This is a genomic window from Sporosarcina sp. Y1011 (assembly GCF_057669885.1).
In genome coordinates, this window is sequence record NZ_JBYHFP010000006.1 from 1 (window position 1) to 57,671 (window position 57,671).

Annotated in this window: 55 protein-coding genes, 1 other RNA gene, 2 pseudogenes and 1 other annotated feature (1 of these 59 running past the window's edge); of the genes and pseudogenes, 47 read left to right on the forward strand and 11 right to left on the reverse strand. The window is 41.3% G+C overall.

The window, feature by feature from the left end; all coding sequences use genetic code 11:
• The first annotated feature begins 114 nt into the window (after positions 1-114).
• On the forward strand, positions 115-756 hold the full coding sequence (locus tag AC25Y5_RS09225; RefSeq protein WP_488140025.1) for a DUF421 domain-containing protein: 642 nt from the start codon (positions 115-117) through the stop codon (positions 754-756).
• Here AC25Y5_RS09225 and AC25Y5_RS09230 read toward each other — a convergent pair.
• Positions 750-2,297 (reverse strand): putative polysaccharide biosynthesis protein, encoded by a 1,548-nt coding sequence (locus tag AC25Y5_RS09230; protein WP_488140026.1) that lies wholly within the window; start codon positions 2,295-2,297, stop codon positions 750-752. The two genes, AC25Y5_RS09225 and AC25Y5_RS09230, sit on opposite strands and share 7 nt — an antisense overlap.
• 285 nt (positions 2,298-2,582) lie before the next feature.
• On the opposite strand from AC25Y5_RS09230, the gene AC25Y5_RS09235 reads away from it, so the two are divergent.
• The 8 genes from AC25Y5_RS09235 (at position 2,583) to dtd (ending at position 12,144) form a co-directional block, all read left to right on the forward strand.
• Complete coding sequence (locus AC25Y5_RS09235; RefSeq protein ID WP_482105319.1) at positions 2,583-2,720, forward strand: hypothetical protein; 138 nt, start codon at positions 2,583-2,585, stop codon at positions 2,718-2,720.
• 241 nt (positions 2,721-2,961) lie between these two features.
• Entirely contained in the window at positions 2,962-3,282 is a 321-nt protein-coding gene (locus AC25Y5_RS09240; protein WP_482105318.1) for a post-transcriptional regulator, read from the forward strand.
• 178 nt (positions 3,283-3,460) lie between these two features.
• Positions 3,461-5,731, forward strand: a complete 2,271-nt coding sequence (secDF, locus tag AC25Y5_RS09245; protein WP_488140027.1) for a protein translocase subunit SecDF — start codon at positions 3,461-3,463, stop codon at positions 5,729-5,731.
• Between the two features lie 312 nt (positions 5,732-6,043).
• Positions 6,044-6,376: a LapA family protein gene (locus tag AC25Y5_RS09250; RefSeq protein WP_488140028.1), complete on the forward strand. Its 333-nt coding sequence runs from the start codon at positions 6,044-6,046 to the stop codon at positions 6,374-6,376.
• A gap of 129 nt (positions 6,377-6,505) precedes the next feature.
• The gene (recJ, locus tag AC25Y5_RS09255; RefSeq protein ID WP_488140029.1) at positions 6,506-8,845 is read left to right on the forward strand and encodes a single-stranded-DNA-specific exonuclease RecJ; all 2,340 of its coding nucleotides are present in this window, start codon (positions 6,506-6,508) and stop codon (positions 8,843-8,845) included.
• Entirely contained in the window at positions 8,845-9,357 is a 513-nt protein-coding gene (locus AC25Y5_RS09260; RefSeq protein WP_488140030.1) for an adenine phosphoribosyltransferase, read from the forward strand. Before recJ ends, AC25Y5_RS09260 begins: the two co-directional genes overlap by 1 nt.
• A 131-nt stretch (positions 9,358-9,488) precedes the next feature.
• Positions 9,489-11,687, forward strand: a complete 2,199-nt coding sequence (locus AC25Y5_RS09265) for a RelA/SpoT family protein (RefSeq protein WP_488140031.1) — start codon at positions 9,489-9,491, stop codon at positions 11,685-11,687.
• 16 nt (positions 11,688-11,703) lie between these two features.
• Entirely contained in the window at positions 11,704-12,144 is a 441-nt protein-coding gene (dtd, locus tag AC25Y5_RS09270) for a D-aminoacyl-tRNA deacylase (RefSeq protein ID WP_488140032.1), read from the forward strand.
• A gap of 679 nt (positions 12,145-12,823) precedes the next feature.
• Here the strand turns inward: dtd and AC25Y5_RS09275 are convergent.
• Entirely contained in the window at positions 12,824-14,350 is a 1,527-nt protein-coding gene (locus AC25Y5_RS09275; RefSeq protein ID WP_488140033.1) for an N-acetylmuramoyl-L-alanine amidase family protein, read from the reverse strand.
• A gap of 141 nt (positions 14,351-14,491) precedes the next feature.
• Positions 14,492-14,726: a binding site (T-box leader), on the forward strand.
• Between the two features lie 127 nt (positions 14,727-14,853).
• Between AC25Y5_RS09275 and hisS the strand changes: the two genes are divergently transcribed.
• The 5 genes from hisS (at position 14,854) to AC25Y5_RS09300 (ending at position 19,425) form a co-directional block, all read left to right on the forward strand.
• Positions 14,854-16,128 (forward strand): histidine--tRNA ligase, encoded by a 1,275-nt coding sequence (gene hisS / locus AC25Y5_RS09280; RefSeq protein WP_488140034.1) that lies wholly within the window; start codon positions 14,854-14,856, stop codon positions 16,126-16,128.
• Positions 16,129-16,147: 19 nt separating this feature from the next.
• Complete coding sequence (gene aspS / locus AC25Y5_RS09285) at positions 16,148-17,911, forward strand: aspartate--tRNA ligase (protein WP_488140035.1); 1,764 nt, start codon at positions 16,148-16,150, stop codon at positions 17,909-17,911.
• An 84-nt stretch (positions 17,912-17,995) separates the two neighbouring features.
• A non-coding RNA gene (gene ssrS / locus AC25Y5_RS09290) (6S RNA) lies at positions 17,996-18,176 on the forward strand.
• Between the two features lie 94 nt (positions 18,177-18,270).
• The gene (locus AC25Y5_RS09295; protein ID WP_488140036.1) at positions 18,271-19,038 is read left to right on the forward strand and encodes a tRNA threonylcarbamoyladenosine dehydratase; all 768 of its coding nucleotides are present in this window, start codon (positions 18,271-18,273) and stop codon (positions 19,036-19,038) included.
• A gap of 12 nt (positions 19,039-19,050) precedes the next feature.
• On the forward strand, positions 19,051-19,425 hold the full coding sequence (locus AC25Y5_RS09300) for a DUF6612 family protein (protein WP_488140037.1): 375 nt from the start codon (positions 19,051-19,053) through the stop codon (positions 19,423-19,425).
• A gap of 58 nt (positions 19,426-19,483) precedes the next feature.
• Here AC25Y5_RS09300 and AC25Y5_RS09305 read toward each other — a convergent pair whose 3' ends face one another.
• Positions 19,484-20,770 (reverse strand): replication-associated recombination protein A, encoded by a 1,287-nt coding sequence (locus AC25Y5_RS09305; protein WP_488140038.1) that lies wholly within the window; start codon positions 20,768-20,770, stop codon positions 19,484-19,486.
• Between the two features lie 129 nt (positions 20,771-20,899).
• Here AC25Y5_RS09305 and cymR point away from each other — a divergent pair, with 129 nt between their 5' ends.
• The 15 genes from cymR (at position 20,900) to mtnN (ending at position 35,729) form a co-directional block, all read left to right on the forward strand.
• Entirely contained in the window at positions 20,900-21,319 is a 420-nt protein-coding gene (cymR, locus tag AC25Y5_RS09310; RefSeq protein WP_482100816.1) for a cysteine metabolism transcriptional regulator CymR, read from the forward strand.
• Between the two features lie 12 nt (positions 21,320-21,331).
• Positions 21,332-22,474 (forward strand): cysteine desulfurase family protein, encoded by a 1,143-nt coding sequence (locus AC25Y5_RS09315; RefSeq protein ID WP_488140039.1) that lies wholly within the window; start codon positions 21,332-21,334, stop codon positions 22,472-22,474.
• Positions 22,475-22,495: 21 nt separating this feature from the next.
• The gene (gene mnmA / locus AC25Y5_RS09320; protein WP_488140040.1) at positions 22,496-23,617 is read left to right on the forward strand and encodes a tRNA 2-thiouridine(34) synthase MnmA; all 1,122 of its coding nucleotides are present in this window, start codon (positions 22,496-22,498) and stop codon (positions 23,615-23,617) included.
• 13 nt (positions 23,618-23,630) lie between these two features.
• Positions 23,631-24,296, forward strand: coding sequence for a tetratricopeptide repeat protein (locus AC25Y5_RS09325; protein ID WP_482100813.1), 666 nt, complete (start codon positions 23,631-23,633; stop codon positions 24,294-24,296).
• A gap of 15 nt (positions 24,297-24,311) precedes the next feature.
• Positions 24,312-26,753, forward strand: coding sequence for an SF1B family DNA helicase RecD2 (gene recD2 / locus AC25Y5_RS09330; RefSeq protein WP_488140041.1), 2,442 nt, complete (start codon positions 24,312-24,314; stop codon positions 26,751-26,753).
• 558 nt (positions 26,754-27,311) lie between these two features.
• A complete protein-coding gene (gene alaS / locus AC25Y5_RS09335; RefSeq protein ID WP_488140042.1) occupies positions 27,312-29,945 on the forward strand; it encodes an alanine--tRNA ligase in 2,634 nt (877 codons plus the stop codon).
• Positions 29,946-30,027: 82 nt separating this feature from the next.
• A complete protein-coding gene (locus AC25Y5_RS09340) occupies positions 30,028-30,300 on the forward strand; it encodes an IreB family regulatory phosphoprotein (protein ID WP_482100810.1) in 273 nt (90 codons plus the stop codon).
• On the forward strand, positions 30,297-30,716 hold the full coding sequence (ruvX, locus tag AC25Y5_RS09345; protein ID WP_482100809.1) for a Holliday junction resolvase RuvX: 420 nt from the start codon (positions 30,297-30,299) through the stop codon (positions 30,714-30,716). The genes AC25Y5_RS09340 and ruvX overlap by 4 nt, the downstream gene beginning before the upstream one ends.
• 10 nt (positions 30,717-30,726) lie before the next feature.
• A complete protein-coding gene (locus AC25Y5_RS09350; protein WP_482100808.1) occupies positions 30,727-31,029 on the forward strand; it encodes a DUF1292 domain-containing protein in 303 nt (100 codons plus the stop codon).
• Positions 31,030-31,123: 94 nt separating this feature from the next.
• Entirely contained in the window at positions 31,124-32,248 is a 1,125-nt protein-coding gene (gene mltG / locus AC25Y5_RS09355; RefSeq protein WP_488140043.1) for an endolytic transglycosylase MltG, read from the forward strand.
• A 25-nt stretch (positions 32,249-32,273) separates the two neighbouring features.
• Complete coding sequence (locus AC25Y5_RS09360) at positions 32,274-32,909, forward strand: O-methyltransferase (RefSeq protein WP_488140044.1); 636 nt, start codon at positions 32,274-32,276, stop codon at positions 32,907-32,909.
• A 63-nt stretch (positions 32,910-32,972) separates the two neighbouring features.
• A complete protein-coding gene (gene udk, locus AC25Y5_RS09365; protein WP_488140045.1) occupies positions 32,973-33,611 on the forward strand; it encodes a uridine kinase in 639 nt (212 codons plus the stop codon).
• A 103-nt stretch (positions 33,612-33,714) separates the two neighbouring features.
• Positions 33,715-34,191 (forward strand): transcription elongation factor GreA, encoded by a 477-nt coding sequence (gene greA / locus AC25Y5_RS09370; RefSeq protein ID WP_482100804.1) that lies wholly within the window; start codon positions 33,715-33,717, stop codon positions 34,189-34,191.
• Between the two features lie 118 nt (positions 34,192-34,309).
• Positions 34,310-35,005, forward strand: coding sequence for a YrrS family protein (locus tag AC25Y5_RS09375; protein ID WP_488140046.1), 696 nt, complete (start codon positions 34,310-34,312; stop codon positions 35,003-35,005).
• A gap of 31 nt (positions 35,006-35,036) precedes the next feature.
• The gene (gene mtnN / locus AC25Y5_RS09380) at positions 35,037-35,729 is read left to right on the forward strand and encodes a 5'-methylthioadenosine/S-adenosylhomocysteine nucleosidase (protein WP_482100802.1); all 693 of its coding nucleotides are present in this window, start codon (positions 35,037-35,039) and stop codon (positions 35,727-35,729) included.
• Between the two features lie 487 nt (positions 35,730-36,216).
• On the opposite strand, the pseudogene AC25Y5_RS09385 reads toward mtnN, so the two are convergent.
• Positions 36,217-36,585: pseudogene (locus AC25Y5_RS09385) on the reverse strand (sigma-70 family RNA polymerase sigma factor); the annotation flags it as partial.
• Positions 36,586-37,838: 1,253 nt separating this feature from the next.
• On the opposite strand from AC25Y5_RS09385, the gene AC25Y5_RS09390 reads away from it, so the two are divergent.
• From AC25Y5_RS09390 to AC25Y5_RS09405, 4 genes are all read left to right on the forward strand, one after another.
• Positions 37,839-37,979: a hypothetical protein gene (locus AC25Y5_RS09390; protein WP_488140047.1), complete on the forward strand. Its 141-nt coding sequence runs from the start codon at positions 37,839-37,841 to the stop codon at positions 37,977-37,979.
• 238 nt (positions 37,980-38,217) lie between these two features.
• Entirely contained in the window at positions 38,218-38,382 is a 165-nt protein-coding gene (locus tag AC25Y5_RS09395; RefSeq protein WP_488140048.1) for a hypothetical protein, read from the forward strand.
• A 252-nt stretch (positions 38,383-38,634) separates the two neighbouring features.
• Complete coding sequence (locus AC25Y5_RS09400; RefSeq protein ID WP_488140049.1) at positions 38,635-39,561, forward strand: hypothetical protein; 927 nt, start codon at positions 38,635-38,637, stop codon at positions 39,559-39,561.
• A 194-nt stretch (positions 39,562-39,755) separates the two neighbouring features.
• Positions 39,756-40,352, forward strand: coding sequence for a hypothetical protein (locus AC25Y5_RS09405; RefSeq protein ID WP_488140050.1), 597 nt, complete (start codon positions 39,756-39,758; stop codon positions 40,350-40,352).
• Between the two features lie 117 nt (positions 40,353-40,469).
• On the opposite strand, the gene AC25Y5_RS09410 is transcribed toward AC25Y5_RS09405, so the two are convergent.
• From AC25Y5_RS09410 to AC25Y5_RS09425, 4 genes and pseudogenes are all read right to left on the reverse strand, one after another.
• Entirely contained in the window at positions 40,470-40,748 is a 279-nt protein-coding gene (locus AC25Y5_RS09410) for a hypothetical protein (protein ID WP_488140051.1), read from the reverse strand.
• A gap of 981 nt (positions 40,749-41,729) precedes the next feature.
• On the reverse strand, positions 41,730-43,247 hold the full coding sequence (locus tag AC25Y5_RS09415; RefSeq protein WP_488140052.1) for a recombinase family protein: 1,518 nt from the start codon (positions 43,245-43,247) through the stop codon (positions 41,730-41,732).
• Positions 43,216-43,380 carry a hypothetical protein gene (locus AC25Y5_RS09420; RefSeq protein ID WP_488140053.1) on the reverse strand — a complete coding sequence of 55 codons (165 nt, stop codon included), beginning with the start codon at positions 43,378-43,380 and terminating at the stop codon, positions 43,216-43,218. Before AC25Y5_RS09420 ends, AC25Y5_RS09415 begins: the two co-directional genes overlap by 32 nt.
• 119 nt (positions 43,381-43,499) lie before the next feature.
• Positions 43,500-43,853, reverse strand: a pseudogene (locus AC25Y5_RS09425) (sigma-70 family RNA polymerase sigma factor); the annotation flags it as partial.
• Between the two features lie 238 nt (positions 43,854-44,091).
• Here AC25Y5_RS09425 and AC25Y5_RS09430 point away from each other — a divergent pair.
• The 11 genes from AC25Y5_RS09430 to AC25Y5_RS09480 are packed head-to-tail and all read left to right on the forward strand — an operon-like array spanning position 44,092 to position 52,704.
• Complete coding sequence (locus AC25Y5_RS09430; RefSeq protein WP_488140207.1) at positions 44,092-44,610, forward strand: YqeG family HAD IIIA-type phosphatase; 519 nt, start codon at positions 44,092-44,094, stop codon at positions 44,608-44,610.
• 2 nt (positions 44,611-44,612) lie between these two features.
• Positions 44,613-45,713 (forward strand): ribosome biogenesis GTPase YqeH, encoded by a 1,101-nt coding sequence (gene yqeH / locus AC25Y5_RS09435; RefSeq protein ID WP_488140054.1) that lies wholly within the window; start codon positions 44,613-44,615, stop codon positions 45,711-45,713.
• A gap of 13 nt (positions 45,714-45,726) precedes the next feature.
• The gene (gene aroE, locus AC25Y5_RS09440; protein WP_488140055.1) at positions 45,727-46,554 is read left to right on the forward strand and encodes a shikimate dehydrogenase; all 828 of its coding nucleotides are present in this window, start codon (positions 45,727-45,729) and stop codon (positions 46,552-46,554) included.
• Positions 46,555-46,556: 2 nt separating this feature from the next.
• On the forward strand, positions 46,557-46,847 hold the full coding sequence (gene yhbY, locus AC25Y5_RS09445; protein WP_488140056.1) for a ribosome assembly RNA-binding protein YhbY: 291 nt from the start codon (positions 46,557-46,559) through the stop codon (positions 46,845-46,847).
• A gap of 15 nt (positions 46,848-46,862) precedes the next feature.
• Positions 46,863-47,456, forward strand: a complete 594-nt coding sequence (locus AC25Y5_RS09450; RefSeq protein WP_488140057.1) for a nicotinate-nucleotide adenylyltransferase — start codon at positions 46,863-46,865, stop codon at positions 47,454-47,456.
• Positions 47,422-47,985 (forward strand): bis(5'-nucleosyl)-tetraphosphatase (symmetrical) YqeK, encoded by a 564-nt coding sequence (gene yqeK, locus AC25Y5_RS09455; RefSeq protein ID WP_488140058.1) that lies wholly within the window; start codon positions 47,422-47,424, stop codon positions 47,983-47,985. The genes AC25Y5_RS09450 and yqeK overlap by 35 nt, the downstream gene beginning before the upstream one ends.
• A gap of 4 nt (positions 47,986-47,989) precedes the next feature.
• Complete coding sequence (gene rsfS, locus AC25Y5_RS09460) at positions 47,990-48,334, forward strand: ribosome silencing factor (protein ID WP_488140059.1); 345 nt, start codon at positions 47,990-47,992, stop codon at positions 48,332-48,334.
• Positions 48,331-49,071 carry a class I SAM-dependent DNA methyltransferase gene (locus AC25Y5_RS09465; protein WP_488140060.1) on the forward strand — a complete coding sequence of 247 codons (741 nt, stop codon included), beginning with the start codon at positions 48,331-48,333 and terminating at the stop codon, positions 49,069-49,071. Before rsfS ends, AC25Y5_RS09465 begins: the two co-directional genes overlap by 4 nt.
• Positions 49,072-49,117: 46 nt before the next feature.
• Complete coding sequence (locus tag AC25Y5_RS09470; RefSeq protein WP_488140061.1) at positions 49,118-49,795, forward strand: helix-hairpin-helix domain-containing protein; 678 nt, start codon at positions 49,118-49,120, stop codon at positions 49,793-49,795.
• Between the two features lie 57 nt (positions 49,796-49,852).
• On the forward strand, positions 49,853-50,416 hold the full coding sequence (locus AC25Y5_RS09475) for a ComE operon protein 2 (RefSeq protein ID WP_488140208.1): 564 nt from the start codon (positions 49,853-49,855) through the stop codon (positions 50,414-50,416).
• Positions 50,413-52,704: a DNA internalization-related competence protein ComEC/Rec2 gene (locus AC25Y5_RS09480; RefSeq protein ID WP_488140062.1), complete on the forward strand. Its 2,292-nt coding sequence runs from the start codon at positions 50,413-50,415 to the stop codon at positions 52,702-52,704. Before AC25Y5_RS09475 ends, AC25Y5_RS09480 begins: the two co-directional genes overlap by 4 nt.
• Positions 52,705-52,757: 53 nt before the next feature.
• Here the strand turns inward: AC25Y5_RS09480 and AC25Y5_RS09485 are convergent, their stop codons facing one another.
• Entirely contained in the window at positions 52,758-52,892 is a 135-nt protein-coding gene (locus tag AC25Y5_RS09485; RefSeq protein WP_482100791.1) for a YqzM family protein, read from the reverse strand.
• A gap of 161 nt (positions 52,893-53,053) precedes the next feature.
• Here AC25Y5_RS09485 and holA point away from each other — a divergent pair, with 161 nt between their 5' ends.
• On the forward strand, positions 53,054-54,070 hold the full coding sequence (gene holA, locus AC25Y5_RS09490; protein WP_488140063.1) for a DNA polymerase III subunit delta: 1,017 nt from the start codon (positions 53,054-53,056) through the stop codon (positions 54,068-54,070).
• Between the two features lie 199 nt (positions 54,071-54,269).
• Here holA and rpsT read toward each other — a convergent pair whose 3' ends face one another.
• Positions 54,270-54,521, reverse strand: a complete 252-nt coding sequence (gene rpsT / locus AC25Y5_RS09495; protein WP_482100789.1) for a 30S ribosomal protein S20 — start codon at positions 54,519-54,521, stop codon at positions 54,270-54,272.
• Positions 54,522-54,862: 341 nt separating this feature from the next.
• On the opposite strand from rpsT, the gene gpr reads away from it, so the two are divergent.
• The gene (gpr, locus tag AC25Y5_RS09500; RefSeq protein WP_488140064.1) at positions 54,863-55,906 is read left to right on the forward strand and encodes a GPR endopeptidase; all 1,044 of its coding nucleotides are present in this window, start codon (positions 54,863-54,865) and stop codon (positions 55,904-55,906) included.
• 43 nt (positions 55,907-55,949) lie between these two features.
• Positions 55,950-56,741, forward strand: coding sequence for a stage II sporulation protein P (gene spoIIP, locus AC25Y5_RS09505; protein ID WP_488140065.1), 792 nt, complete (start codon positions 55,950-55,952; stop codon positions 56,739-56,741).
• A gap of 735 nt (positions 56,742-57,476) precedes the next feature.
• On the opposite strand, the gene AC25Y5_RS09510 is transcribed toward spoIIP, so the two are convergent.
• On the reverse strand, positions 57,477-57,671 hold the final stretch of the coding sequence (locus AC25Y5_RS09510; RefSeq protein ID WP_488140066.1) for a recombinase family protein. 369 nt of this gene lie beyond the right edge of the window; 195 of the gene's 564 nt are visible here — the last part of the coding sequence; its start codon lies off the right edge, out of view; the stop codon is at positions 57,477-57,479.

Consider the following 57,671-nt stretch of genomic DNA (forward strand, 5'->3'; position numbering starts at 1 on the left):
GGTGACGTGCAAATCACATCACCCCAACATTTGACTTAGAACCCTTTTTACATAGTTTTCATGTATATTTGTACAAGCATAAAGGGCAAGCTGTCTTAAAAAGGGAGGATCTTTATGTCTGAATTTCTGACCATCGTTTTTCGAACGGTGTTCCTTTATATACTCATTTTGATCATCTTGCGTATCATGGGAAAAAGGGAAGTCGGCGAGTTAGGCGTTATCGACGTAGTTGTCTTCATAATTATGGCTGAAGTTGCAGCAGTTGCTCTAGAATCCCCCGATGCAAAACTGAGTCACTCCGTTCTCCCAATGATTATTCTTTTAATTATCCAACTTGTTTCTTCTTACTTTTCATTGAAAAGTAAGAGATTCAGAGACATTGTTGATGGTGAGCCGACACTTATTATTAGACATGGGCAAATATTGGAACAGGAAATGAGGAAACAACGTTACAATCTTGATGATTTGTTTCAGCAACTTCGCGAGCAGCAAATAGGTTCTGTTCATGAGGTTTCGTTTGCTTATTTAGAGCCGTCGGGGAATCTGTCTGTGTTTATACATGACGACATCCAACCAGTACTACCTCTCATTTCTGATGGTGTTATTCAGTCAAGACATTTAGAGCTCATCGGAAAAACAGATGAATGGCTTTTAAAGGGACTTAAGCAGCTCGGTGTGAATGAAGTAAATAAAATCTTTTACTGTTCATATGAAAATGAGCAACTGAAGTTTCAACTAAAAAATAAGTATCAATAACTTTTCAATAGTCTCTTGAATAAGAACAAATCGCTCTTCTTAACTTGACCCGTTAAAATTAGTATTACTAATAAAAAGAGGGTCGTAATTGCGCATTCCATTATTAAACCGAAATCCCCAATCGGAATAAAGATTGGCCGCATGATGCAAGTCATGATGAATGAAGCGTATGGTAGGGCAAACATAGTGAAACCAGTAGCAGTTGATTTGTTTTTACGTAGCGTAGCAATATGTAAAAATGATGTGATTAGTACACCGAATCCTATGGCAAGGACAGCTCCTGTTACCTGTAGCCCTGGCTGGGATGCAAGTATGAACATGACTGCCAATTTCGCAATGCCGCCGTAAACGGAGTTCATCATTCCCGCTTTGGCATCCCCTGTAGCTTGTAAAATAGAGTAAAGAGGGCCTTGAATATAATAAAAGAAAAAAACTGGAGCTAGAAGTGCCATATAGGATGCCCCTTGGGTAACATGGAACAGCTTTACGGCCATCTCCTCTCCATGTATGAAAAAAACTGCGGCTGCAACAGTACCTGTCAATGCGGATAAGCGGAGTGACAGATGAATCCGTTCTTTCAACTTGCTCGTATTGCCCGATGCAACAGCTCCGCTGACAGCAGGTACCAGGACGACTGATAATGCATATGGAATGAAGGCGGGGAAAAGGAGTAACGGAACAAGAACGCCCGATACTATTCCATATAGTGAAGTTGCGGCTATGACGGTAACTCCTGAAAAAGAAAGAGCACGAAGAAAAATAATAGGCTCAAGAAACCAAGTAAACGTCCCAAATAACCGGCTGCCAGAAGAAGGCAGGGCAATGGCTAGAAGGGGTTCCATTGGATAGCGTTTTACTTTCCCAGTCTGTTTTGGACCCCGTTTTTTTTGTTGTCTGTATTTAAACAGTAAATACAAGACTGAAAGGACTTCCGCTAATAACGTAATTCCCATTGCATAGGCAGCATTCATCGCCGAATTATCAGATGAAAGCAGCTGCGGCAATAGTCCTGTAATTAGGACGATACGGCATAATTGTTCGATAATTTGCGACCAGGCTGTTTCCTCAATCCGTGCGATTCCTTGGAAATAGCCGCGGATTAAGCCGCCAATTGCTGCAATGGGAACAATGGCAATTCCAACATATAATGTCATAGAAGAAGCAGAATTACCGAGAAGTGTCTCCGATAGATAAGGTACAAATAAGATGGATGCTGGAATGAATACAGTACCCGTCAAAATAGTAATGAGGGAAGCCGTTTTCATTACGTAAGCGATTTTTATGGATTGCCCCTTCGCTTCAAGCTCAGCAATTACTTTTGCTATGGCAATCGGCACACCTAACTGGACGAGCGATAGAAAGAAGATGAAAGCGGGGTAAGCTGTCATGTAAACACCCACGGCCTCTTCACCGGCAATCCGCATAAATTGGATTCGGAAAACAAACCCCAAAAGCTTAGTTAGAAATACGGCAACCATCAGAACGACAGTTCCACGGATGAATGAAGACAATGTAAGCAACTCCTTCTTAATTCCAGTCATTTCGTATACCTCAAACATATGTAGAAATCCATCCATTAAATACTGTCATCTCAATGTTTTTATGTTGTAAAAAAATATACATAATAGATTAAAGATTCAGCAAGCTACCATCCCTGTCGGTAACCTACTTATATGCGTAAACTGAAGGACATATTTTCATTGACTCGTTGCAATGTGAACCGATTGAAATATTAATCGAACGAAAAAAGATTTTTGACGTTGTATGAATACTTTTCTAGAAGCAGGAAATAGTAACAAAAGTAGATACAGATTGGAGGGATTAAGATGAAGCAAAAACAAAGTTTTGCACTAATGTCAGTTATTTTATCAGCAGGGCTTTTGTTCGGCTGCAACGGTGTGGATGAAGATGAGCCGGACCCATCTGAAGAACCTACAGAGCAACAGGAAGACAATAGTCAATAATTATCGTTTTCTAAAAGAGAATTCATGTAAAAACATCGTTCAAAACAGGACGGTGTTTTTATTTTATTTTTTAAATCTAATTTACTAACGAAAACGCGTGTATATATAGGTACAATGAGTTAGAATATAGAAGATAAAACCCCTAAAGAAGGCATTCAAAAAATCGTTAAAACGGTATATCATACACAAACGTATGCGGAATTATACATCCTTACGACTGCCCAGGAGAGGAATGGGGAAAGTGACTATACAATTCAGACAACTATTTGATCACATGCTACCTGCAATAGAAAGTAAAAAGACTGAGTTTCATCTGTATGGGTACACGACAGTAACTGATGCGGATATTTGGACGTTTTGTGTCAAAAAAAAATGGCGTAAGAATGATATAGAGAAAATGGGATTGCATGAAATTGCGAATGGGATCCTAAAAATCTCACCTGCTGAGTTTATGACGTATACTCAGATTGAAGAACAACGCGGTTCAAACTGGTTTTCAGGTTTGAACAGTGACGAACTACAAATACTTCTTACACCACACAAATCGAAAAAGAAGTTATAATACTACTATTCGACCATTTGACACATGATTGGCCGTGTTTCATAATAGATATATTATATATTTAATTGGTTAGTCTACAGCGCCTAGTTGTTGCATAGGCGCTGTAGCTATTCTCGGAGTATGTACATAGGTAGAATGAGTACAGCTGCACTCCATATTTAGAGGGGGAAATGGGATTATGAAAAGAAGAGGACGGATCGTAGCCTTTCTATTATTAGTCGTCTTTTTTGGCTTGACGATTGGAACGACTACTAGTCCGATAGTGAAAGATGTAAAATTGGGCCTTGATTTACAGGGTGGTTTTGAAGTTCTTTATCAAGTTGAACCATTGAAGGAAGACGGGAAGCCAATAACTGAAGAAATGGTTAAAGATACTGCGAATGCGCTTTCGAACAGGATAGACGTACTCGGAGTTAGTGAACCAAGTATTCAAATTGAATCGAATAATCGTATTCGCGTTCAGCTTGCAGGGGTTGAAGATCAGGAATCTGCACGGGAACTCCTGTCAACGCAGGCGAATCTAACTTTCAGGGATGCGGATGACAATCTTCTTCTTGACGGTAACGACTTGAAGGAAGGAAAAGCCAAAGCGAATTTCGGGGAAACCAACAATCCAGTTGTTACACTTGAAATGAAATCACCGACTAAGTTCGGTGAAGTCACGACGAAGATTGCACAGAAAAAGCCGGAAAACGTAATGGTAATTTGGCTAGATTTCGTAGAAGGCGAAGATTCTTTTAAAGAGGAAGTCACAAAAGAGAAGCCGAAATTCGTATCTGCACCTTATGTACAGAATCCAATTAATTCTTCAGACGTTGAAATATCTGGATCATTCACCGTGGAAGAAACGAAAAACCTTGCGGGAATTTTAAACGCAGGAGCATTGCCTGTACATCTTGAAGAGGTATATTCTACTTCGGTCGGTGCACAGTTCGGTGAACAGGCACTCAACAAGACGATTATCGCTGGAATTATAGGTATCTCACTTATCTTTATTTTCATGATCGTTTACTACCGTTTGCCCGGTTTAGTGGCAGTTATTACATTAACGATTTATATTTTCATCATATTGCTTGTCTTCACACTTATTAATGGTGTACTGACTTTGCCGGGAATTGCGGCACTTATGCTCGGGGTCGGAATGGCCGTAGATGCAAATATCTTAATGTATGAAAGAATACGTGAGGAATTGCGTGTTGGGAAATCCATCAAGACCTCGTTCATGGCGGGTGCAAAATCATCATTCTCAGCCATTCTTGATGCAAATATTACGACTATTATTGCAGCATTAGTCCTGTTCTATCTTGGGACAAGCTCTGTAAAAGGTTTCGCGCTAATCCTTATCATCAGTATACTAACCAGCTTCTTAACAGCAGTATGGGGATCACGCATATTCTTAGGGCTATTAGTAAATAGTGGCGTATTTGATGGCAAAACAGCATTGTTCGGTATTTCGAAAAATAAGGTTCATGCACCTGAAGAACAAATTGAAACATTGGATCTTACGACGAAATTTGACCGATTCGATTTTGTCCAAACACGTAAAAAGTTTTATGCTATTTCTGCCGTATTGTTAATTAGCGGTGCAGTTGTGCTAGGTATTTTCAAGTTGAATCTTGGAATTGATTTCTCAAGTGGTACGCGCGTTGAAGTACTTGCTGACCATCCCTTGAAGACTGAAGAAATATCTTCGTATTTGGATGAAATCGGACACCCAACAGATGATATCGTCATTTCCGGTGATACAGGAAATATGGGTGTTATGCGTTACAAAGATGAGTTTAAGCAAGAAGAAGTCAACAAGCTAAAAGTGGATCTTGCCGCCGAATTTGGTTCTGAACCGAATATCTCGACGGTTTCAGACACAGTCGGTAAGGAACTCGTGAAAAATGCAATAACATCGTTGCTTATTGCTATGCTTGGTATCGTCATTTACGTTGCATTTCGTTTTGAATGGCGTATGGGGGTCGCGACCATTATCGGTCTTTTCCATGATGTTTTCTTCATGGTAGCTGTGATCAGTATTCTGCGCCTAGAAGTCGACATCACCTTCATCGCCGCAGTTTTGACCATTGTCGGTTACTCCATCAATGACACGATTGTGACATTTGACAGGATACGAGAAAATATCAACCACCGCGGACGCATCGATGATGTAGCAGAACTTGCGGATATCGTAAACAGATCATTGCGCCAGACGCTTGGACGTTCTGTTAATACGGTACTCACAGTCGTCTTTGTTGTAGTAGCACTTATGCTATTCGGTGCAGAATCGATTCGGACTTTCTCAATCGCACTTCTGATTGGATTGTTTGCAGGAACTTATTCGTCGATTTTCATCTCCGCTCAAATCTGGTTTGACCTGAAAAAGCGTGAAATGAGAAAAAAAGGCGCCATTAAAGTTGAGGATACAAAGAAAAAATGGGGCTCAGACGAACCTGTCGTATAAATAATACAAAGTAAAGTTTCAGATAATCATGGAACAGGGTATACACTCAACTGTATACCCTGTTTTTTATCTTTATTCAGCAGAAGATTCTCACCTCCAGAGGTGGGAGATGAACGCGGTTTTATTTTCCTGTTCAGCGGGTGTCCAAACGCCTGCTGAATTAGGAGGAATGAAGTTCAATTCCTCCCTGATAAAGCCTCCGGCGGATTTCACAGATTTTGAAAGGAGTCAATCGAGCAAGCTCGATTCAAAGTCTGGACGCAATTACGCCGAGGCGTAATTGATATTTTTTCATGAAAGGAGAACTGTCCTATGAAGTTTCAATGGAACTTGCTTCTAGGTCTTTTATTTGCCATTATTATTGCCATTTTTGCTGTTTTCAACGTAGATGCAGTTCCGGTTAATTATGTTTTTGGGGTCGCACAATGGCCACTCGTCCTTGTCATTCTTTGTTCAGCTCTCCTAGGTGCTGCGGTCAGCGGACTATTCGCGATGTTTCTCTCGTTTCAATCAACCCGACGCATTAAAGTCCTTCAGAAAGAAATGACTTTGAAAGAATTAACAATTGCAACACAACAGAACGAAATAGCAGAACTGCAAAAGTATACTGCACTGCCATCCAACAAGGAAATGGAGAATGGATAAAAAAATCTGAAATTGGAGCATCATCCTGGTATCCTTACCTCGATAGATGCTCTTCTTTCTGTTTAAAATAGTCTTTTCTTTTAGAGTAGAAGCGCATCCGCTATAATGAAAATAAGGATGTGAGAGATTTTGATTGAATCAATGAAAAGGTGGAAAGTGGAACGGCCGGACGAACAACAGGTAACTTCGTTGATGAATGATCTTGGTTTATCTTCTGTCCAGGCAAAAATATTAGCTTCACGAGGATTAGGAAATTCAGAAGAAGCGAAAGCCTTTTTACATATGGATGCATCCAGTATGCACGATCCTTTCTTACTACACGATATGGACAAAGCAGTCTCGCTGATAAAAACAGCTATTGCTGCAAACAAAAAAATAGCAGTGTACGGGGATTATGACGCCGATGGTGTGACAAGTGTTACTGTTTTAACAACTGCATTGGAGCGGCTGGAGGCAGATGTGTTCTTTGCAATACCTGACCGTTTCGAACATGGTTACGGGCCAAATAAAGATTTATTCCTCGAACTTTATGAAATAGGAGCTTCTCTAATTATTACGGTTGATAACGGGATTTCTGGAGTGGAAGAGATTGCCTATGCAAAATCACTAGGCATTGACATTATTATTACGGATCACCACGAAATAGGTGACGTGATGCCCGCAGCAGATGTAATCATTCATCCACGGCATCCCGATGGCGCATATCCGTTTGGTGAACTTGCAGGTGTTGGAGTAGCGTTTAAACTGGCATGCGCTCTACTCGGAGAAGTACCACAGGATTTAATTGAACTAGTCGCAATTGGTACAGTTGCAGACTTGGTTCCGCTTCACGGAGAAAACAGGTATTTTGTTAAAGAGGGTATCAGACAAATGCGCGTGTCAAAGCGTCCCGCAATCCAGGCGCTTACACGAGTTGCAGGCACTGAACAAGCAACACTTTCAGAGGAGTCAATTGGATTCATGATTGGACCCCGCCTGAATGCAGCAGGGCGTCTAGGAGATGCTTCTCCAGCAGTGGAACTATTGAAAACAGAAGATCCTGCAGTCGCTTCAGCATTAGCAAATGAACTCGATTCGCTTAACAAAGAACGACAAGCGATTGTTTCGGAAATAGCTGTTGAAGCAGAGGAAATGATTGCGAAAATGTACGGTGAGACAATGCCGCACGTATTCGTCATTTGCGGAGAAGGATGGAATTCAGGTGTTGTCGGTATTGTAGCTTCACGCTTGACGGAAAAGTATTATCGCCCTTCTATAGTCTTGTCTCTTGACACGGATTCAGGAATTGCGAAAGGATCTGCGAGAAGTATCGAGGGGTTTGACATGTTTGTAGAGCTCTCGAAAAATGCCCACCTTCTTCCTCATTTTGGAGGTCATCAAATGGCGGCCGGCATGTCTTTAGCTAGCAAAGATGTTGGTACGCTACGCGAAAATCTCAACAAGCAAGCTGAGCTTGTGCTAACAGGAGAAATGCTTATTCCAGGAGTGCGAATCGATGTACCGCTTTCGCTAAGTGAAATCGATGTTAGTGTTCTAGAATCCTTGGAACTGCTTCGTCCATTTGGCATGGGATTTGAAAAACCTGTCTATATGCTTGAAGATTTAACTGCCAAAACGGTAAGGAAAATCGGAGCGGCAAAAAATCATATGAAACTTGAATTGGCCGAAAGTAATCTTTCACTGGATGCCATCGGATTTGGGCTCGGTCACATTGCCGATCAGCTGACGCCAGGCGTTAAACTATCGGTTACAGGTGATTTACAGGTGAATGAATGGAATGGAAATAAAAAGCCACAACTATTAATCGGGGATATCAAATCTGATGAATGGCAATTATTCGACTTGCGCGGCGTGCGCGAAGCGGCTAGGTGGCTTCCTACTATTCCTCTCAAGGATACATTTTTTGCTGCATTCCATAAACAAACAGTGATTCATTTTCAGTCGTCCATGAAAGGGATACCGATTATTCTCCTCGGGCAAGAAACGATTGAAAAAGCAGAGAATCTGGTATTACTTGATATTCCAGACGAAGCAATTCAGCTAGAAAATCTAATTGTTTCGGTCGATCCGGATCGAATCTATGCACATTTTCACGCGCCTGAATCTAGGTATTTTGATGGTTTACCGAGCCGTGAGCAATTTGGGTGGTATTACAGTTTTTTGAAAAAACGCGAGAAATTCGATATCGTAAATAATGGTGAACAGCTTACAAAACACAAAGCGTGGAAAAAAGATTCGGTTTATTTTATGTCAAAGGTGTTTTCTGAGCTAGGATTTGTTAAGATTGAGGATGGTTTTGCTTCCGTCATGGAGACGGTTGGCAAACGGGATTTGACCGATGCGCCATCTTACAAAGAGCGTGAGCGTCAGATTGAGCTAGAAAAAAGACTGCTGTTCGCGCCTTATTCGGAATTGAAAAAATGGTTCGATACTGTGCGAAATGGAACTGTCGACAGGGAGGAACAATAATGGATTTGAAAGAATATGTAACGATTGTACCGGACTATCCTAAAAAGGGAATTAGCTTTAAGGATATTTCAACAATCATGGATAATGGTCAGGCTTATAAATTCGCAACGGATGAAATCGTCAAATTTGCGAAAGAAGTCGAAACAGACATTATTGTCGGTCCTGAAGCACGGGGATTCATCATCGGTTGTCCAGTGGCTTATGCATTAGAAGTAGGCTTTGCGCCAGTTCGTAAACCTGGAAAGTTGCCTAGGGAAACGATTGAAGTCGAATATGATCTCGAATATGGAAAAGATACCTTAACTATACATAAAGACGCCATCAAACCTGGCCAACGTGTATTGATAGTTGACGATCTTCTTGCAACAGGCGGCACAGTTGGTGCAACTGTTGAACTTGTTGAAAAGCTTGGAGGAGTCGTTGCAGGTTGTGCCTTTATCATAGAGTTATCTTATCTAGACGGCCGTGAAAGGTTACAAGGTTACAATATGCGTTCTTTGATCACCTATTAAAAACATTCCTCCGCACGACTGGCGGGGGATTTTTTTATATCTTTATATCACAACCCTTTACATATGCATAGGTTTATACATACAATAGGAATACTATCATTTTTGCGGATAAGGTCGGAAGGGGTAATAATATGGCGAAAAATCGTGACATGACGGCGGAAGAAATATTCTCCCTCGTCGCCTCCTATATGAATGAAGAACACGTTTCGTTCGTCAAAAAGGCATATGAGGCAGCAAAGACTTCGCACGAGGGCCAGCATAGGAGTTCAGGTGAAGCGTATATTATTCATCCTGTTCAAGTTGCGGGTATTCTTGCCGAATTGCAAATGGACCCTTCGACAGTTGCAGCCGGATTTCTTCATGATGTTGTAGAAGATACAAATGTAAGCAGGGAAGATATTATTCGTGATTTTGGCGAAGAAGTAGCAATGCTTGTCGACGGTGTAACGAAACTTGAAAAATTACAATATAAATCTAAAGAAGAAAAACAAGCGGAAAACCACCGGAAGATGTTTGTAGCGATGGCTCAAGATATTCGTGTCATTCTCATTAAGTTGGCGGACCGTCTTCATAATATGAGAACACTGAAACATGTACCTGAAGAAAAGCAGCGCCGGGTTGCGGCTGAAACTTTGGAAATATTTGCACCACTTGCGCATCGTCTTGGAATCTCAGCCATTAAGTGGGAATTGGAAGATACAGCATTGCGCTACTTAAATCCACAACAATATTATCGAATCGTCAATATGATGAAACGCAAACGTGTAGAACGAGAAAACTATTTAGCAAACGTAATGGAACAGGTTAAGTTGGAGATCGGAGAAATGGAAATTGATGCAGATTTATCTGGCCGTCCCAAGCATCTCTATTCCATTTACCGGAAGATGGTCGTTCAGAAGAAAGAATTTAACGAAATTTATGATCTGTTGGCAGTGAGAATTCTAGTTTCAAGCATTAAAGATTGTTACGCTGTGCTTGGTATTATCCATACGCTTTGGAAACCCATGCCTGGGAGGTTCAAAGACTACATCGCGATGCCTAAGCAAAATTTATATCAGTCACTGCATACGACTGTTGTAGGTCCTGCAGGCGACCCGCTCGAAGTGCAAATCCGGACCGAAGAGATGCATAAAATTGCCGAATTCGGTGTTGCTGCTCACTGGGCATATAAAGAAGGAAAATCGCTTACTGATCATCCAAGTGATATTGATTCGAAATTGACTTGGTTTAGAGAAATACTTGAATTTCAAAACGAATCTTCTAATGCTGAGGAATTCATGGAGTCGTTAAAATTCGATTTGTTCTCCGATATGGTTTATGTATTTACACCTGATGGGGATGTAATAGAACTACCTGCAGGGTCAGTCCCGATTGATTTTGCTTATCGCGTCCATTCTGAAATTGGGAATCGGACAATTGGTGCGAAAGTTAACGGCAAAATGGTGCCACTGGATGCTGAATTGTTTACGGGTGATATCATCGAGATTTTAACATCGAAACAATCATTTGGACCAAGTCGTGATTGGCTAAAAATCGCAAATACCTCTCAAGCGAAAAATAAAATACGACAGTTTTTCAAAAAACAACTTCGGGAAGAAAATATCCTAAAAGGTCGGGAAATGATTGAAAAAGAAATTAAATCGCAAGAGTACGATTTAAAAGAAGTACTTTCGATAGAAAATATAAAACGTACAATTGAGAAATTTAGTTTCACTTCTGAAGAGGACATGTATGGGGCTGTGGGATTCAACGGTATTACTGCTCAGCAAGTTGTCAATCGACTAGCAGAAAAATTACGGAAAGTACGAGAACAACAAGACACAATAGATAAAATCGTTTCAGATATGAAAACGCCACAACCTGAAAAAATGACTGAATCAGGTGTTATTGTTAAAGGTATAGATAATTTGCTGATCAGGCTTTCAAAGTGTTGTAACCCAGTACCGGGCGATGGAATTGTAGGCTTTATCACAAAAGGCCGAGGCGTTTCGGTCCACCGTGATGACTGCCCAAATATCATTGTTGATGATAATGATAATGACCGAATTATCGATGTTGAATGGGCAATTGGACCTTCTAACACAAGGAAAGAGTTTTTGGTTGATATCGAAGTGTCGGCATTTGATCGGCAAGGCCTGTTAAATGAGGTCATGATGGTTGTTGCTGATACGAAAACACCCATGGTAGCTGTGAGTGGCAAAGCAGACCGTGACAAGATCGCTCGAATTCATATGACGATTAAAATTACTGATATAACACATTTGCAAAGAATCGTAGATCGAATCAAACAAATTCGTGATATCTATTCCGTGCAACGTGTCATTAATTGATTGGAAGGTGTAATACATGAGAATCACGCTGCAGAGATCGGGTCCAGCCACTGTCCGTGTCAACGGTGAGACGACGGGTTCAATCGAAAAGGGTTATGTCCTCCTGGTAGGCGTAACCCATTCGGACACTGAACAGGACGCCGAATATCTGGCGAAGAAAATCGCAGAACTGCGTTTATGGGAAGACGGCGAGGGTAAGATGAATCATTCTATACTTGAAGTGGGCGGAGATATTCTATCGATATCCCAATTTACTTTGTTCGCGAATGTGAAAAAAGGACGCCGTCCAAGTTTTACTGATGCAGCAAGACCGGACCAGGCAAAACCACTATGGGAATACTTTAATCGCAAAATAGCAGAAGAGGGTCTAGTCGTTCAGACAGGTGTATTTGGAGAAATGATGGATGTCGAACTTGTTAACAATGGCCCAGTAACGCTTATTATTGATTCGAAATAACACGTTATTTGCATAAAAAGCTGACCATAAGGGCTTGAAAATCGCGATTTTTACTGGACTATTTCCGGCGCGCTTTCGGCGAAATAACTACGACACTATTACCGAGAGGCAAGTGTGGCTAGAAGTGACCCCGTCACTTCTAGCCACACATTTTTTGGTTATACTGTTGTGATTAATTGCCTGTCGCGTTCCTACAATATTCAAGTGAAAACTGCAGTTGCTTTAAATTAAAAGAATAGATGAGCTTCTACAAGGAATTTAAGTGCCCGAAGATAAAATTTCGGGTACTCTTGCACGTTGTAGATAGTGTTCTCTTCATTACTCTATAAAAAAGTGACAATTCCTTAAAATAAAAATAGAGAAACTATAGTAGAAGGTTTGAGCGGTCAAAATTTTATCTTTGGCCGCTTCTATCCAGGTGAGAAGCGAGCTATTCTTTCGTCCCGAAAAGCTTCGGCACTTCTTGTAGCCGTGTCTTTGGAGAGCGACGGATGAACAAACACCATACGTTTACCGAAAAAATAAGTAGGGATGCGACGAAGTCGCATCCCTACTTATGAAGACATCTCGATAATGGTATAGAAGCTGTTTAATCCAAAGAAATCCAATAGCATTTCTACAAGTAGTGCCCAGTGTGGGATAAAGTTATTTACTCCAACTATCACCGTTCTTGTTCCATTTAAATTCCATTGAAGTAGTCTAGTAGTCCTTTGTAGATTCCGTGCGTTGCCTGTTCACGGAACATATCACTCGTAACTGTCCGTTCCTCTGCTGAATTTGATAGAAAACCAAGTTCTATCAAAATAGCATTTTGCCTATTTTCACGGAGAACTAGGAAATCTCCTGGTTGTGATCCCCGGTCTCGCAGATTTACTGAAGAGGCAAGTCCTTCATTGACCGCGTGAGCAAGTGCTTGCTGATGTGAATGTGTGTAGTATGTTGTGAAACCTGCAATACTGGGGTCAGGATTCGCGTCATAATGCAGACTGATAAAAGCGTCTGCATTATACTGACTGCTCACAGCGACACGTTTTCGTAATGATACATACGTGTCCGTCTCGCGTGTGGTTACAACTATCGCGCCAGCCGCTTTTAACTTGGCTGCAAGGAGATCGGACGTGAGTATTGTAATATCCTTTTCGTCTGTCCCGCGCGTACCTGTAGTCCCGCGGTCGTTACCGCCATGGCCTGGGTCAATGACGATCGTTACACCCTTTAACGTACCTGGAACACGCGCCTTTGTTTCTTTCATAACGGGTTCTATTGAGGGCGATTCAACGTCTGTTGAAACAACCCATTTTGCTACAAAAGCAGATTTTCCAGTCGGTAGAGAAATCTCATACCAGTCTCCGTCTACTTTTCGAATTGAAAACTTTTCTCCTGCATCTGCTCGTGTGGCAATTTGTGATGATGTCGTCGCATCTTCACGGATATTGGTCCCATTAGAAAGAATGGTCACTTTTCCTAAGTCATTCTCATCGGATATTTGTTTGGCATTAGAAGATAATGAACCGTGGAATGAATACAACCAGCCTTGTTGATCATCTTTAAGTAAAATTCGTACCCAATTTCCATTGACCTCTTTAATTACAAATGATTCACCTTCATGAATAAGGCCAACACGTTTAGAAGATAGATCCGCATTCTTTCTAACATTGAGGGCACCAACCGAAACGGTAAACAATTCAGGTGATGAAGTCTGTTCTACAGGTGCAGCAGTTGTCGTTTGGTCAATCACTTCTGTAATGTAGTCCGTATGTACCCAACCGCTAATTCCGTTAAATGTAATAGAAGCCCACTCACCATCGCTACCAGTCATAATCGCTTCATCTCCTGCAGCAAGACGTTCTAGTACTGCAGACCCAATGGATGGACTAGACCTCATATTTAACTGGTCGACACGTGAGACGACTACAGTACTTGTCCCGCTAGATTGATTTGCTGAGACTGTCAGCCAAGAAGCTATCCACCCTGTACTTGTGCCATGTTGAATTTCATACCAATCTCCCGATGTGGATAATACATCAACTGGCTCACCCTTGTTCAATGAACCCGTCACAGAATATGTAAGTCCGGGCCCTGAGCGGATGTGAAGCGATTTTGCATCGACTACTACAGATTCTGTTTCGGCATAAGTCATTGGAATGTCTTGAAATACGCTGAATAAAAGTATGAATGCTATCAACCATTTGCTTGCTTTAGACAAATTATCATCCTCCCTATAATCTATTGTAGAAGTTTACACTCAAAAAAACTACAATTAAACGAAAAAGGTTGACTATATGGTGCAGAAACTTTAAGATGATGTTTAATTCACAATTTAAATCACATGATACTACTAAGAATAATTTTACCGAAGACATGGAAAGTATTTGTATAATTGACTGACTAGAGAGGGGCGGACGTGGCTGAAATCCACCCTACAGGAATTTACAATGAATAACACCATCGAGGCTCTGTGCTGAACGAACTCGTTTTCAGTAGGTACAGACGGAACCGGCCGTTATCCGGATTTAAAGTGGGCGCAACTTTGCGTCAATTTGGGTGGAACCGCGGAAGCTATAAAGGCTCTCGTCCCTTGCGGAAGCAAGGGATGGGGGTCTTTTTTTTGTTTCTCAAATCCATATCCAATCTTCGGTGCCAGAAGCTCGGGGTAGTCCGACGCATCTGAAAGGCACCCTACGTTTTTCATTAGAAGGGGGAAATTGTATGAATTTCAAAGTGCCAAGAGGAACCCAAGATATTTTACCGTCTGAAACATGGAAATGGCAGCAAGCGGAAAAAATCATCAACGAAGTTTGTGATGTCTATCGTTACAAAGAAATCCGGACACCGATATTTGAACAAACGGAACTTTTTCAACGTCTTGTAGGTGAAACGACAGATGTAGTTCAAAAAGAGATGTACACATTTATGGATAAAGGCAATCGCTCAATGACGTTACGACCGGAAGGGACAGCAGCAGTCGTCCGCTCCTTTGTTGAGCATAAAATGTTCGGTTACCCTGACCAGCCTGTGAAACTTTTCTATACGGGTCCGATGTTCCGTTACGAACGTCAGCAAGCGGGACGTTATCGTCAGTTCGTCCAGTTTGGTGCGGAAGCCATAGGCAGTGCAGATCCAGCAATTGATGCAGAGGTAATTGGTTTAGCTATGGACGTTTATAGACGTGTTGGGCTGACTAAATTGAAACTCGTCATTAACTCGCTCGGTGATACAGAATGCAGAACTTCACACCGTGAAGCCCTCATAGCGCATTTTAATCCGCATATCGGTGAGTTCTGCTCTGATTGCCAATCGCGATTAGAAAAGAATCCATTACGCATTTTAGATTGTAAAGTCGATAGCAATCATCCATTAATTGCTACGGCACCTTCTTTAGCCGACTATTTAAATGAAACATCAAAACATTACTTCGATGAAGTGAAAACGTATCTGGACAATGCAGGAATTGCTTATGATGTCGATGCAAATCTTGTACGTGGTCTTGATTATTATAACCATACGGCTTTTGAAATAATGAGCACATCTGAAGGTTTTGGAGCAATTACGACGCTCTGCGGTGGCGGACGCTACAATGGACTTGCAGAAGAAATTGGTGGCCCATCTGCTCCAGGTATTGGGTTTGCAATGAGTATCGAACGATTGCTTCTTGCGATGGCTGCGGAAGGCAAAGTGTTTAATGAGGAACCGGCGCTTGACGTTTACATCGTTACACTCGGTGAAGCATCTCGTCATCCAGCCTTTAAATTGTTAGGTGAACTAAGAGCGGCAGGCATACGGTCTGATATGGACTATATGGATCGTAAAATGAAAGCGCAAATGAAATCAGCCGATCGGCTTAGTGCAAGAATGGTTGTACTCATAGGTGAAGATGAAGTGGCAGAAGGTGTTGCTATATTGAAGAAGATGGAAGACGGTGCACAAGTAAAAGTACCAGTTGCAGAATTGGTTCAAAAAATTAAAGAAACATTGAATGTATAAAGAGAGGCGGATGAATGCAATGCAACGGTCACATTATTGCAATGATTTAACAGAAGAGGTAATTGGAAAAGAGGTAACATTACAAGGATGGGTTCAAAAGAGAAGAGACCTTGGAGGGTTGATTTTTGTTGATGTACGAGATCGCTCAGGAATCGTTCAGGCGGTTTTTAACCCTGAATTTTCAAGTGAAGCAATCATAATGGCAGACAAACTGCGTAATGAATTTGTAATTGAACTAACTGGGTTAGTAATTGAGCGCCAAGAAGGTCAAAAAAACCCTAACATAACAACAGGGTCTATTGAAATTCAAGTTACTGAATTAAAGATTGTGAATGAAGCAAAAAACCCACCATTCATGATTGAAGATAATACGGATGTTAGCGAAGAACTTAGATTAAAGTACAGGTACCTTGATTTACGTCGTCCGAAACTTGCGAAGACATTCAAAATGCGCTCTGATATTACTAAAACGGTTCGAAACTTCCTAGACGATGAAGGGTTTTTGGAAGTGGAGACACCAATTTTGACGAAGTCCACTCCAGAAGGTGCACGGGATTATCTTGTGCCAAGCCGGGTGCATGAAGGGGAATTTTATGCACTTCCTCAATCACCACAGCTGTTCAAACAGATGCTGATGGTATCAGGGTTCGACCGCTATTACCAGATTGCCCGTTGTTTCCGTGATGAAGACCTCCGTGCCGACCGCCAGCCGGAATTTACTCAAATAGATATGGAAATGAGTTTCATGTCAATAGAGGAAATTATTGAATTGAATGAGCGGTTAATGCAAAAAATCATGAAAAAAGTTAAAGGCATTGATGTCCAGATTCCATTCAAGCGTCTCCCTTATGACGAAGCAATGGCACGGTTTGGTTCAGATAAACCGGATACAAGATTTGCTTTGGAATTGACAGATGTGTCAGACGTAGTGAAAGATACTTCTTTCAAGGTCTTTGCTAGCGCAATCGAGTCGGGCGGACTAGTCAAACTCATTAACGTAAAAGGGGCAGCTGAAGATTACTCACGAAAAGACATCGATGCACTTGGAGAATATGCAGCGGTCTACGGTGCAAAAGGTCTTGCTTGGTTAAAAGTTGATGAAGAAGGATTTAAAGGCCCCATTGCGAAGTTTTTTGAAGGAGATGCGATTGATTCACTTAAATCTGCGGCAGACGCTGAAGCAGGCGATTTATTGTTATTCGTTGCAGATAGAAAAAAAGTTGTTGCTGAGGCGCTTGGTGCTTTAAGATCCAAACTTGGCAAAGACCGCGGCTTAATCGATGAATCAAAGTTTAATTTCCTTTGGGTAACAGAATGGCCATTGTTTGAATATAATGAGGAAGATGGCCGCTATTATGCAGCTCACCATCCGTTCACGATGCCAGCAGATGTGGAAGAATTGGTATCCAGTCCTGAAACGGTTAAAGCACAAGCCTATGATCTCGTTTTGAATGGCTATGAACTTGGCGGCGGATCGCTAAGAATTTACAAAAGAGATGTACAGGAAAAAATGTTTAAAGCACTTGGATTCACTGAAGAGCGGGCAAATGAACAGTTTGGATTCTTATTGGATGCATTTGATTATGGAACACCTCCACATGGCGGTATTGCATTCGGCCTCGACCGAATTGTTATGTTACTATCAGGTTCTACAAACTTAAGGGATACAATTGCATTTCCGAAAACAGCGAGTGCAAGTTGCTTGTTAACCTCTGCACCTGATAGCGTTGACGATGCACAGCTCACAGAACTCGGTATTCAGATATTAACGAAAAAGAAGTAATAATCAGAAATGTTGAAAAATGATTAAATCTAGTGTTAAAAAAGATTGAAATGAATTAAAATCTATGATATTATACATGTAATACGAATCCTGAAGTGTTCGTTATTTGCCAATCAGTTTTGACCGAACATTTTTTCGTCGGGAGTCCGTATTTCGATTAGAATGACATGCCTTTCAACGGGACGTCAAAGGAATCGGATAGGACACCCACCTGCTGAGTGCGGGTTCAAAGCGATACTACAAAGACGGCACAATCGGGATTCGTTCCTTACATGATCATAAACCCCTCTGACATATGTGCTGAGGGGTTTTTTATTGGGAAAATTGTAAATTTAGTAGATAGAAGGGCGGAATTTTTCTTGTTGCATCAATTTTCACGAAACGAATTGGCAATTGGTACTGAGGGTGTAGATCGAATGCGTAATATGACAGTCGCTGTGCTTGGGATTGGGGGAGTCGGTTCATTTGCCGCGGAAGCATGTGCCAGGAGCGGAATTGGGCGAATTATTCTAGTCGACAAAGACGATATTGACGTAACGAATATTAATAGGCAACTGGTTGCTTATTTATCGACAGTCGGTCGTTCAAAATCAGAAGTGATGAAAGAACGAATTGCTGATATTAACAAAGATTGTGAAGTTATTTCATTACATATGTTTTATACAGAGGAAACAGCTGAAGAATTTTTCAGCTACAAACCAGATTATGTAATCGATGCATCTGATACAATCAGCTTTAAAATTCATTTAATAAAAGAATGTATTGCGCGTGATGTGAAAATTATTTCATGCATGGGGGTCGCGAATAAGACTGACCCGACCCGCTTGCAAATTGCTGACATTTCAAAAACAAATACGGATCCAGTTGCCAAGGTAATTCGTCTCAGATTGAGGAAAGAAGGCATCCATAAAGGAGTGCCCGTGGTGTTTTCTAATGAAAGTCCAATTGTTGTGAGGGAAGACGTGGTCGATACAGTCGGCAAGCCGGAAGCTTCGATTCGCAAAGCGAAAATGCCGCCCTCATCAAATGCGTTTGTTCCTTCAGTTGCTGGGCTGATTTGCGCAAGCTGGGTCATTAACGATATTGTTTCAGACATTCCTATTCAACGAGTAAAAGATAAAGTATAATAGGACAATCGCGTGAGAGCATTCAATTTCATGCGGTTCCTTCCTATTGATTACAGATATAACTTGAAGCTATCAATAACACGTGACCAATACAAAGAGTTCAAAAAAAATCTATTCCTATCCAATAATGGAAGTGAAACAGAAATGGATGTCTTAAATAGCGAGTTTCCACTTATCAATAAGTTCGAAATTGTTATTGGAATTGACATTAATACATTTTATATTACCGATTTTAAAATGATGTTGGATACAACAACTTATTCCACGACAAAAATAGACGGTAATTCACACCGTGTAAAACAGACAATCAATGCAATATATAGTCATTTCGACAATGTGGACACTGTGAAAATTCCGACCGCAGTTCAGGATGCTGTAGCACAATAATGTTCAATAATTCAAAACCCTCCTAAAGAGACAGCTAGGAGGGTTTTGAATTGTTAAATTACTTTTTATTTTGAAACTCTTTTAACTTCTTGTAAATTGCAGCCAACTTCTTCTCTTCCCCTGCTAGAACCGGTTTGTAAAATTCAGTACTCTTTAATTTCTCTGGTAAGTATTGCTGATTTGTCCAGCCACCGAAAGAACCGAGAGGCGTGTCATGTGGATATTTATAACCTGTATGTCCGAGTTTTTCCGCGCCAGCATAATGAGTATCTCGTAAATGTAATGGAATATCCCCGGTTTTACCTTCGTTGATGGCCTTGACAGCTGCATCAAATGCTTTATAAGCTGAATTCGATTTCGAAGACAAACACATTTCGATGACAGCATTCGCTAAAGGAATGCGAGCTTCTGGCATGCCTAGCCTCATAGCTGCATCTGTTGCCGCAAGGACGTGCGGACCAACGGATGGAGAGGCGAGTCCGATATCTTCATAGGCCATAACGAGCAAGCGTCTAGAGACGGCTGTCAAATCTCCGGTCTCTAGCAGATTAGCAAGATAATAGATGGCGGCATCGACATCGCTGCCTCGAACTGCCTTTTGAAGTGCCGATAATAGATTATAAAAATGAGAACCTTTTTTATCACCGAACAAACCGATTCGACCAAGTAAATTTTCAAGTAGCCAGTCTTCAATAATCGTTTTTCCGTCTACACTATCACTAGCCGAAACAGCCGATTCGAGAACGGTTAACGCTTTTCGCGCATCACCGTTAACACCTTCAGATATTAAAATTAGTTGGTCTTCCGATATCTCGATTGCCATTTTTCCAAGTCCGCGCTCTTCATCTGTTAGCGCTCTACGAAGAACTACTAACAAATCAGTCGGTTCCAACCGCGCCAATTGACGAATTTCACCACACCTGGATCGAATTGCTGGATTGACGTCGTGATATGGATTTTCAGTCGTTGCTCCTATTAAAACAATTGCCCCGTTTTCAACATGAGGTAGTAATGTATCTTGCTGTAATTTGTTAAAGCGATGTATTTCATCAAGGAATAACAACACTTTCCCGGTGATGCGCGATTCTGCAACGACTTCTTCTACATCTTTCTTGCCTGAAACGGTTGCATTCATGGCGATGAAAGGAAGGTTGCTAGTACCTGCAATTGCATGGGCGAGTGATGTCTTACCGATTCCGGGTTCACCGTACAATAGCATCGAAGGAACGTGACCGTTTTTAATCATGCGGTATAATGCTGTTTTTTCACCTATAATTTCTTTCTGTCCGGCAATCTCATCTATATTGTTCGGTCGCATGCGAAACGCCAATGGCTCGTTGTTCAAAATAACCACTCCTCAGTACATCTGTTCCTCTATTATACACGTTAGCCAAACGTAAATCATTTTAAGGAAGCCGACAGGCCACATATGCTATAATATTTTGAAGCAATCGTAAAAAAGGACGGGATATATATGAAGATTTCTACAAAAGGGCGATATGGACTGACAATCGTTGTTGAATTGGGGGCTAAGTACGGGGAAGGTCCTGTACCGCTTCGGAAAATTGCCGAAGAACAGAAGTTGTCTGAAGCCTATCTTGAACAGCTGATTCCACCGCTACGCAATAGTGGAATAGTTAAAAGTGTACGCGGTGCATATGGTGGCTATATGCTTGCTAGACCACCTGCCGAAATTACGGCTGGAGATGTTATCCGTATTTTGGAAGGGCCCATTCAGCTAGTAGAAGGTTTAGAGGGTTCGGACATTCCTCAGCAAGAACTGTGGAAAAGAATCGGTGAAGCAGTGCGCAGTGTACTTGACACAACGACTATTGAAGATTTAATGAAATCCGGTGAAGCAAATGAACAAGACAGTTATATGTTTTACATTTAAAGGGGTCTTATAATGACGACAATATATCTCGACCATGCAGCGACGACACCGGTTCATCCGGAAGTAAGCGCGACTCATATAAAAATGCTTGAATCTGTATTTGGAAACCCTTCGAGTATCCACAGTTACGGCAGAGAATCTCGAAAATGGCTTGATGATGCAAGAAAATTACTTGCACAGTCCATCAATGCAGAATCGTCGGAAATCATTTTTACATCAGGCGGTACTGAAGCGGATAATTTAGCGGTTTTCGGAACTGTAATGGCTATGAAGGAAAAAGGAAATCATATCATCACGACGAATATTGAACACCATGCCGTTTTAAATCCATGTAAACAACTTGAGTTGCTGGGTTTCGAGGTGACATATTTGGAAGTTGATGAAAATGGGAGAATTAGTACGGAACAAGTTATAAATGCAATTACTGATAGAACGATTCTAGTCACGGTTATGTATGGAAATAATGAGGTAGGTACAATTCAGCCGATTCGTGAAATTGGTGAGATTTTGAAAGATCATCAGGCTGTATTCCATACGGATGCTGTACAGGCGTACGGCCTCATTCCACTTAATGTTGACGAACTTGGTGTTGATTTATTATCAGTTACTGCTCATAAATTAAATGGACCAAAAGGGATAGGTTTTCTCTATCAGCGTAAAGGACTTGAAACTTCTCCGCTCATATTTGGGGGAGAGCAAGAACGGAAACGCCGTGCTGGTACTGAAAATATTCCTGCAATTGTTGCCTTTTCGAAAGCGGTGTCGATCGCACAACGTGAGATGGTACAAAATAATTTAAATTACACTAACTATACAACTATAATGACGGACATATTTGACGAACAAGCTATCGTATATGAAGTATCTGGAAAAAATATAGACAAACTTCCACATATTTTGAATATAAGCTTCCCAGGAACGGATATTGAATCACTTCTCGTCAATTTAGACATGGCGGGGATTGCTGTGTCCAGCGGATCTGCATGTACTGCAGGCTCAATTGATCCATCGCACGTTCTTACTGCAATGCATGGTGAAAATTCCGCTAAACTACGAAATTCAGTCCGGTTCAGTTTCGGTCTTGGTCTTAACGAGGAATCCATTAAGGAAGCCGCACACAAAACCGCTGGTATTGTAAAAAAGTCTGTGAAATGAAAAGCAAAGGATGTTTATAGAATGATAACAACTAAATCAGCAGCAGAAACACGTGTCGTTGTCGGTATGTCTGGCGGTGTCGATTCATCTGTTGCGGCACTACTATTAAAAGAACAGGGTTATGAAGTAATCGGGATCTTTATGAAAAACTGGGATGACACGGACGAATTTGGTGTCTGTACCGCAACCGAGGACTACGAAGACGTCATCAGTGTTTGCAATCAAATTGGAATCCCTTATTACGCTGTAAATTTCGAAAAACAATATTGGGATAAAGTCTTTACATATTTCCTTGAAGAATATAAAGCGGGACGAACACCAAATCCCGACGTAATGTGTAACAAAGAAATTAAATTCAAGGCTTTTCTCGAACATGCAATGAGTCTTGGAGCAGATTATTTAGCAACAGGGCACTATGCACAAGTCGTTGAAGTAGATGGCGGCGTTTCGATGCTACGAGGAAAAGATGAAAATAAAGACCAAACCTATTTCTTGAATCAACTTACTCAGGACCAACTGCAAAAAGTCATGTTTCCTATTGGCGCTATGGACAAAAGTTTGGTGCGTGAAAAAGCTGTAGAAGCAGGCCTATCAACGGCAACGAAAAAAGATTCAACTGGTATTTGTTTTATCGGTGAACGGAATTTCAAAGAATTCTTAGGACAATATCTACCTGCGCAACCAGGTGATATGAAAACTATGGATGGTGCATCTATGGGGCGTCATGATGGGCTAATGTATTATACAATCGGACAGCGACATGGTCTTGGTATTGGCGGGGCAGGGGAACCTTGGTTTGTTATCGGGAAAGACTTGAAAACGAACGTTCTTCTGGTCGGTCAAAACTTTCACAATGATGCTCTTTATTCCGATAGTTTGACAGCAATCGACATTAGTTTTTCCACAGTGCGAAAAATGTCGAAAACGTTCAGCTGTACAGCAAAATTTCGTTATCGTCAGCCGGATATAAAAGTAACCGTTGAATTGACTGAAGACGGTAACGCAATCGTCCGATTTGCAGAACCGGTTCGTGCAATAACTCCAGGACAGGCTGTTGTTTTTTATGACGGCGAAGAGTGTCTTGGCGGGGGAACAATAGATACTGTTTTCAAAAATGGAAAACAACTTGAATACGTTGGATAAGGAGAATTTAATTATGGAATACAATGAGATTGGAATTGCTGCACTACAAAAAGGTGAATATGAAAAAGCGGTCGAATCATTTATGCAAGGTGTTGAAAAGGACCCTGAAAATGCGGTCGGTTATATTAATCTTGGGAATGTATTCGCCTCACTAGGGGATGCCGAAAGAGCAGAACCTTTTTTTCAGAAGGCGATTACACTAGATGCGGAGGCTGGCACAGCATATTACGGTCTGGCCAATCTTTATTATAATAAAGAGCGTTTTGAAGAAGCGGCAAAACTATATGAAAAAGCAATTCGTCAAGGTATCGAAGAGGCAGATGTTTATTTCATGCTAGGAAAGAGTCTCGAACGATCGAGTAAAGAAAAATTGGCATTGCCATACCTTCAACGAGCGGCCGAACTGGCACCGAATGATCTTGAAATCAGACTATCCTACGGTATTGTCCTTGCAAATTTGGAGTTGTTTAAAGAATCGGAAAGCGAATTTCTATTTATTCTCGAACAGGATGAGGATAATGCCGATGCTCATTATAATCTAGGATTTTTGTATGCAGTTTCAACAGAAAACAAAGATGATGCCCTTAAGCATCTTGAGAAAGCTTTTACAATCGAACCAGAACATCTACAGGCACGTTATATATTTGACATGATTCAACTGGGTGGAAATAGCAAATAAGAAGGGGTGGCGGTTATGGAAGGGAACAACGCAATGGAATACATGGAAGAAATCTTTCTAATCGGGCGACCGGTCGTAACGATCTTCCATAACCCTGATAGCCTTTTTACGATTGCGAAGTTAAAAGTTCGTGAAACGAATAGTGGGTATGAAGATAAAGAAATTATCGTTAAAGGTAGTTTTCCGCAGTTGAATGCTGAAGATGATTACAAATTCACTGGGAAACTTGTTAATCACCCGACCTACGGTGCTCAGTTTGACGTGCATACGTTTGCGAAAGAGATGCCCGCAACAGAAACAGGGCTTGTCCATTATTTATCGGGCGACTTATTTCCGGGCATTGGGATGAAAACGGCCCAAACAATTGTGAAACAGCTGGGAACAGATGCGATAAAAAAGATTCTTGATAATCCGTCTGTTCTCTCTACTGTTCCAAGGCTATCCGATGAAAAAAAAGAGACACTTGTTTCCGTACTTGAACAAAATATGGGACTCGAACGGACGATTATCCAGTTAAACGACTGGGGATTCGGTCCGCAAATAGCAATGCGGATTTATCAGAAGTATCGGGAAGAAGCGATTTCACAACTTACTGAAAACCCTTATCGACTTATTGAAGAGATTGAAGGCGTAGGTTTCCAACGCGCCGATGAACTTGGGAAAAATCTTGGAATTACGGGAAATCATCCATCGAGGATCAAAGCAGCTATTCTTCACACGATGAATCAGGCAGTGCAATCAGCAGGTCATGTGTTTGTTGAAGCAGAGACAATCTTGCCCGAAGCGAAACGACTATTAGAAATGAGTCAAAGAATAGATATTCAATATTCAGATATTTCCCAGGCAATTATTCAACTTGTTGAAGAAGGTAAGCTGTCTGCAGAGGGAAAAAGACTATACATACCATCCCTTTACTTCTCTGAAATTGGAATCGCAGCTAAACTAGAACGAATTATGGAAAATGATACCGCCGATCAATTCCCTGTGTCTGAAATTAGGAAAGCTGTAGGGGAAGTAGAGGAAAGACTCTCTGTCAATTATGCGGAAACGCAAGTGTCTGCGATTGAAACTGCACTCCATTCACCATTAATGATATTGACGGGTGGTCCTGGAACAGGGAAGACGACTGTGATACGCGGTTTTGTTGAAGTGTATGCTGAATTACATGGGTTGTCACTAGATCCAACAGAATATGCGAAGAAGAAAGAAACATTTCCCATTGTTCTAGCAGCGCCAACCGGACGTGCTGCTAAACGTATGTCCGAATCGACAGGTTTACCCGCTATGACTATTCACCGACTACTTGGGTTTAATGGGTTGGAAAAGGAAGAAGAGACTGAGCGAGAAATTGAAGGACGTCTTATTATCATCGATGAAATGTCGATGGTAGACACATGGCTTGCACATCAGCTATTAAAGGCGCTTGCGAATGATGTTCAACTGTTGTTCGTCGGAGACCAAGATCAGCTACCACCCGTCGGACCCGGACAAGTGCTGCGTGATATGCTGGATTCTGGGAAAGTTCCCGTCGTTGAACTGACTGAAATTTTTCGACAAAGTGAAGGTTCATCAATAATTGAAATGGCACATATGATTAAGCGGTCAGAATGGACAGATGATATTACTAAGAAGACGTCGGATCGTTCTTTTATTAAAGCAAGTAGTGACCGAATTCTTGAAGTTGTAGAACAGGTTGTAAAAAGTGCAATCGTCAAAGGTCATCCTATCAAGGATATTCAAGTACTTGCACCCATGTATCGCGGACCTGCGGGTATTGATGGGTTGAACAAGATGATCCAGGAAATGGTTAATCCGCCTGGACCAAAACGAAAAGAAGTTGTTTTTGGAGAAGCGGTTTACCGGATTGGAGATAAGGTACTACAGCTTGTCAACCAACCTGAGAGTAATGTTTTTAACGGTGATATGGGTGAGGTCATTTCGATTATAAAAGCGAAAGAAACAATTGATAAAAAAGAACTGCTCATCGTATCGTACGATGGAATTGAAGTTACCTATGAACGGAACGACCTTAACCAACTTACACTTGCTTACTGCTGTTCGATCCATAAATCTCAAGGTAGTGAATTTCCAATTGTTATCATGCCAATCGTTCGTGGACATCGTAAAATGTTGCGTCGCAATTTGTTATACACTGGCATCACCCGTGCAAAAAACTTCCTTATTCTCTGTGGAGAACCTGAAGAGTTCAGGACAGGTATAGCTCGGACTGATGAAATGGAGCGTCAGACTACACTGAAAGAGCGTCTTAACGGAAGCGTGATCGAGTCGGAAGTTGAAGAGGATAAGGCTACAGGAATTTCCGATGAGTCCATCGTCAGTCCGACCGATTCTCTGCCGATAACCTACGAACTAACGATGGAAACTTTCATGGCAATTGACCCGCTGATAGGTATGAGGGGTGTAACTCCTTATGAGTTTCTTGAAGCTTCCGATTGACAATTAGACAGAACTTTTCTATAATCCAATTAGAAATGCAGAAGCAGTCGATTCGATTTAATGGAAATAGGACGAACCGGATAAGTGGTGTTTTCCAAGCACACTTGGACAGTCTTATGACTAAGTTTTAAATGGTAATAATATTTGATATGAAACACGTTGACGGAGAAAGTAAACATGTCTGCTTGATCAGAAAGGTGCCCCTTGGCTGAAAGGGTGCTCAAGTAAGAATGTCGAAAAGCTACTCTTGAGTGCAGCTCATCCCTGCCGTCCGCCGCGTTAAGGCAACCAGAGATGCCGGATATATTTGTTTCGGTAATTAGGGTGGTACCGCGAGACTAACATCTTCGTCCCTTTGTTTAGGGGCGGGGATTTTTTTTGTGCTCAAAGAATGTCGGTGTGCAGCGGAGAGATTGAACTTTGTCCCGCCTCTTTGCAGCAGGATGCCGCGCAATATGGCTACTTTCCTTTAGCATTTTGCAGTAAGGTTCTCAAAGTTACAGCAAGAGGCTTACACTACATAACTACACATATTTAATTAACTAGGAGGAAACAATTATGAAAAAGATGTCTTCATCCGAAATACGCAACTTGTTTTTAGAGTATTTTAAGGAGAATGGCCACAGTGTAGAACCGTCCGCTCCACTTGTCCCAATCGATGATGCTTCGTTGCTGTGGATAAACAGCGGTGTGGCAACATTAAAAAAATACTTTGATGGGCGGGTTGTTCCGACGAATCCGCGCATCGTCAATGCACAGAAATCAATTCGAACAAACGATATTGAAAACGTAGGAAAAACAGCTCGCCATCATACATTTTTCGAAATGCTTGGGAACTTCTCGATAGGCGATTACTTTAAAGAAGAGGCGATTGTACGCGCTTGGGAGTTTTTGACGGATGATAAATGGATTGGTTTTGATCCTGAGTTACTGTCTATTACAATTCACCCGGAAGATGAAGAAGCTTATGCGATTTGGCGTGATAAAATTGGTCTTCCTGAAGATCGTATTATTCGTCTTGAAGGGAACTTCTGGGATATCGGAGAAGGCCCAAGTGGACCGAACTCGGAAATATTCTACGATCGTGGGGCTTCTTATGGAGATGACTTCTCAGATCCTGAATTGTATCCAGGAGGGGAAAATGAACGCTACTTAGAAATCTGGAACCTGGTTTTCTCAGAATTTAATCATAATCCGGATAATTCGTATACGCCGCTTCCGAAAAAAAATATTGATACAGGAATGGGACTTGAGCGTCTGGTATCCGTTATCCAGGAAGTTCCGACAAACTTTGACACGGATCTCTTTATGCCGATAATGAATGCGATTGAAAAGGTTTCCGGAGAGACATACCGTGAAGATGAACAAAAAGATATCGCATTCAAAGTGATTGCGGACCATATACGTACAGTCGCTTTCGCAATCGGTGATGGAGCACTCCCGTCCAATGAAGGACGTGGTTACGTACTTAGAAGGCTGCTGCGTAGGGCGGTTCGTTTTGGGAAACAGCTAGGTGTAAACAAGTCATTCATGTTTGAATTAGTTCCAGTCGTAGGTGAAATCATGGAAGACTTCTATCCTGAAGTTACCTTTAAGAAAGATTTCATAATGAAAGTTATTAAAAACGAAGAAGAACGTTTCCATGAAACTTTATCGGATGGAATGGCTATTCTTTCTGGCGTAATTGAAAACGTGAAATTAGCAGGTTCGACGATCGTTGCAGGTACAGATGCATTCCGACTTTATGACACATATGGCTTCCCGTTCGAATTGACAGAAGAACTTGCTGAAGAGGCGGGTGTCACGGTTGATCGAGCTGGATTCGATTTGGAGATGGATAGTCAGCGTAAGCGTGCCCGAGCAGCGCGTCAAGACGTTGACTCGATGAGTGTCCAGTCGGGTGTGCTTGGTGAAATTAATGTGCCTAGTGAATTTGTTGGGTACGATCAACTGCAAAGTGAATCTACAGTTGTCACTCTTTTACAAGAGGGTGTACAAGTAAACAGCGCATCCGAAGGTGACGAAGTTCAGTTCATCTTAGATTCCACGCCGTTCTATGCAGAAAGCGGAGGACAAATTGCGGACAAAGGGATTATTAGTAGCGAATCCTTCATTGCAGATATTAAAAATGTGCAAAAAGCACCGAACGGTCAAAACTTGCATACTGCTATTATTCGTTCCGGTGAATTGAGTAATAATACAAGGGTCGTAGCTGAAGTAAATCAAGCAGCAAGAAAACTTACTGTCAAAAATCATACAGCAACACATCTTCTCCACAAAGCATTGAAAGAAGTACTTGGTATGCACGTTAATCAGGCAGGTTCATACGTAGGACCTGATCGTCTGCGTTTCGATTTCTCACATTTTGGCCAAGTTTCGAAAGAAGAACTTGAGAAGATTGAACAGATTGTCAATGAAAAAATTTGGGAAGACATTGCTGTTGAAATCGCTGAAAGACCAATTGACGAGGCGAAAAAACTCGGTGCAATGGCACTTTTCGGAGAGAAATACGGAAAAGTTGTTCGCGTCGTTTCTGTGGGTAATTACTCATTAGAACTCTGCGGTGGTTGTCATGTTGCCTCAACTTCTGTCATTGGATTGTTTAAAATTGTTTCTGAGAGCGGTATCGGAGCGGGTACCCGTCGAATTGAAGCAGTTACTGGTCAAGAGGCTTATCGGTCATTCAAAGAAGAAGAGGAATTGCTCGTCAATGCAGCAAGCCTTTTAAAATCAAATACGAGAGATATTGTGACAAAGGTAGGTTCGTTACTATCCGACATGAAAGAACTTCAGCGTGAAAATGACTCGTTATCTGCAAAACTTGGCAATAGTCAATTGGCGGACGTCATGACATCGGCACAGCAAATTGAGGATGTTACGGTAATCTCTGCACGTGTGGATGTGAAAGACAACAACGGTCTCCGTCAGATGATGGATGAATTGAAACAGAAGCTATCAAAAGGGGTAATTGTTCTTGGTGCCGCAGTAGACGGAAAAGTGATGCTTGTGTCAGGTGTGACTGAGGATTTAAAATCCGGGAACTATCATGCGGGTAAAATCGTCAATCACGTAGCGACACAATGCGGCGGAAAAGGTGGCGGTCGCCCAGATATGGCTATGGCGGGGGCAAAAGATGTGTCAAAACTTGATGATGCCCTTCATTCCGTGTATGATTATGTCAAATCTGTTTAACTGGAGCGGTAATTCGGTTATACTAAGAAACGGAATGATATCCGATTCGTAAAACGGATGATCTGAAAGCGGGGTGTCTATTATGGAATCATACGACAAGACGATGAAATTCAACTTCCCTGAAGAGTCGATGGAGCAGGAAGTGAAACAGGTCATGCTTCATGTGCACAAGGCACTTGACGAAAAGGGGTACAATCCCATAAACCAGATTGTCGGTTATCTTCTATCGGGCGATCCTGCCTATATACCTCGTCATGAAGATGCTCGTAATCTGATTCGAAAGTTGGAACGTGACGAAATACTGGAAGAACTTGTGAAGTTTTACGTTCGTGAAAACGGGGGCAAAGCGGAGTGAGAACAATGGGATTGGATGTTGGATCCAAAACGGTTGGCATCGCGATCAGTGATGCACTTGGGTGGACAGCCCAAGGCATTGAAACAGTAAAGGTCGATGAAGGTGCTGGCCAGTTTGGCATGGATAGAATCCAACAACTAGTAAATGAGTACGAAGTCAGCGGATTTGTAGTAGGTTTTCCAAAAAACATGAACAATACAGTTGGACCGAGAGGGAAAGCATCTCAAGACTACGCGGAACTACTGAAAGAAACATTCGGCTTTCCTGTAACACTATGGGATGAAAGGCTTACAACGATGGCCGCGGAAAGAGTGCTGATTGATGCGGATGTCAGTCGTAAAAAAAGAAAGTCTGTTATTGATAAGATGGCAGCGATCATGATACTTCAAGGGTATCTTGATTTAAAAAATAGATGAGGTGATCGTAATGGAACACGGACAAGAAACAATGACGATTGTAGATGAAAATGGCGTAGAACACGTATGTGAGGTTATTTTCACATTTGATTCAGAGGAATTTGGTAAATCATATGTACTTTATCATGTACTTGGTGAAGAACCAGAAGATGAAGACGAAGAAATCGAAATTCATGCATCCGCATTTGTACCTTCAGAGGATAACGAAGATGGCGAATTAATGCCAATTGAAGACGATGCTGAGTGGGAAATGATCGAAGAAATGTTGAACACATTCCTTGCAGAAGAGGAAGAAAACGAAGAAGAAGAGTAAATCAGATAGGCACGGACGGGACGGTGCGGTGCAGGCCGTGCCGTTTTTTCATTGAAAACATTAGAGGTTTTCGAACGAAAGAGGTGGATTCCGCATGGATAATGGATCTAAAAAAGATGTCATGTTCGAGCGAATGCGTGAAAAGAAAAAAGAAGCGAAAATAGTTAGAAGGATTGTACTGATAATTGTACTGGTTTTATTGCTAATCGGCCTTATAGGTGGCCGCTTTGCATATAAATACATAACAGAAGGTCTTCAACCTGTCGATCCGGACTCTGAAGAAGTGATTGAAGTTGAAATTCCAATCGGATCTGGTGTCGATTTCATTGCAACTAAGCTCGAAACTTCAGGAATTGTTAAGGATGCGCGTCTGTTTAAATACTACGTTAAGTTTAATAACAACACTCAGTTTCAGGCGGGTACTTATGGCTTAACTAAAGCTATGACACTAGACGAAATTATTGAAAGTCTCAAAACAGGAAAAGTATATCGAGAACCTATTTTTACAATGACGGTTCCGGAAGGTTTGACTTTGAAACAAATTGCGAAAATTGTAGATAAGCAAACTGGTATTTCTGAAAAAGAATTTATGGATTATGTAAGCGATGAAGCAACGATTGATATGTTGATAGGGAAGTATTCGAACATTCTAACAGAAGAGATTCTAGCGGAAAATATTAAATATCCGCTAGAAGGTTATTTGTTCCCAGCGACTTATCCTTTTTATGAAGAAAACCCATCTGTTGCAAAAATTGTCGATACGATGGTACAGGCGACTGCTTTGAATGTAACACCCTATCTGGATTACCTTCAAACTGAAGATAAGTCTGTACACTGGCTTTTAACATTTGCGTCCTTACTGGAAAGAGAAGCAACTGCGAAATCAGACAGGGAGATTATTGCAAGTGTGTTTTACAATCGCTTGGACGATGATATGCTCCTGCAAACGGATCCTACTGTACTTTACGCGCTTGGAGAACACAAGGACCGAGTTCTATACGTGGACTTGGAAAAAGACGATCCTTATAATACCTATGTGTACAAAGGATTGCCGCCAGGTCCGATAGCAGGAGCGGGTACATCCTCTATCGTAGCGGTCATTGAACCAGCGGAAACAGACTACATCTATTTCTTGGCTGATAAAAAAGGTGTTAACCACTTTACGGATTCCTACGACCAGCACTTGAAAAACCGAGATGAATATTTATCAGATAAATGATGGTCTTGAACAGGAGATGAGTGGAATGGATATTTATAAATCTTACATCGCGAGTTTCGCGAAGGAAAAAGAGTCTTTCATCTCTGAAATTGAACAATTCGCTGACGAAAATTATGTGCCAATTATGGATAGTGACGGTATTGACATGTTCATCAGTCTGTTGAGAATTCAAAAACCGGATCGAATCCTTGAAATCGGAAGTGCTATCGGTTATTCTGCAATTCGTATTGCAGCTGCATTACCTAAAGTGTCCATTGTTACAATCGAACGAGACAACGTACGCTTTATGCAAGCAGTTGATTATATTTCGAGAAGTGGTTATTCGGAGCGGATTGCTATTATTGAAGCAGACGCTCTCCTGACAGAAAGTACGGATATCTTCCATCAAGAATACGATGCACTTTTCATCGATGCAGCTAAAGGTCAATATAAACGATTCTTTGAAAAATATGCACCCGTAGTAGCACCAGGTGGAGTTATTTATTGCGATAATATGTTCATGCATGGTATGGTGCTGCACGACGATAAAGATATACCTAAGCGAAATCGAACGATGATACGCAACTTAAAAGAATTTACAAAATGGATTATGGGCAATCCGGAATTTGAAACGTCTTTACTTCCTGTTGGAGACGGACTTTTGATTGCGGTAAAAAAGTAATAGAAAATTAGTCTAGGTCTATCCAAATTTTTAGGATATTCTAATGTGCAAAGGGAGTTTGAAATGAAATCAAGAAAACCTGTCGTCATTGGCATTGCAGGTGGCTCGGGATCGGGAAAAACGAGCGTCACCAATTCAATTTACGAAGTCTTTAAGGAGAACTCTGTCGTCGTCATAGAGCAGGACTATTATTATAAAGATCAGTCCCATCTGCAATTTGAAGAACGGCTGGAAACAAATTATGATCATCCGTTGGCATTTGACACGGATCTATTGATCGACCATGTGAAAACACTATTGGACCGAAAATTCGTTGAGAAACCTGTGTATGATTATTCACTACATACTAGGTCAAAAGAAACCATCCTAATCGAACCAAAAGACGTTATCATTCTTGAAGGGATTTTGGTCCTTGAGGACGAGAGGCTTCGTGACTTGATGGATATAAAGCTATTTGTCGACACAGATGCAGATTTGCGTATTATAAGGCGAATTATGCGAGACATCAATGACCGAGGACGAACGATTGAATCCGTAATTGAACAGTATTTGTCCGTGGTGCGTCTAATGCATAACCAATTCATTGAACCAACGAAGAGATATGCGGATATAATTATCCCAGAAGGCGGTCATAATGAGGTCGCAATTGATTTAATGGTTACAAAAATAAAAACAATTCTTGAATCTGGCAAGGAATTGTAATATGATGATGACAGAATTCTATATAGATTAGGACTATGTCACATATAACTCGATGGAGTGGCATAGTATTTTTATGAACAGGAATATAGGGAGTGGTGTGTTTATGGTTACAGAAAAGAAATTTCCAATGACAGTATCAGGTAAACAAAAGCTTGAAGAAGAACTTGACTTTTTAAAATCGGTTAAACGAAAAGAAGTTGTCGAGCGTATAAAAATCGCGCGCAGTCACGGCGATCTCTCAGAGAACTCTGAGTATGATTCGGCAAAAGAGGATCAGGGCTTCCTAGAAGGGAAAATTTCATCTTTGGAGTCGATGATTCGCAATGCTGTAATCATCACAGCAGACGAATTGAATACTGATGAAGTACGCCTTGGCACAACAGTTTCTTTTAAAGAACTGCCAGACGGAGATGAAGAGACTTATACGATTGTCGGTTCTGCTGAAGCAAATCCGATTGAAGGTCTTATTTCAAACGATTCGCCGATTGCAAAAGGACTTATTGGACGTTCTAAAGGCGATGAAGTTAGAATTAATACACCAGGTGGAGAAATGACAGTTACAATATTAGACATAAAATGATTTGCCGATAGCCGCCTTCTACATGAGGGCGGTTTTCGTGCTTAAGGAACATGTTTTCTGGAAAATCGTCTAATACATAATTAGAATAACTAAAAATTTAATGGGAGTTGATTTGCGTATGACTGAACGGGAGCCTGACTTTTCCAGGATTGAACGTAAAAAAGGACGCAAACGTACAAATAGGACGTTAAATATTTTGATTGCGGTTGTTGTTTTGTTAATTGGTATTACTGCCTCCACCATTTTCCTTGGCAATAATAACGAGAAGCAAGCTGATGAAAAAGAAGTCACTAATACGGAAACCAATGACAATCTCTCTGAAGGAGATAATAAAGCTGAAGACAAGGACAAAACGGATGAAACAAATAAAACTGATTCATCAACTGACACAGAATCAGGGGAATCGGAAGAAGCTACTGTGAGTGATGATGTAGAAAACAGTGAAGAAAGCAGCGAAGAGTCGGGAACGGTCACTTATGGTCCGTCTGACGATAAAATCATTGCTGAGACCGTTGTTAATACTGCTTGGAAACCAATCGGTACAACACAAACGGGTGTTCATACATCGATGTATGATGGGAAATCGGTAGATTGGAATGAAAAAAAACAAGCCCTTGCATATGCAACTGGTTTATCTGAAAACGAAATGATTTTCAAAAAGATTAAGAACGGTGGAGGTCCTCAGAAATCTATAGGAATCGTTTCTTCTAAAGATGGTTCAGAGAAATACCGTGTCTATCTCGAATGGGTAGATGAACAAGGATGGAAACCAGTGCAAATGGATAAATTAACGACATTGGAATTTGATTATTAATTTAAATTATCGTTTTTAGTGGAGGGATTATATGAAAATAGCAGTGATTGGTGCAATGGAAGAAGAAGTGGAACTATTACGTGGAGAAATTACCTCGGTGATCGAAACGACGATTGCAGGATGTGAATTCAGCGAGGGTGAAATCGGTAATCATCAGGTTGTTCTAGTGAAAAGTGGGATTGGAAAAGTAAATGCCGCAATTGCAACAACTATTTTACTAAATAAATTTAAACCGGATGTCGTACTTAACACGGGCTCAGCTGGGGGATTCCACGAGTCACTTGAAGTAGGAACCGTAGTGATTTCAAATGAAGTCCGTCACCACGATGTCGATGTGACCGCATTCGGCTATGAACTTGGACAAGTTCCGGGTCAGCCTGCTGCATACAGTGCAGACTTGAAACTAGTTGAAGTTGCTAGGGCTGCCGTTGAGGAGTTAGGGCAGCATGCACACGCAACCGGACTTATCGCGTCTGGAGACACGTTCATGAGTGATGCAGAGCATGTTAGAAAAGTGAAGGAACAGTTTCCTCTAATGATTGCCGCTGAAATGGAGGCTTCTGCTGTGGCACAAGTTTGCCATCAGTTCGATACTCCTTTTGTGGTCATTCGTGCGCTATCAGATATTGCAGGAAAAGAATCATCAGTCACTTTCGATGAGTTCCTCCCTGTTGCAGCACGTCATTCAACGGATATTGTTTTAAAAGTCCTATCGAAACTTTAGGCATTACGTGGTAAGATAGGTACATGAAAAGATTTTGTATATGTTTCTTTCAAGGAGGGATTCAACAATGTTGATTTTAATGGCAGGCGTTTTTATCGTATCAACAATCATTGCAGTCATCATCTCCCGTGAGGTTAGCGCGGATTGATCTGTAATCGAAGAGGCGTTTCCAATGCTGGGATCACTCCCGCATGGAAACGCCTTTTCTTTATTGATGAGGAAATTCTTGTGCTATTCTTCGTTGTCTAGCTCCAGGCGCCAGCTCCTCGAGTCGCTTTAGTCTTGCTGAGAAGGCAAAGGACGCCTTATCATCAAGCCCTCAGCGCTTTTCGGGGCTGTGCTGCGCCCTTCCGCTTTTCATGTTGTCTAGCTTCAGGCGCCAACTCCTCGGGACATAAGTCAGTTCGGCTATGCGGCACAGAGCGCCGCTCCGCCGACCTGTCTTATGCCTGTCGGAGCTGTGCGGCGCCTTACGCCTTTCTCGACATCATTCGTTGTATTCGTGTTTGAATAACTGGTACAATTTTACGATTGCGCGTTTTTCTATTCGGGAGACGTAGCTCCTTGAAATGTCGAGTTGTTCTGCGATTTCTTTTTGCGTCATTGGCTTATCATCGAGAAGACCGTAACGTCTTTGAATGATTTCAAGTTCACGGCCATCCAGTTTACCAAGGTGTCTATACAGCCTTTCTTTTCGTTCTTTCTGCTCGACTGCGTCAATCGGGGATTCATCATCCGTTTGCAGCAAATCAGCAATTTGTAATGATTGACCATCTTTATCCATGCCGATCGGATCGAAAAGTGAAACGTCTTTTTGCACTTTTTTCTGCGTTCGTAAATACATGAGTATTTCGATTCTAAAGACAAGGGGGGCGTGTGTCAAGTCCATCAATTTGAGGTTGCACCGACGCCACATCAAAAGCTTGCCCCCGAAAAGGTACAACCTAGTTATTGGAAACGTAATATTAGAGTTTGCCGCCGTACGATTACGATGTCCTTAGAATCCCGTGCGGTCGTTGTAAGCGGCTTTCCCGATTTATGAACTATGACATAGGGAAGGTGGTTGTCGCTTGACACGGTTCATTCTGAATGGTAATCTCGATGCTTTACGGAATGTATCGGTTGGCAACGGAAAGTTTCGGATGCTTCGATAAATTAATTGTTGAATTATCGTTGTAATGGACGTACTCAGTTGAATTGTGTTATAAGAACATAAAATCATCTGCAAGTTGCCGAAGACCATTGCGGGGCTTGACGCTTCATCACTCTTCTATCGAGTGAAAGCTTTTACCTATGATTGCGTGGATAGAATAAAATTGAATATGTGAGTGTAACCGTTGCGTTACTCGGTAATGAGGGGTTGTAACCGTTGCGTTACTCGGGGGATAGTAACCTATGCGTTACATGAACTACAAAGTTCTTAGTTCTTTAACTAAAAAGAACTTAAAAGAAAGAGATAGTACGAAGTACCAAGAACGAAGTTCATGAACAAAGTGAATCAGTTCAAAAGAAAGAGCAATTCAAAACATCGAATCTTTCATGAAAAGGACATTCATTCAAGAATCGAGCAATGATGCAAGGTTTGAATAAGTTCATAACATTTGAATCAAGTACCAACATTTGAAACGAAGTATTAGTAATTGTCGAATCTATAAAAGAAGCGAATACATAAGAAAAGAAGATTCCGTCCCCGCCGCCGATTCCATACTTTCAAATTGTCGGATGCACAAAAACATATTCGTTCCGTTACCACGACGGATTGACATAGCTTTCCCTTCGAAAATTGCGGTTGCCTTCATTGGTAATCGCTTTTTTATTTGTCTTCATGCTTGTTATACACACGTTTACTACAGTTGAGTATTAAGAGCGGTATTTCATAACGGGGGATACGCTCAAAACTGAATAGTGTTGCCGTCCAAGTCGATTTGACCATCGAGAATGCGATTACCTTCATGGGTAGTCGTCTTTTTATTTGGTAATTAATTTGTTCAGGACAACGCTTATCTAAAAGGGGGTTTTACAGATGGACGGATTTATTTTGAAAGCATTACGCATGAACTTAGATTTGCAACAGCGGATTTCGCAAGTGAAGTCGGGGTCAAACAACAAATGATTTCGGCGATTGAGAAAGGAATTCGACCACTGTCCGACCGATTGGAGCAACGTATCATTCAACGCTTCAACGTCACGCAAGAAGAAATCGACACAATCAAAGCATTGAAGAATTTACGTCGTGGTATCGAAAGTTAATGGCGTATTACGATAAATGCGAACAGGAAACAGTAATTGTCTTCGAAGCCGAAACGAAGCTATGGGATATCTACACGACCGTTCCAAAACACATTAGAAGACTCCAAAATTGCCCTATACAGTCGTTTTTAGAGGTTGAAAAGGATTCGGAGGGTGTTTGTATAGCTTATCGAATCAAGGTCGAGAAATTGCCACATGCGGCATTATTCAATAGGTAAAACAGTCGGTGAGGATTGATATGTCGTTTAGAACATTTGGTCAATCTTATGTAATGGTTGATATAGCACACAATTGTCTTGCATACATGATAGGTTGTGCGATTGATGTTAGTGTCGGAGAAGGTTCGAAGATATTGATGACCACATTCAAGCTATCAGTGCAGGAACGACGCCTTCCGAAATGACCGTTGAAGTCAAAATAAATCTATCCGCATATTCTGAAGTCAACATTTCGGAAATCACGAGTCAATCTGATATAAATAAAAACGGATGGGATTATTTGTCACGGGGAAAATTCACCCGAATGGTGCGGGTTTCTTTGGATACGTCAGTAGATAATTCGTGGCTGATGGAGTCTATTCGGATATTCCGCTTGGATTGCTCGGGATATAAATTGATGCTATACTTTACACAATTCAGATAAGGGGGAAACATATATGAAAATAAAATATTTAGTTGGAACGGCTATTGTAGGAATCGCAATATTTGTCGGGGTGAATAAGTTCGGTGAAACGAAAGTAAGTCTTGCGGAGGATACTGGCGGCGGCAATGAAACGGAAGTCTTGGATGTTCAAGATGTGGACGATGTGTCGACAACGAACGTACCCGAAGCGGTCGCCGACGCATACACCCAATGGGCTTCGAAAAAGCTCGATATGCTTTCCAATCCGTTGGATGACCCTTCATTGAAGGAAACGAATAATGATGAAGGATATGAAATTTACTTGAAGTCACAAAAAGTTTTGGATTCGTATCATGAGATATACAGAGATTTGCCCAAGGAATACGAAGAACGATTCGAACGAATATATAATGCAACGTCTTTTATTGCACATCTTCAATTTGTAAGAACGGCGCATCTTGATCAAGAAGGGCAAGCGATTGAAGACACGTCACGTTCCGCCCAATGGAAGCCGACCCACGACGACACATTTGAAGCGTTCGAAGATATGAAGAAAGCTATTACCGAAGTAGCTAACAATCAAGCCGTATCCAAACCCAAAAGCGATTTCGAAGGGAACGACCACGTGAATATTGAAGATATTGATATGAAGGATTGGAATGTTGAACATACTGAATTTAGAACGCTCGAATCTTTCGTGAATGAAACTTCGGTGAATTGGAAGGAAGGTTCGGTATATCGTGAATTATATGCACCCGCCGACGACACACTCGCAAGTTCAACGGTTGCAAATGTGAACTACTTCAAAGATGAAATCAAGGATTTGGGAATGACCAAGGATTTTGACGAATTGCAATTGTTGGCATTTGAAATCATGCAAAACAAAAAACAAGAAGGCGACTATGCAGGACAGTTGAAAAGATTCGGTGAAAAATGGGAAGTCATAGTGTCGAAGATGTAAACAGAAACAGGTTGTGAACGACCTCGACGTTACGGTCAATCATAGCGGCGAAGGCGAAACGTTTGGCGTGACCCATCTAATGAACGGCGACAAGGTTTCCGAAATGGAATCATTTACATAAGTGGAATAACGAAGAAGGCGGCGAAGTAAATTCGTCGTCTTTTCTTTATAAAGTAAAAATGGGGGAAATCAACATGAAGAACTGTACGAAGTGTAAGGAAGTAAAGTCTATCGACGAATTCGGATTCAATCGAGCGGCAACGAAGGACGGACGAAACCAACGTTGTAAACCTTGCGTGAACCTTATGCAACGAAAGCGGAACAAGTTTCCCAACGTTAAAATTTACAATACGAATAAAGGACATCGACGCCGTGCAATGGAACAATCACTTCCGAGCGATATGAAAGACAACGATTTGGCGGGAATCTTGGAGCGGTTCGGGGGTCGTTGCTTCCTTACGGGGTCTATTGACGTATCGGTTGACCATGTGATTCCCTTCGCCACTGGACACGGTGGGCATAACGTCGGGAACGTCCTTCCATTGGATAAAACGATGAACATATCACGACAAGATAAAAATATCTTCGATTGGTTCGATTCACTTAGACCCACACATGCAATGTATTTACGATTCGACGAAGCGATTGAATATATAGCGGAATTAAACGGCGTGACGTTTGACGAATATTGGGAGTTTGCTTATTGGACAGACGAAAACCGCAGAACGTTGGAAGAAGTGCAAGCCGATTCTCGACCAAGCGTTGACATTTGGAAGGAATCGAAGAATTGAAGCATTCGCCACGGTCAACCGCTAGGGACATAATGTCGCGACCGAATGCACGTGTCCCCAGTATCACGAAATCAACCGTAATACAAAGTGAAAGGGCGGCGGCGGTCAATTACGTCATTATATGTTAAGATGTCGGAATCCTCGACGTATCAACGTTTGTGCAATCGTATGTAATATCGAATATGCGATACTTGCCGCCCATACGTTCCCGAATGTCGCAATCCAACGTTGAATCCATTCGATCGATAATTGATTACCGTAAATCATGCGGAAATAGTGCCATATGAATGCTGCTATGTCAAAACTTTCGATGGGTAAACATTGGTGTGTCAACGTTGGTTGTAATGGGGCGGAAATGTATCGGAAATGCATCGGAAATGCATCGTCATCATTCATTCGTCAATCATTTACTGATATCGGAATTCATCAAACACCCGTAAAACGTTGATTACGTGACCGCACCCGTCCGATATATTTTTCACTGTATAAATACTTTATCGTGGTAAAGCGTTATGGGGCGTGGATTCATGACGTGTTCAAAGCGTGTCACATAGAATTGAATCGGACATTGCGTTGGTCTAGCGGCATCACATCGTATAACTCTTAATCAATGACGACGAATCATTTTATAATTATTTATAATGACGACGAATCACATTTGATTGCGCTTGGTATATCAACGTTCTATGAGGGCGGCATATAACGATTGGTCGTATATTCTCTATTACACGACGTATATATAGATGGACTTCATAGTGTGAAGTTCGTGCATATGTATGATGAATAGCAACGGGCTTGTCCGTAGAATCGTAATTGTAATGCACGATAGTTTCCGTATGTTTATTCAACGCTTGGTATATCGTAAAGGAACGTACACACGCCGCATAGAGCTCCTTCAATCAATCTGTGACTAGATGGTGCTTAAATGATACAGGACGCCGCACACACAAGCGTACGAAGTATAAGGCTGAATCCGAAAGGGGGGCAACGGGGTACGGCGGTCGATTATATCGGGAGTCAAGTGCGTTCCGAATATATTCACAAAATTTCAAAACCCACGTGACATTAATTCCCAGCGTTAATCCAACAAAAGGTTACCGTTTCAGTACCTCCATTTGCATCGTGACCTTCCTATTGTGAAGTTCAACTATCGAAGTCCTTGCGTCATTAATGTGTACGGCAGATATCGAAACCAACCCGATCGAATTCTTCCGAAAGGGGACGCCCCTCCATTTTAAATATGATTGTCGCTATAAAATATTTTTCTAAAATTTTTCGGATTATATAGAAGGTTTAATCGACAAAGTGGTCGACGTCTACCATTCGATCGAACATAAAGAAAAGACGCCCCGTCGATGGGAACGCCTTTGCATTAAATTACATACGAATGAATTCGACCTTTCCGCTTGCATATACTCTTATTTCACGAAACACTTTTCGAAGATAGTCTTGCTTACGTTCAACCGTCAATGTGTCGGTGTCTTCCCTTAAGTATTGTTCGATTGTTTCGTTCAAGATTTCTTCGTTGATTTCTTCATTCTGCATATCATCGAGCATGGCGGTGGCATCTTCTTTTAACTTCAACAAATGTGCTTCCTTATCTTTAAGTTCCTTTAGTTGATTTCGTATATCCTCTTCGTCGATAATGTCGGCACTATCTGTCATAAAGTTAAGAAGTCGCTTACGTCCCGCCTTTAACCGTTCTAATTCACCGTCAATGCGTATCAGTTCGGATTGTTCAAATGAATTGGCGGTATCTACTTCAATTGTTGCGGCGACTTCCGACATTGCTTGACCTTTCGTCGTCATAAGATTTACAAACGTATCCCAAACGAAGGGGTCGAGGACTTCACACTTGATTTTATTGCCACAACCTCCAAATTTCGTCCCCGCTTGGGTCTTGATATCGGTATATTCAAGGACATGCGTTCCCCAATTATTTACACGTCGTCCAGTCATCGTATTATTGCAATCACCACATCGAACCATTCCGCTACATAGATAAGTATTCTTTGGTGTTCCTGCCCAACGACGTCTTGATTCTTTCAATAACTTTTGAGCATAATCAAACGTTGCTTTGTCGATTATTACAGGAACTTCAACACCAATCCATTCATCACGGGGACGCAAGGTCTTCGGAATCTTTTCGTCGGGATTATCCGTAACCTTATTTATAAGCATTCCTTCGGTGTTCCATTTGTTATGATAGAAGACTCCCGTATACGTTTCATTCTGTAGAATCTGATGAACAACTTGACGATGCCATTTACCTACACGTTTCTTTGTTGGAATGCCTTTGTCGGTCAAATAATTGGCGATTCCATTTATCCCTTTAACTCTTCCTTGTGGGTCGGTAAATAAATCGAATATCTGCTGAACAATCTTGCCTTCGATATCACAAATATTCAATTGACTTGCTTCCTTATCGAACTTGTATCCGTAGACCTTCACGTCCTTGACGACTTTTCCGTTTCTTGCCTTTGCACGGCGTCCGTTTGACATACGTTCCCTAATTTTAGCTTTTTCGAATTCTGAAAACGCACCACGCATTTGATAGAACATGCTTCCTTCGGGTGTTTTCGCATATTCACCGTTTACAAAAACCAATTCCGCCCGTTTTTCAATTTCTTCCGTAACAATTAATTGATTCGATAACTTACGGGATAGTCTGTCGGGGTCATATACGATTACCTTGTCGATTAAACCTTCCCGAAGGTCATTCCGCAATTTCGAAAGGGCAGGGCGTTCAAGGAATTCCCCCGAATATCCATCGTCGATATAATCTATTGTTTCGGTGCTGTTTGCTTTCGTTTTACATTGACGTATTTGGTCATGTAGTGAATATCCGCTTTTTGCTTGTTCATCAGTTGAGACTCGGGCGTAAAGTGCTATCATTGTTGTGTCGTTTCTCCTTCCGAATGAGTGCTTTTATTTGGTCATAACATTCTGCGATTGTTTTGTCGGTTGCATTATCGTGGATAATAACGGAATATAGATTACTTGCGGAGATATAGCTTTTTGGTTTCATGAAGTCGTCCCCCCGTTTTCTTTTGTGCTTCACCAGTAGTTGTGGTTTCGAAATTCGGGTTTTGTGACGGTGTGTCGAAGATTATTAGTAGATTGTTTGTTTCGAGGTGATACGCACCCTATTGACATTACATCTTCATTTTCAATACAGCGTGCGGCGTAGGTTGCCAGTTTCGTTTTTCGGTCCGGTGTGAAACTGTTCACCGCTTTCATAAGTCCAATTGTTCCGATTGAGATATAATCATCCAGCAATTCGTGTTTCGGATGAAACTTTTTTACTATGTGGGCAACGAGCCGCATGTTGCGTTCAATTAATTCGTCGCGTGCATCCTCGTCGCCTTCTGCAAGACGTTGCAGACAAGCTGCTTCTTCCTCTTTCGATAAGGGCCGCTGGAATGCCTGCCCTCGAATATAACCGATCACCGCAGGAACTTCGAGCCACAGCTGGACAATCGCCATGACAAACCCGCTCATCGGGCCACCTCCTGTGTCGTTGTATGACAGCATATGCGGTCGGGTCTTGCCGTATCACCGTTTTTTTAGTCGGACAGGCGATAATGTATGTCCTGATTTAACTTCCGATCCTGTGTCCAGATTCTATCGGAGATTCACGCGGATTTTAAGTAGACCGTTTTCGTTTTTCTTATCAATGTATGCCTTACGCGTTGTTATGTTATAATCGTTTCAGATAAAGTACCAAATCGGAGTGGATATCGTGTACAAGTATTTTTTGCCAGATGAATTTGTTAAAGACATTTTTCAGATTTTGCCCGAAGCACTGAAGGCTAGAGGAATCAAAGGGATCATAACGGATCTGGATAATACGCTTGTTGCGTGGGACAGACCGGATGCGACACCCGAAATTATTTTGTGGATGAAAACGATGCAAGAAACCGGAATAAATGTGACAATTGTCTCGAATAATAATGAAATGCGTGTAAAAGCTTTTTGTGAACCCTTAGGCATTTCATTCATAAATGATGCACGAAAACCGATTCGAAAACCATTTCAGAAAGCTCTTTCCACTATGAAACTCAGGAAAGAAGAAGTGGTCGTCATTGGTGACCAGTTGTTGACAGATATACTTGGCGGCAATAGAAGTGGTTTGCATACGATACTTGTAGTCCCGGTTGCATCATCAGACGCAGCTATCACGAAGTTCAACAGGAAGATTGAAAGAAAGATCATGGCCGGGCTGAAACGCCGTGGCTTGATTAAGTGGGAGGAATAAGCTTGGAAGAAATTAAATGTATCGGTTGTGGAATTACAATCCAAACGGAAGACCCGAAATTGGAAGGCTTTACACCACCAGCTTCTTTAGAAAAAGAAGACGTTATCTGTAAGCGTTGTTTCAGGCTGCGCAATTATAATGAATTGCAACCTGTATCTTTATCAGGGGATGATTTCCTAGCCATTTTAAATGGCATTGGACAAAAAAATGGACTAGTCGTAAAAATCGTTGACATATTCGATTTCAATGGTAGTTGGATTAATGGTTTGCACCGCTTCGTGGGTGACAAAGATATTTTATTAATCGGTAATAAAGCTGACATCTTACCGAAATCAATAAATCCGAACCGACTTATCAATTGGATGAAAGCTGAAGCGTCAAAGCTTGGGCTAAAACCTGTTGACGTATTGCTTGTCTCTGCTCATAAAGGACAAGGGATGGAAGAAGCACTAAAGGCAATTGATAAATATCGTCGTGGTAAGGATGTCTACGTTGTCGGCTGTACAAACGTTGGAAAATCAACGTTTATCAATCGTATCATCAAAGGTGCTACTGGTATTGGGGAAGTTATCACGACATCCCATTTCCCAGGAACTACTTTAGACCTTGTAGAAATCCCGTTTGAAGATGGTAAAGCAATCTACGATACACCTGGTATCATAAATAACCATCAGATTGCGCATCACCTGGATGCAAATGATTTGAAAGCAATTACACCTAAAAAAGAACTTAAGCCGAAAGTATTTCAGCTTAACGCCGAACAGACATTGTACATAGGTGGTCTGTCTCGATTCGACTTTATTTCGGGTGCTCGCTCTTCGTTCACAATTCATGTTTCAAATGAATTAACAATTCACCGGACCAAGCTATCAAATGCATATGCTTTGTACAAAGAGCACCTCGGCGGGATGCTATCACCGCCATCTGGGGAATCACTTGAGACGCTGCCGCCATTTGTCCGTCATGAATTCTCGATTAAAAAAGCGAAAACGGATATTGTTATTTCTGGCCTGGGCTGGATTACAATACAACATCCGGATGTTGTGGTCGCTGTTCATGCGCCGCGTGGGGTAGATGTTGTGCTACGCCCTTCATTAATTTAAGGAGGAGCTTGCTGTGAAAAAGTGGTATGCGGTTATTGGAGATCCAATCGCTCAATCAATGTCATCGAATATGCATGAAACATGGTTTAATGATCAAGGTATTAATGCAACCTATATTCCTATCCACGTGACTACAGAAAGACTTCGTGAAGCGGTGGAGGGTTTGAAAAACTTAGGGTGCTCGGGTTGGAACGTTACAGTTCCGCATAAAAGCGCTATTATTCCATTCCTAAATCAGTTGGATTCATCCGCCGAGCAGATGAATGCAGTGAATACAGTTCACGTTCTTGGAGATGGCACTCTAGTGGGCTCCAATACGGATGGTAAGGGATTTGTCCGTTCGTTGGAAGAAGCTTATGGCATGCAGTGCAAGGACAAAAAAGTTCTCGTAATTGGAGCGGGTGGCGCTGCACGCGGTATCGCCTTTGCCCTAGACTCTGCGGGATACGGTCCTATCTTTTTTGTGAATCGAACGCTTGAAAAGGCCGAGAAATTAGCAACAGAACTTTCCGATTCGACTGTATTATCGTTTGAAGAGGCAGAATTGTCTCTTTCCGAATTCGGTTTGATTATACAAACAACTTCCGTGGGTATGAACTTTGCTCAAAAAGGTATGCCTCTAAGTATGGACAATGTTTCTGAAGGAACTGTTGTTGCAGATATTATATACAACCCACTTGAAACGGATTTTCTTTTAGAAGCCCGTAAAAGAGGAGCACATACGCTAAATGGGGTTGGTATGTTTGTCCATCAAGGAGCGCTCGCGTTTGAGACTTGGACAGAAATACGACCCGATACAGGATTAATGATTGAAAAAATAACGACAACTCTTGGAGGATAATCATGTTAACTAACAAACAAAAAAGCTTTCTTCGCAGCGAATCGAATCGTTTACAACCCCATGTCCATATTGGCAAAAGTGGTTTGACAGCATCGGTTATTACACAAATTGAAGAAGCGCTTGAAGCAAAAGAATTAATCAAAGTGACGATTTTACAAAACTGCGAACAAGACAAAAAAGAAATAGCTGCAAAACTTGAAGAACAAGCAGGAATCGAAGTTGTTCAAGAAATTGGCAAAACTATCGTTTTATATAAAGAATCTGTAGAGAAAAAACGGATCGAACTTCCATAAGGAGGTAAGAGACAAATGAAAAAGGTTGGCGTACTTGGCGGCACATTCAATCCGCCTCACATCGGCCATCTAATCGTTGCAAATGAAGTGAAACATGCACTGGGGCTAGATGAAGTTCGGCTAATGCCAACAGCAATTCCACCTCATAAAAAGGCACCAGGTGATGCAACTGCTGACCAACGATTACGAATGGTGAACCTTGCAGTAAAGGATTTACAAGGATTAACCGCATCTGCTTTTGAAGTGGACCGGGGCGGAATTTCCTATACGTTTGATACCATGGAACAATTGACAAAGAAAGAACCGAATGTTGAGTTTTATTTTATCATTGGCGGGGATAATATTGATATATTGTCGAAATGGTACCGGATTGAAGAACTCGTCACGATTGTCAATTTTGTGGGTATTGGTCGACCAGGCTCTAGCGGGGAAACTAATTTACCAATCATCATGGTGGATACTCCACAAATTGAATTATCTTCAACTTTGATAAGGCAGCGCTTCACCGTAAACGGGACCGTACAATTTCTAATTCCACCTATAGTTGAATTGTTTATTCGAGAGGAGGGATTGTATGGAAGTTACCCAGCTGAAGAAAGAAATCTCTAACCGTATGCCGAAAGAACGTTTTGAACATGTTCTACGCGTAACGGAGACAGCGAAAAGACTGGCTGAAAAATATCAAATTTCAGTGCGAAAAGCGGAGCAGGCAGCACTATTTCATGACATCGCCAAATTCATGGACAAATCGGCTCTTCTGGGCAAACTTGAAATGGACAACGAGGATCCTCGGCTGTATTCATTTCATCATGAATTGTGGCATGCTCCAGTCGGTGCAATCATAGCCCGAGATGAATTTGGAATTACAGACCTGGACATTTTGAACGCAATTCGTTATCATACAACCGGTCGGGCAAATATGTCCCTGCTTGAGAAACTCATCTATATTTCAGATATGATTGAACCTGGACGCAGTTTTTCTGGGGTAGACGATTTAAGAGATATGGCTGAAAAGGATCTTGATCTAACAATGGAGGCTTGCATCTATCAGTCGGTGCAATTTCTAGTGAATAAAAGAGTTCCCGTTTATCCGGACTCGTTAGACTGTTACAATGAGTTAATAAGAAGGGAACAGTGAAGTTATGACTACATTATTAGAAACAGCTTATAGAGCGATTGACGATAAAAAAGGTGAAGACATCGTAGTACTGAATATGGAAGGGGTATCGCTAATCGCGGACCAATTCATCATCTGTCACGCGAATTCAGGGCGCCAAGTACAAGCAATTGCGAAAGAAGTTGCTGACAAAGCTGCTGAAGCAGGATTCTCATCTAGAAGAATTGAAGGTATGGATATGGCAAGATGGGTTCTCGTCGATCTTGGCGATGTAGTTGTCCATGTATTCCATAAAGATGAACGAGGCTATTACAACCTTGAAAAGCTGTGGGGAGACGCTCCTACGCTCGATATGGCTACAGAAAAATGAACCGTGCTTATTCCGAATTCGCTTCTGTCTACGATGAACTGATGACCGAAATACCTTATGACGCCTACATCGAGTTAATCGATGTAGCGGCAGGGGGAATTTCCGGAAAACGTGTATTGGATATCGGATGTGGAACAGGTCTTTTATCTGTGAAGCTTGCAAAGCAAGGAGCACAAGTGACTGGAATCGATCTTTCCGCTGACATGTTAAATGTAGCGGAAGAACGAGCTCGGTCTCTTTCTTTATCTATGCAATTTTTCGAACAGCCAATGCAACAACTAAAAGGTTTTACAGATTTTGATATTGCCGTTATCGCAATTGATTCGTTAAATTATTTGCAAAACCGTGAAGATGTGGTATCTACATTCAAACATATCCATTCGGCTCTTGCAGTTGGCGGAAAACTAATATTTGATGTGCATTCCACCTTTAAAACAGACGTAATTTTTATGGAAGGCCCATTTACATTTGATAATGGTCGAATTGCATACATATGGGAAGCAGAAGAAGGGGAAGACATCCACTCCGTTTATTCGGAACTGGCCTTCTTCGTCAAGGGTGATAATGAATTATTTAGACGTTTCGATGAGGTTCATATGCAACGTACATTTCCGGTTGCTGAATACGCAAATATGTTGATGGACACGGGCTTTCAAATAGAGCGGATTTTTGCTGATTGGGAAGATGAGGCTCCGCATGAAGAAAGTGAACGAATATTTTTCCAAGTGCGAAAATAACCCTTTTCAAATGGAGTTCTTTCAACTATAGTTGAAGGAACTCCATTTGGATGCCGCCGAGGAAAGGGTGAACGTTCTGTTTCTTTCGTTTGTATCCGGTAAATGGCGTAAGATTATTACCCCCATCGCAGCAATCGCTGTACTAGCCGCTTTTCTGTTCTATCCCAAAGGACAGGCTGACAACACTGAGTTTGTCATGAGCGATCAAAACCCATACCCTGAATTGACTAAAGAACATAATGAAAAAGTAGAAGTAGAGGAAACGACTATTTCAATCACTCCTGTTGTCGTCGTTGTCGACGTAAAAGGGGCAGTCCAGAACCCGGGTGTTTACGCAATGCAAGATGGTGATCGTCTGATTGACGCTATCAATGCGGCAGGTGGTTATTTGCCAAAAGCCGATTCCCGCATGTTAAATCATGCCATGAAACTAACGGACGAGTATGTTATCTATGTACCGATTGAAGGAGAAGGCCTAATTGATATACCCGTTGTAGCAACTAACGAGATAAGTGCACAACTAAATGACGGGAAAATCAATATTAATACTGCAGACGAAAAAGAATTGATGACTATCCCTGGAATAGGTCCGTCGAAAGCTGCAGCAATCATACAGTACCGAACGGATAATGGACTTTTTCAATCGCCTGAAGCATTAATGGACATATCTGGAATTGGTCAGAAAACATTTGAAAAACTAGAATCACAAATTACAGTGAATTGATCGGGAGGTCATTTCTTCTTGAATGTACCGAACGAAAAAAGTATTGGAGGCATTCAAATGGAGCGAATAACGTGGGACCAGTTCTTCATGGCCCAGTGCCATCTATTAGCGTTACGGAGTACTTGTACCAGACTTTCTGTCGGTGCATCAATTGTTAGGGATAACCGCATCATAGCAGGCGGCTATAACGGTTCCATTTCGGGTGGCGATCATTGTATCGACTACGGTTGCTATGTTGTTGGCAATCACTGTGTAAGAACAATCCATGCGGAAATGAACGCGTTATTGCAATGTTCGAAGTACGGTATACCAGTTGCCGGTTCAACGCTGTATGTTACTCACTTTCCGTGTCTGCAGTGTTCCAAAGCAATTATCCAGGCAGGTATCAAGCAAGTAGTTTATGCAACTGACTATAAAAATGACGAATATGCATTAAAGTTGTTTGAACAATCAGGAGTTACTGTTGAGCATGTTTCATTCGATGAAAAGAAAGTCGACTTTTCCAGCGATAATAAATTAGGTCTTTTTAACGAAATGCTTCAGAAGATGCAATTGCTTGGAATTGAAAATGAGGAACTTACCCCTTATAGGCAAAGGGTTGATGACTTATTCGGCAAATGATTTCCCGTGTTCGTTTTATGTATATAGCCATTCCGGTAGCCGTATCAGTTTTTGCTGCATACGGTCCGGTTTATCTGTTACTTTGTAATCTTTTTCTACTTCCTATCTTCTTGAGCAGAAAAGAAGATTTCCTCACTCCTATCCTCGCGGTTGCGGCCGCTATCACTTCTTTTTTTTACATCTCAGCAACAATCCCCATCATTCAAGAAACCGGTGATGCAACCCTTTCCTTCAATTGGACCGAGAATGTAAAAGTTGACGGTGCTAAAATAAAAGGTTTTGCTAAGACTTCGTCAGGTGCAACGATATACGCCATCTATTCGATTGAAAGTGAACAGGAAAAAAACCAGTTCCTTAAAATGAATATTCCATCAGTGACATTTACGATGTCGGGTTCATATCGCGAACCTGATATTCCATCGCATGACTATTCTTTCAATATGTTGAAATATATGAAAATGTATGGTGCATCAGCAATATTTGAATCAGAGACAATTATTCAAGCAGTCAAGAAGTCGGATATTAGGACCAGTCTATCCAATCATAGATGGAAAGTGAAAAATCATATCGAGGCTACATTTCCGAAAACACTCATAGTAGAGGCAGAGGCGTTGTTGATTGGAGATCGCAGTGGGATGGATGAAGACCTGGCTGCAAATTATAGGACACTTGGTATTACTCATTTATTTGCAATTTCAGGGCTTCATGTAGGGTTATTGACGTTTATGCTACGGGAATTATTAATCAGGGCATCGGTAAGAAGAGAAACGATAGACACACTGATAATGGTCTTGCTGCCTCTTTACGCAGTTATGGCGGGTGGGGCACCTTCTGTGTGGCGGGCAGTATCAGTGACCATTATCGTCCTACTGGCTTCTTCAGGGAGGGTAAGGATGAGGCTTGATGATGCTCTTGCGATAAGTGCAGTTTGTTTTCTAATTTATCAACCATTCGTTCTGTTTCAGCCGGGTTTTCAACTGTCCTATTTAGCGGCTTGTTCACTTGTCTATTCTTCGGGTATCCTATCTAAAGCAAAGACTGCTTTAGGTGTATCATTCCTCGTCACTTCAATTAGTCAACTGTCATTGTATCCCGTACTGCTTATACACTTTTATGAGCTTTCTATTTCATCATTCGTCGTCAATCTTGCATACGTTCCCTTGTATTCAATCATTATTTTACCGGCAAATATTATTCTTCTCTTCATGACATTTCTCTTGCCAAAAGTAGCTGATGTGTTATTCATGTTATATGTGCCTTTCAGAGAAACAGTAGGCGTGATAACAAGTTGGATTGCATCCTTACCGTATCAATTATGGACCCCTGGAAAACCAAATGAATTATGTGCCTTTATAGCTTTTGTGGGCGTGTTATTGTTTTTTATCCGTTGTGAAGAGGGTTCAAAGGCTATTCGCTCTTTGCCTTTGGTAATCGTACCTGCACTGTTCATCCATGTTGTTCCATATATGGATGGTTCTTTGAAAGTAACCTTTTTGGATGTTGGTCAAGGGGATAGTATCGTTATCGAAATGCCTTATCGGAGGGCCGTGTATGTTATTGATGCAGGTGGAACTATCACATTTGGAGAACCAAATTGGAAAACACCTGTAAAGAAATTTGAAGTTGGTAGAAAAATCGTCGTCCCTTTTTTGAAAGGGAGCGGTATTACAACGATTAATAAAATGATAATTACTCATGCCGATTCAGATCATGTGGAAGGGGCGGATGAAGTTTTAGAAGAGGTAAGCGTTAAGGAAATTCATATTTCACCAGGAAGTGAAATGGAAATAGCTATGAAAGATGTAAAGTGGATTGCAAAAAAGAAGAGTATTCCAATTCTGTCAATGAAGGAAGGCGTTTCGTGGAATGAAGGACAATCATCATTTCATTATGTAGCACCAAAAGAGGGAAAGTATGAGGGGAATTCAAGTTCACTTGTATTATTCCTAAAAACAGCTGGACTTTCTTTTTTATTTACAGGAGATCTGGAACTAGAGGGGGAAAAGCAAATTCTCCGCAAGTACGGTAATTCCAATTTTGGAACTATCATTTTGAAAGCGGGTCACCACGGCAGCAAGACTTCAAGTTCGGAACCGTTTGTTCATGCGCTGCAACCTGAGTTAACGATTTTTTCTGCAGGTAGGAACAGTAGGTATGGACACCCCCATCCAGAAGTCGTTGAGACATTTAGAAAACATGGGTTGTGGACGATGTCAACAGCTGAATCTGGGTCTATTACTGTCATTCAAAAAAAAGACCGTTTTGAAATAACAGATATGACAGAATGAAAAAGGACACTGCATCCTGGATAGGATGTGGTGTCCTTTTTCATACAAACCTATTAACTAGCGATGAAGTCGATTATTGTAGCAACAACAAAAATTGCTGAAAATGCTACGAAAGCGACTATGAAGCCGATTCCTGAATCGATTAGATCATTACGTTTGGACTGTACATCATGCTCAAACTCATTCATTGCTACACCTCCTGATTCCATTATAGTATAGATGATTTCATGGTTAAAATCCATAGCTATCAACTTTTTATATGTGAATGAATGTATATGACACAAATTGTTCACCAATGATTTGCTATACTGTATAATTGTAAAGCATTTAAAGGGAAGAGGTGAATAATGTGGCGACTGCAATTTGGAAGAAAATAGCCGCAGGGGAAATCGAACCTGTCTATCTATTGACCGGGCTCGAACAGCATTTATTCGACTCAACAATTAGCCGACTAAAAAAAGCATTACCTGATATTGATGAAGGCTCCGTCATACGTTTTGATTTAGACGAGACACCAGTTGAAGTGGTTATCGAGGAAGCTGATACACTGCCATTCCTGGAAGATCGCAAGTTAATCATTGCAGGTAATGCCTCTTTTCTAAAAGCGCAAGATAAAGCACGGGAAAAAGTGACGCATAATTTAACACTTCTGGAGACGTGGCTTGCAAACCCATCTCCGACAGCGACAGTTGTATTTATAGCACCGTATGAAAAACTTGACGCTAGAAAAAGAATTACGAAAATAATGAAAGAACATGCCACTGTCATCGAATCAAAAAGACTGCAGGGAAAAGACCTTTTTACCTGGATTCAACAGGAAGTAAGTACAAATGGTTCCAGAATAAGCCCGGACGACGCAGAATTCCTTGTTAAAATGGCAGGGGATGACTTGTTGACCTTGTCATCCGAAATCATTAAAATGACTACATATTTGAACGGAGAAGGTGCCATCACAGCAGATGTGATTGAGTCACTTGTACCGCGTACGCCAGAAGTAGATGTCTTCCGTTTAACAGATGCATACGTCACTGGAAAAGTATCGAATACTGTTGCGATCTATCGTGATTTACTACGCAATGGTGAGGAACCAATTATGTTGACATCTCTTATTGCTAGTCAAGTGAGGCTCATGGTACATGTTGGCTTACTACAAAAAAAGGGCTATCAGCAGCATCAAATTGCAAAAACGTTAAGTGTTCATCCATACAGGGTAAAACTAATGATGGAAAACAGGGGGCTGCCGAGTTCGGAACGATTACTCGTCATTTTGAATAAACTTGCAGGTATCGACTACAAACTGAAAACCTCAAGTGGAAAAAGGGAACGGATATTGGAATTGTTCTTTATGGAACCTCTAAGGAAATGACGAAAGAATAGTGAAGATATCTGTGGAGTGGTAGGAAGTCTAAGGGAGCCGCGTCGAATGCCCGAGCAGAATGCAGTTCAATCCTTCCTGACAGGACTGTTTTCTGAACTGTGCTCATGCATAGTATCCAATTTGGAAGATATATAAGGCAAAAAAAAAAGGTCGTCCAAAAATCGGGCGGCCTTTTTTAGTATGAAAATTAAAGTGCTTTTTTAGTAAGACGTGCTTTTTGACGTGATGCAGTATTTTTATGGATAAGGCCTTTACGTGCAGCTGTATCCATTTTTTTGATTGCATCTCTTAGTAAGCCAGTAGCGTTTTCGTCTTTAGCGTCAAGAGCAGTTTCAGCTTTACGTACAGCTGTACGCATTGCGTGTTTTACATTCGAGTTTTGCTCGTTTGCAGCATTGCTTTGTTTTACGCGTTTGATTGCAGATTTAATGTTTGGCATTTCATTCACCTCCAGTTTCAGGTAAGGCAAGAGTGTTTCCACGAAGTTTCGGATATCTCTTTCACAACAAGCATTATTTTATCAAATTTAGCGCGAGATTGCAAGAACAAAAGTGCTGTGTACTTGTTCAGCCATGATAAGTACGGAAATGCTTTTAGCCTAGGTGTTCTTTGCTTTTGCCTTATGGACTGAAGCGACTCGAGGGATTAGGTAGAAGAGTCTAGCCTAGACAAGTTTACAAGTCGCTCGCAAAAAGTCGAGCCACCAGGTAAATGTAAATAATATGAGAATAAAGAATACTTTCATGGCACATCGCACAAACTTGAAAGTGAGGTGATTATATGGAGAAGTTCGATTTTTATAGAACGGATCTTGTGGATGAAAGTGAGGAAATGGTTCGCCACCGAACAGCAAGTGAAAAAAACCGGTTGAAGGAATCGGAGGGTGTACTATTCGGTGAATCAAGATTAGGACGGGTCATCTTGACATCTGTAACCGTTGATGCACAAGGAGAAAAAAAGATTGGAAAGAAAAAAGGAACATATATTACACTGACAGTCCCGGCACTTACAGCTGATGATCAGGAAGGACTTACTGACATGTCCAGGGTGCTGATTCAAAAATTGGATGAAATGCTTGCGGATGTAGTGTCGCTCAAAACAGGAAAAATTCTCTTAATAGGACTAGGTAATCGCGATATCACACCTGATGCGGTCGGGCCACTGACAATGGATCGGCTACGGGGAATTGTACCTGACTATTATTCTGATGAAGGCAGTGAGGTATTTGTATATGCGCCCGGAGTGACAATTCAAACGGGTCTGGAAACAGCAGATTTTGTAAAAGCCGTCACCAATGAAATAAAACCCGACTTACTAATTGTAATAGATGCTCTTGCAGCAAGGGATAGCTCGAGATTGTGCCGTACGATTCAATTGACGGATACGGGTATACATCCGGGTTCAGGGGTTGGTAATAGTCGAAAAGAAATATCACAGGATATGCTAGGTATTCCCGTTATAGCTATTGGCATCCCAACAGTAGTTGATGGTCCAGTTCTAATAGCGGATGCTATAAATACAATGTTTGGTTATATTGCTTCCAAAATCGAAGAAAAAAACAGTCCATCATCACGCCTTTCTGTATCACCGTGGTTGCATAGTGAAAATAAGGATGCTGACAGGGCAAATTTACTTCCGATTTTCGGTGATTGGGCAACGTGGCCACATGAAGATCGTATTCAGTTATTTGAAGAAGTGTTGACGAATCATGAGCTTCGTACGTTCGTTTCACCTAAGGAAATTGACGCTTGGGTTTCTTTATATGCAGAAACTCTTGCAGATTCATTATCGACCTGGATTGCCAGTATAAAAAACAGTCATTGACCTCTGTTCCAAAGCATATAGTTGGAACACGGAGGGATGCCATTTGAAAAAGACACTGCAAATATGGGGCACACTTATTTTATTTCTCTTTCTGTTCCCTGTGTTTATCACAACACTGCCTGAGGGACAGACAGTGAAATCTTCCAACCTCGTGAAAGAATCTCCATACATGGTATACGCCGCAAATATTATGGAAGAGGAAACGATTCAAGTGACGGAAGAAAAAGCAAAAGCGCTGCTGTATTTTACACATTCGCACGAGGCGTTTAAGCCTGTTACACATGCGAAAAATGGTAAAATTGCCGTCTCACATCAAACGGAGAATATTACAAAGTTTGGAGAGAAACTTCAAACCCAATTACTGTTTAATGGTATTGATACGGATATGTTAGCTGTTGAAGTGCCTCATAGCGGTGCCTATAAAAAAATTCGGCCACACGTGAAAAAACAATTACAAGAAAAAAAGTATGATTTGATAATTGACCTTCATAGGGATTCCGTTGGTCCAGAGAAAACTACAATTTCTCATAATGACCAAAAATACGCAAAAGTAGCGTTTGTTATAGGAATGGAACACCCGAACTATAAACAGAATCGTGCAAATGCAGTTCTACTAAAAAACGAAATGGAACTTCTTGTCCCTGGAATTACCCGTAACTTGGTAATGAAACACGGAGCAGGCGTAGATGGGAAATACAATCAGGATCTCGATTCATCTCTCCTCGTTGTAGAACTTGGAGGAATCGGGAACGCTGAAGATGAATTAAACAGGACAATTGCGGTACTAGGGAAGGCGGCAGCAACAGTCATTGCAAATTCCAAGCGTGTTGAATAAAGAAATAGGAGCAGAACTACGCTATAATTCATAGAAATGAAATTGAAACCTTGTGGTATCAATGTTTTTTAAGGGTATTTTTTATTTTGATACCGTGACATAATTTGGATGTGAATACAAGCATATGTGACCAATCAGTTACCTATATCCTGATTGGTTTTTTTGTGTCCTCAAAAGAGAACCGAATTTTGAGGATGCTTTACGTCTTCGTTCTTTAGTAATGTGCAAACTACTAGCGAGTTAGCGTAAGGGCTTGCTCCGATGCATCGGCATCAAAACAATGCAATTAGCCTACCTTTAAGGCTTAGATAAGGCACAAACGACATTACCAGGTTGTCCAAGCAATCCTAAATCCTGATGCCTACCCTAGACCCAGAGAATTAGGCGTTGGTGAGTACCATAAAAAATGGGTGAATAAAAAAAGACCTCAAATTTAAATTGAGATCTTTTTTTGTTTACGATTCTTTTTATCATCATTACCGAAAACAGTAATGTCTCTAGTAAGTATGTTTTTTTATTCTTGTGCAGTATAACCGCCGCCGACGAAGACTGTTGTACCTGTAACAAAATCATATTCAGCCAAAAAGATGACCGCATGCGCAATTTATACAGGTCTTACAAGTCTTCGAGTCGGGTCCTTGGCAACAAGGCCATCATAGAATTCGCCTAAAGCTTCTTTATTTACAAATCCTGCATCAACTTGAACGAATATCTAAGCCCTTTGCTTTAATACTACTACTCTTTTTCATCGGGTAAGAATGTAGAGCGATCATCCAAATAACGATATAAAGTAGACTTACTAATTCCAGTCGCTTCTTTTATGTCATATAGCGTATAAGTCTTACTATCATACATTTCAAAAGCCAGCTGTAAATTGTCATCTGATTTTCGTGGACGACCAACCAATTTGCCTTGGTGTTTAGCAGCTTG

Bases quoted from the DNA above. Each gene is read 5' to 3' on its own strand.
- AC25Y5_RS09225 (WP_488140025.1), top strand. From the start codon at position 115: ATGTCTGAATTTCTGACCATCGTTTTTCGAACGGTGTTCCTTTATATA.
- AC25Y5_RS09230 (WP_488140026.1), bottom strand. From the start codon at position 2,297: ATGACTGGAATTAAGAAGGAGTTGCTTACATTGTCTTCATTCATCCGT.
- AC25Y5_RS09235 (WP_482105319.1), top strand. From the start codon at position 2,583: ATGAAGCAAAAACAAAGTTTTGCACTAATGTCAGTTATTTTATCAGCA.
- secDF (WP_488140027.1), top strand. From the start codon at position 3,461: ATGAAAAGAAGAGGACGGATCGTAGCCTTTCTATTATTAGTCGTCTTT.
- AC25Y5_RS09250 (WP_488140028.1), top strand. From the start codon at position 6,044: ATGAAGTTTCAATGGAACTTGCTTCTAGGTCTTTTATTTGCCATTATT.
- AC25Y5_RS09260 (WP_488140030.1), top strand. From the start codon at position 8,845: ATGGATTTGAAAGAATATGTAACGATTGTACCGGACTATCCTAAAAAG.
- AC25Y5_RS09265 (WP_488140031.1), top strand. From the start codon at position 9,489: ATGGCGAAAAATCGTGACATGACGGCGGAAGAAATATTCTCCCTCGTC.
- dtd (WP_488140032.1), top strand. From the start codon at position 11,704: ATGAGAATCACGCTGCAGAGATCGGGTCCAGCCACTGTCCGTGTCAAC.
- hisS (WP_488140034.1), top strand. From the start codon at position 14,854: ATGAATTTCAAAGTGCCAAGAGGAACCCAAGATATTTTACCGTCTGAA.
- aspS (WP_488140035.1), top strand. From the start codon at position 16,148: ATGCAACGGTCACATTATTGCAATGATTTAACAGAAGAGGTAATTGGA.
- cymR (WP_482100816.1), top strand. From the start codon at position 20,900: ATGAAGATTTCTACAAAAGGGCGATATGGACTGACAATCGTTGTTGAA.
- AC25Y5_RS09315 (WP_488140039.1), top strand. From the start codon at position 21,332: ATGACGACAATATATCTCGACCATGCAGCGACGACACCGGTTCATCCG.
- mnmA (WP_488140040.1), top strand. From the start codon at position 22,496: ATGATAACAACTAAATCAGCAGCAGAAACACGTGTCGTTGTCGGTATG.
- AC25Y5_RS09325 (WP_482100813.1), top strand. From the start codon at position 23,631: ATGGAATACAATGAGATTGGAATTGCTGCACTACAAAAAGGTGAATAT.
- recD2 (WP_488140041.1), top strand. From the start codon at position 24,312: ATGGAAGGGAACAACGCAATGGAATACATGGAAGAAATCTTTCTAATC.
- alaS (WP_488140042.1), top strand. From the start codon at position 27,312: ATGAAAAAGATGTCTTCATCCGAAATACGCAACTTGTTTTTAGAGTAT.
- AC25Y5_RS09340 (WP_482100810.1), top strand. From the start codon at position 30,028: ATGGAATCATACGACAAGACGATGAAATTCAACTTCCCTGAAGAGTCG.
- AC25Y5_RS09350 (WP_482100808.1), top strand. From the start codon at position 30,727: ATGGAACACGGACAAGAAACAATGACGATTGTAGATGAAAATGGCGTA.
- mltG (WP_488140043.1), top strand. From the start codon at position 31,124: ATGGATAATGGATCTAAAAAAGATGTCATGTTCGAGCGAATGCGTGAA.
- AC25Y5_RS09360 (WP_488140044.1), top strand. From the start codon at position 32,274: ATGGATATTTATAAATCTTACATCGCGAGTTTCGCGAAGGAAAAAGAG.
- udk (WP_488140045.1), top strand. From the start codon at position 32,973: ATGAAATCAAGAAAACCTGTCGTCATTGGCATTGCAGGTGGCTCGGGA.
- greA (WP_482100804.1), top strand. From the start codon at position 33,715: ATGGTTACAGAAAAGAAATTTCCAATGACAGTATCAGGTAAACAAAAG.
- AC25Y5_RS09375 (WP_488140046.1), top strand. From the start codon at position 34,310: ATGACTGAACGGGAGCCTGACTTTTCCAGGATTGAACGTAAAAAAGGA.
- mtnN (WP_482100802.1), top strand. From the start codon at position 35,037: ATGAAAATAGCAGTGATTGGTGCAATGGAAGAAGAAGTGGAACTATTA.
- AC25Y5_RS09390 (WP_488140047.1), top strand. From the start codon at position 37,839: ATGATTTCGGCGATTGAGAAAGGAATTCGACCACTGTCCGACCGATTG.
- AC25Y5_RS09395 (WP_488140048.1), top strand. From the start codon at position 38,218: ATGTCGTTTAGAACATTTGGTCAATCTTATGTAATGGTTGATATAGCA.
- AC25Y5_RS09400 (WP_488140049.1), top strand. From the start codon at position 38,635: ATGAAAATAAAATATTTAGTTGGAACGGCTATTGTAGGAATCGCAATA.
- AC25Y5_RS09405 (WP_488140050.1), top strand. From the start codon at position 39,756: ATGAAGAACTGTACGAAGTGTAAGGAAGTAAAGTCTATCGACGAATTC.
- AC25Y5_RS09410 (WP_488140051.1), bottom strand. From the start codon at position 40,748: ATGAATGATGACGATGCATTTCCGATGCATTTCCGATACATTTCCGCC.
- AC25Y5_RS09415 (WP_488140052.1), bottom strand. From the start codon at position 43,247: ATGATAGCACTTTACGCCCGAGTCTCAACTGATGAACAAGCAAAAAGC.
- AC25Y5_RS09420 (WP_488140053.1), bottom strand. From the start codon at position 43,380: ATGAAACCAAAAAGCTATATCTCCGCAAGTAATCTATATTCCGTTATT.
- yhbY (WP_488140056.1), top strand. From the start codon at position 46,557: ATGTTAACTAACAAACAAAAAAGCTTTCTTCGCAGCGAATCGAATCGT.
- AC25Y5_RS09450 (WP_488140057.1), top strand. From the start codon at position 46,863: ATGAAAAAGGTTGGCGTACTTGGCGGCACATTCAATCCGCCTCACATC.
- yqeK (WP_488140058.1), top strand. From the start codon at position 47,422: ATGGAAGTTACCCAGCTGAAGAAAGAAATCTCTAACCGTATGCCGAAA.
- rsfS (WP_488140059.1), top strand. From the start codon at position 47,990: ATGACTACATTATTAGAAACAGCTTATAGAGCGATTGACGATAAAAAA.
- AC25Y5_RS09465 (WP_488140060.1), top strand. From the start codon at position 48,331: ATGAACCGTGCTTATTCCGAATTCGCTTCTGTCTACGATGAACTGATG.
- AC25Y5_RS09475 (WP_488140208.1), top strand. From the start codon at position 49,853: ATGGAGCGAATAACGTGGGACCAGTTCTTCATGGCCCAGTGCCATCTA.
- AC25Y5_RS09480 (WP_488140062.1), top strand. From the start codon at position 50,413: ATGATTTCCCGTGTTCGTTTTATGTATATAGCCATTCCGGTAGCCGTA.
- AC25Y5_RS09485 (WP_482100791.1), bottom strand. From the start codon at position 52,892: ATGAATGAGTTTGAGCATGATGTACAGTCCAAACGTAATGATCTAATC.
- rpsT (WP_482100789.1), bottom strand. From the start codon at position 54,521: ATGCCAAACATTAAATCTGCAATCAAACGCGTAAAACAAAGCAATGCT.
- gpr (WP_488140064.1), top strand. From the start codon at position 54,863: ATGGAGAAGTTCGATTTTTATAGAACGGATCTTGTGGATGAAAGTGAG.